Here is a 57,671-nt window from a genome sequence, read left to right on the forward strand (position 1 = left end):
GCCCGAACCGCCGGCCGGCGCCGAGGTGGCCGCCTTGGCCGACGGCTTCGTGTAGACACGGGGCTCGGTGGTGGCGGAGTCGCCACCGGAACCGGCGTCGCCCTTGTCGGGCTCGGTGGTCACCGGCGCCTCGGGGGTCTGCGACGGCTGCTGCGTTCCTTCGTCGGGACCGTTGCCGTCTCCGGCGTCACCGGAACCGTTGTCGCCATTGCCGGCGCCGTCGTTGCCGCCATTGCCGGAACCGTTGTCACCGTTGCCGCCATTGCCGGAACCGTTGTCACCGTTGCCGGCGCCGTCGTTGCCGCCATTGCCGGAACCGTTGTCACCGTTGCCGTTGCCGTTGTCCTCACCGTTGCCGGCGCCGTCGTCGGAGCCCGGATCGGTGCCCGCACCGCAGGTGCGGCCCTCGTTGATGCAGCCGACCATGTCCCGCATCAGGTCCTCGTCGAAGACGTTGATGAAGTCGCCGTGGTCGGTCACCGGCTTGTGCAGCTGCTCCGGGAAGGAGTCCACCGCGAACAGCGGAGTCGTCCTGCCGCCGTCCTGGAGGCTCGGCGCGTCGACGTCGTACACGATGCGCTGCACCAGCTGAGGAACGGCCTTGAAGCCGTTCGGGCAGGTGCCGTCGGCGGCGGCGAAGGCCACGTGGGTGCGGTGGTTGGCGCTGTCGATGTTGCTGCCGTCCCAGCAGCTCTGGAAGCGGAAGCTGCGCACCACGTCGCTGCCGGACGGGCAGAGCGGGTACTTGTCCTTCAGCTGCCGGTCCTCGAAGCCGGTGCAGCTCCAGGACGCGTTGGCGTTGGCGGTGCCGTTGACGAAGGCCTTGGCGTCGCCGGTGATGACGCGCAGCAGCCGGGGCATGGCGGTGACCTTCTCACGCGGGTTGCCGACGAAGGTGAGCGTGACCTCCTTGGGGGTCACGATCTCGCCGGCGTTGCCCTCGATGCCGCCACCGGGGCTCTGCGCGTCCTGCTCCTGGGTGCCGTTCTGGAGGCGCAGGACGGGCCAGTAGTACGTGGACCTGTCGCCCTGGTCCACGCAGCTCGTCCCGGCGTTCGCCAGGTCGTCGTCGGAGGCGAAGGCGGTGTTGGACTGGTTGCCGACGTAGTCGTGGAAGTGGTGGGCGCCGTTGCTGACGCCCGGGGCCACGATCACGTTGTCCGAGTTGAACAGGCCGTTCGCGTTCACCCCGCAGCTGGTGGTGAAGGTGCCGCGGGAGGGGCCGGAGGTGGGATCCGGGGTCTGCCGCGTCGGCTGGACGGAGTTGATGTCGACGTAGTCCCCGGCGACGGGGCCGTTCCCGGCCTGGCCGCCGTTGCCCTGCTGCCCGTCGCCGCCCTGGCCCTCGTCGCCCTGCTGGCCTGCGTCGCCGTTCTGGTCGCCGCCCGCCTGATCGCCGTTCTGGTTCTCGTCGCCGTTGCCGTCGGCGCCTTCGTCGGCCTGGTCGTCGTTGGCGCGCAGGGTGCAGCCGGCGAGGTCCTCCAGGCCCTCGGGGCGGTCACCGACCCGGTCGATGGCCTCCACGATGCGCCCGATCGTCGCACCGCGCTTCTCCTTCAACGGGTTCATGACCGCGTTGTCGGCGAAGCCGGCGTCCTGGCGCATCGACTCCGCGGACTCCTGCAGTTGGCGGTAGGCGGCGGCGATCTGCTCGTCCAGCCCGGCGAGTTCGCGGTCGACCTCGGCCGAAGCCTGGTCCGGGACGGTGGTCAGGCTGTCGCCGACGTCCGGACAGTCGATGGTGACGGCGCTGTTGCCGCCGCGCCGCGTGGAGTTGCCGTCGGAGCCGTCCTCGGTGGCCGAGGCGTACACGTTCACCGCCATCAGTCCACCTCCGCCGAGAATGAGCGCCAACGCCGCGAAAGTCGCGCGGCGTCCGCCCATCTGGCGTCTGCGCCTGTTCTGTACCAAGGAGTGCTCCTACACGTCGTCGGCGGCCATGGACATGAGATCCCCCGGCCCTATACGCAACCGGACGCAGGAGTGTTCAACCGCACCACGAATTCATAGCAAGATCTCAGACAGACGCCGTGTCCTGGGTCTTCGTGGCGGCCGGCCACCGGCGGCGCCGCCGCTCGTGCAGCAGGCCCAGGGTGATGGCGGCGGCCACCGCGATGAGGTGTTCGCGGCCCGCGAGGTTGGGCCTGACGACCGACTCGAAGACCATCGAGCCGCCGGTGAGCACGAACACGACGGGGGCGCGGCGGACGACCGAGAGATACGTGAACAGTCCGACGACCGCGGCGGACGGGCCGGTGTCGAGCACCTGGCCCACCTCGGGCGGCAGTCCGAGGCCCCACCACCCCGGCCCCATCGCCAGCATCACGCGCACGGTGAGGGTGCCGGCCAGGGTGGCCGTGTAGGCGATCAGCAGGGTTCTGCGGCGGCCCAGGGCCAGTTCGGCCAGGGCGAAGGCCAGGAACAGCTGAGTGATGCCGGCCCACACCGGCAGGTCGAGGGCCGGGACGTACAGGGAGACAGGGGTACGGAGCAGGGCGAGCCACAGCGGCAGGTCGCCCTGGACCCCGCCGAGGATCCGCACCGCCGCCTCGCCCCGGGGGTGCTGGGCGATGGCATGGAAGAAGATCACGCCCGCGCAGGCGACGAACGCCAGCAGCAGCGCGGCGGGACCTCGCCGGCGCAACTGCCGCAGGGGATCGACGACGATGCCGTACCACTCACCGCGCAGCGTCCGGCCGACGAACTCGACGGCGGGGAAGAACGCACCACCGCGCGGCCTGCCCCCGGCGCGGCCGGAGCGCGCCTCCCCCCCGGTCCGGCCGCCGCGCGGCTCGCCCCCGGTACGGCCGACGCGCGGCGTCCCCTCGGTGAGGCCGCCGCGCGGCTCGTCCTCGGCACGGCCGGAGCGCGACCCGCCCACCGCACCGACGCGCGGCTCGTCCTCTGTCCGGCCGGCGACGCGCGGCTCGTCCCCGGCGCGGCTTTCGCTCGGCCGCTCCAGGTCCGGATGCAGGATGCTCAAGGCCGCCCCCAAACACTCGTCGCACGATGTTTCATACGAGTCACGCCCCGGAAGACGCAGACACGACCCGCGAGGATTACTCCCGCACAGGCCGTCTACCTCACATTTCGACCAGGCCCCGGTGGGACGGGTGGGGCCGAAGAGGTCCGGGGGCGGCCGGGGCACCAGGTGACCGGTGCGCTCGATGACGCCCGGTCACGTCCCCGTGACGCAGGTGGGTTAGTGTCACCGCTGTGGAACGCACTGACCAGCGGAACATGACCCCGGCAGGATTACCTCGCACGGCGGGCCCGACCGGCCCCGGCGCCCTTGGCCCCCTCCCGTCCCGGACGACCGCCGCGTGAACCGATCGCTGCCCGTCGGAGCCCGGCCCGCCGCCGAACCCGTACCGGCCCTGCTCGCCGACGGCCTGCTCACCGAACGGCTCGCCCTGGCGGTACCCGAGGACACCAGGGTCGTGGTGACGGACTACGAGATCCCGCCGGGTGGCTCACTGCCCTGGCACTACCACGAGGGCCGGGTCGTCGCCGTGGTGACGGCGGGCGTTCTGACCCGGACCCTGGCGGACGGATCCGAGAGCGTGACGCCCGCCGGCGGATGCATCGTCGAACCGGTGGGGCCGCAAGGCGTGCACATGGCGGAGAACCGGGAGCCGGAAACCCTGCGTATCTGCGCCCTCTTCTTCCTGCCGCAGGGCAGCCCGCTGTCTACGCGCGCAGAACCGCCGGACCCGGTCCGCCGCGGCTGACGCGGGGCGGGCTCGCCGGGGTCACGTCTGCGGACGGGGGCCCGCCTCCTGCACCGGGAACGTCTGCTCGGCGCCCGGCAGCGTCGGCTTGGGCAGGGTGGCGACGTCCTCCTGCGCCCTCAGCAGCTGCTCCTCCGTGTCGTCGGGCAGCGCCGGTGCCGACGTGGTCGTGGAGGCGAACCGGAAGGCGGAGGTGAGGTCGCCGAAGGCACCGCGCCGCCAGTCGCTGATGTTGGGCTCCATGACCCCGGTGAGGCGTTCGAGGAACCGCAGGGTCGAGGTGTGGTCGAAGGGCTCCGTGGCCACCCAGCCGCCCACGGTCCAGGGCGAGACGACGATGGCGGGTACCCGGAAACCGCCGCCGATCGGCAGCCCGGCGACGAATTCGCCGGGTGTGTCCACGGGCGGGATCGGCGGCGGAACATGGTCGAACAGGCCGTCGTTCTCGTCGTAGTTGAGGATGAACGCGGTCTTGCGCCAGACCTTCGGGTCGGCCGCGATCGCCTCGATCTTCGAGGCGACGAAGGCCGCGCCCGCCGCCGGCAGATGGTCCGGGTGCTCCGACTGGCGCCCGGGCGGCACGAGCCAGGACACGGTCGGCAGCCGGTCGGCCCGGGCGTCGTCCTCGAAGGTGCCCTCCGGCTGCGGCCGTACGCCCCGTTCGTACAGCGCGGAGCCGGGGAGCGCGTCGCGGAACGCGGCGAACTGCTCCAGCAGGTTGCAGCCGTAGTCGTCCTCCTGCTGGTACACCTTCCAGTCGACCCCGGCCGCCTGGAGCCGCTCGGCGTACGTCGTCCAGCCGAACGGTGTCGGGGCGGAGTTGCGGACGACCGGTCCGCCGTGGGCGCCCTCGGAGTCGATGGTGCCGGTCATCCACATCAGGCGGTTGGGCCAGGTCGGGCCGAGGACCGAGCTGAAGTAGTGATCGCAGACGGTGAAGGTCTCGGCGAGGGCGAACTGGAACGGGATGTCCTTGCGTGTGTAGTAGCCCATGACATAGGGGGCGTTGGCGCCGTCGGCCGTGCGGTGGGCCGACAGCCAGCGGTCCATCCGGCCGCCGTTCCACGCCTCGTGCTGCACCGACCAGGCGTGGCTCGTGGACGGGATGGCCTGGGCGCTGGAGGTGCGGGTGTCCAGGTGGAAGGGCAGAAGATAGCCCGCGGGGTTCCCGGTGTCGGGCTGGTGGAAGACGGAGCGTCCGGTGTCGAGGGTGAGCGCGTCGGGGTCGGCGAAGCCCCGCACGCCGGACAGGGTGCCGAAGTAGTGGTCGAAGGAGCGGTTCTCCTGCATCAGCAGGACGACGTGTTCGACGTCGGCGAGTGAGCCACGGCGGGACGGTCCGGCCGCGACGGCCTTCTGCACGCTCGGCGGGAGGAGGGAGAGGGCCGCGGCGGCCCCCAGCGCGCCCGCGGTCGAGCCCAGGAGTCTGCGTCGGGTCAACTCGGCCATGTGGTGTGCCCCTTGGTGAGCGGAGGAAGCGGAGGAAGGCACCGGCCCGTGTCCCGCGCGAAACGGGCCATCGCTCGTTCTCCGCCCGGGCCGGGAACTCGGAGACCGCAAAACCGGCGCCGGACCGACCGCGCGTCAGATCCTGGGCGGCGCCGTGACGTTCAGGACCACAGCTCCTCGCTGTCGCACACCCGCGCCCCCAGGTTGCGCTCCATCATCACCAGCGCCGCGTCCGCGAGATCGGCGTGGATGTGGGCGACGGCGTCCCGGGGGACGGTCACGTCGATGTGCCGGATGTGGGCGTCGAGGGCCGAGTACAGGACGCACTGCTCGGTGACCTGTCCGCACAGCACGACGTGGTCGATGCCCTCCTGGTGGAGCAGGTAGGACAACGGGGTCTCGAAGAAGATCGAGTGGCGTGCCTTCAGGACGAAGAGGGACCTCCGGTCGGGCAGCAGCGGCTCGACCAGTGCGGCGTGCGGGCCGGAGAGGGCCTTGTCGAGGAGTTCGCCGTGGTGGGAACGCCACTGGCCGAAGTTGTCGTTGACGTAGACGACGGGCACCCCGGCGTGGCGGGCCCGGTCGAGGAGACCGGCGGCCACCGGGACCACCTCGCGCGCCGACGGCAGAAGCAGGTCGGCGTCCGGATGGTCGTAGGTGTTGATCATGTCGATGACGATCAGCGCGGTCTTGCCCATGCCGCTATGGGTTCCCAGCGCGGTGTGAGTATGACGGCACGTCACTCGTCCGCACGAGAAAGCGGCCGGGCTCCCTTTCCGGGATCCCGGCCGCTTACCTGCCTCGGGCCGCGCCGCTCAGCTCTGCTGGGCCGGCGCCGGCCTCATCGCGTCTCCCGGAAGTCGACGTGCCGCCCGGCGACGGGGTCGTACTTGCGCAGGACCAGCCGGTCGGCGTCGTTGCGACGGTTCTTGCGCGTCACGTAGGCGACACCGGTACCGGCGGTGGACCTCAGGGTGATGACGGGGCGCGCTGTACTGCGGGCCATGGGGGCCTCCTCTCACACCGACTCGCACCCACTGAACGGTGCATGCCAGTCAGGTGCTGCAACAGGAGGCCGGGCCCGCGCATTCCCGGGGCGGCGGGCACCCGGCCGGCGAATCTCGGTGGCGGGGACCACGACCCGCTCGGTTACAGTGCTCCGCCGGTATCGGGCCGGTGTCGAGAGGAGACACAGCGGTGCGCTTTGGGGTGGGGAACGTGGGACACGTGGGACGGGGGCTGACGCTGGCGGCGCTCTTGTCGGGGCTGATGACGGGTTGCGCCGCCGAAGGGGCCGGCCCGGACGCCGCGTCGGGGGCGTCGGCGAGGACGACCGCGAAGGTCGCCCAGCGCGGAGGGTCCATCGGAGCCCCGGGGTCCGCCTGCGAACTTCCCGTCACCTTCGACATCGCCGAGTTCTGGAAGGCGGAGGCGGTGGACGCCCAGGAGGAGACCGCCGCCACCGGCGATCCGGCCGACCTCGCCGACGCGTTCCTTCGCCAGGGCCCGGTCACCATGGCCTGCGAGGTCGACGCCAAGCCCGCGGGGAAGATCGGGTTCCTGCGGGTGTGGACCGGCGAGCCGGGCGACGCCGACGCGCGCGCCGTGCTGGAGGGCTTCGTGGCCGCCGAGAAGCAGGCGAGCGGGGCGAAGTACCGCACGTTCGAGGCGGGCGACATCACCGGTACCGAGGTCGAGTACGTCACCACGAGCGAACTCCTCGAGGAGACGAAGAAGGAGCACGCCCTCGCCGTCACCACGTCCGGGGGCCCCGTCGTCCTGCACCTGGGCGGCATGGACACCGCGGAGCACGAGGCGATGCTCCCGGCGTACGAGCTGGCCAAGAGCACTCTGCACGCCACCAAGGGCTGACCCGGCCCGGACCCGGTCGGGCGCCCTGCGGCGGGCCGGCGGCCGAGGCCCGCGCGACGCGACCACCGCGCGGCGCGCGCCCCGGTGGGCCGTCCGCGGGCGCAGGACTCGTCACCGTCGGCCGGCCCGGTCGCGGCCCGGCCGGTCAGTGGCCGAGCAGGGCGCGCATCCTCTCGGCGGCGCGTACGGCGGAGTCGCCGCAACAGGTGTTGAACAGCACGTGCACCCGCTCGGCCCGCGCCGCGAGCGCCCGTGCTCTCGGCACCCACTCGCGGAGCTCGCCGTCGGTGTAGTCGTGCCGGAAGCGGTCCTCCTTGCTGCCGGCGCCCCAGGCCGGGCTGCGGCCGTGCAGGCGGACGACGGCCAGCCGCTCGCAGGTGACGGGCGTGACGGGAGGCACGGCGGACGGCAGGGACTGCCGCATGTCGACGGCGACGGCGGCGAAGCCGTGGGACCGCAGCAGGTGTGCGGTCGCGCCCTCCTGTTCGCCCCGCCACCAGTCGGGGTGCCGGAACTCGACGCAGACCGGCCAGCCGGCGGTGCGTTCGGCGCACTGGGCGAGGAAGGCGTCCGCCCGTGCGCCGGGACGGAACCACGGCGGGAACTGGAAGAGGACGGCGCCCAGTCGCCCCGTGTCCCGTAACGGCCGGATCCCGTCCGCGAACCTCCGCCACACCTCGTCCAGGGCCTTGGGGCCGCGAATGTCGTCGGGCAGGCCCGGTGGCAGCACGGCGGCCCTGGTGGGGTGGCCGGTCAGGAGGGAGAAGGCCTTCACGTCGAACACGAAGCCGTCGGGCGTGCGCTCCGTCCACAGTCCGCTGGTGCGCTCCCCGGGCAACGCGTAGTAGGTGGCGTCGACCTCGACGACCGGGAAGCGTTCGGCATAGTGGCGTAACCGTCCCTCCGCGTCGCGCCGCCCGGCCGGATACCAGCCGCTGGACACCAGCGCCCGGTCGGTCCAGGAACACGCGCCCACCAGAATCTCGCCCATGGCGTGCGATTACCCCTGTGGAACCCGTTCTCTCCGGTCGCGCGGATGCACATCCGGCCAGGTGTGGCGCATTCTTGCTGTGTCGCCCAAGCGGCGGCGCACGGACTAGGTAGGGCCTCATGACTGGGAGCGCCGGAAACGAGCGGAAGCCGTCCGGGCCGCCGCCCGCGCTGCTGACCGGGGCCGTGGCGGACGCGCTACGGGTGACGGACGGCCGCATCGGTGGCGTGTACCTGTGCTCGCCCACCTCCCGGCTGCTGCGCCTCGCGGTCCTCTCGGGGCTGCCCGGCCCGCTGTTCCGCCCCTGGTGGCGGGTACACATGGACCGGCCGTTCCCGGTGGCCGACGTGCATCGGACGGGCGTGCCCGTGGTGCTGGCGAACGCCACCGAGATGATGCGCCGCTACGCGCAGCTCGCGGCGGGTCTGCCCTTCCAGTTCGGCTCGCTCTACGTGCCCGTCGTGGCGGACGGGCGGCCTTTCGGGGTGCTGGCCGTCCTGCGCCCGGCGGCGGCCGACGCGGCGGAGGTGCAGGCGGAGCGCGAGCGGCTGACGGCGGTGGCGGACGCCCTGGGAGCGGCACTGCTGCGGCACGACTCGGACGGCGGGGACGTCGCCTGGGACGGGGAGCCGCTGTGCGTGAGGCCGCCGGCCGCGGGACCCGCCCCGGGGCGCGTCGGGCGGTTCTCGTGGGACCCGGCGACCGACGTCGTCACGCTCGACGAGCAGGCACGCACCCTGCTCGGTCTGCCCCCGGGCGAGTCCTCCCCGAACACGCTGGACGCGCTGGCCCGGACCGTCGACCCGACGGACGCCCACCGGCTCCCCGGCCTGCTGCACCGGACGGCCGGGGGCCGCCCGCCGCCGCTGCCGATCCAGGTACGCACCACCGAGGGCGGCCTGCGTCTCCTCGAGCTGTGGGAGGCGACGGACGTCGGAACCCTGCCGCCGGATCCCCCCTGGCCCCCCGGCACGCCCCGCCCCATCGCCGGCGTCCTCCTCGACCCGGGCCCGGGCGCCCTCGCCGACGGAGCCGCCGACCTGCTCCCGGAGGGAGTGTTCTGTCTCGACCGGCTGGGGCTCGTCGTGTACGCCAACCCGCGGGCCGGGCACCTGCTGGGCGTGCCGCGGGACCGGCTGGTCGGCCGGTCGCTGTGGGAGGCGGTGCCGTGGCTGAGCCAGCCCACCTGCGAGGAGCATCTGCGCGGCGCCCTGCTGTCGCCCGAGCCCGCGCACTTCCATGTGCGGCTTCCCGTCCCCGCCGGCCGTTCCGCCGTCCCCCGGCCGTACGAGGGCGACTGGCTGCGCATTTCCCTGTACCCGGGGGCGGACCTCGTCACCTGCACGGCGGTCCCGGCGAACCGGGTGCCGGACGACGCGACCCCCGAGCCGTCGGAGACCGGCTCGGGCGCGCCCGACTCCGCCGCCTCGGCCGCCCCGTTCTACCGGCCCATCGTCCTGGCCATCGCGCTGACGGAGGCCGTGACCGCACGCCAGGTGTCGGCGGTGGTGACGCAGGAGCTGCTGCCCGCGTTCGGCGGCCGTCGGCTCGCCATCTACCTGCTCCAGGAGCGGCACCTGTACCTGGCGTGGGAGTCCGGCTTCCCCGAGGGATTCCTGCGCCCCTTCGAAGGGGTGGCCCTCGACGCCCGGCTGCCCGGCGTGGAGACCCTCACCACGGGCCGGCCGCTCTTCTTCGACTCCATGCAGCAGCTGGCAGCCGCCTATCCGGGCATCGCCCTGGACGCGTCGGAGGGAGCCCGCGCCTTCCTGCCGCTGATCGCCTCGGGCCGCCCGGTGGGCTCGTGCATCCTCGGCTTCGACCGCTCCCGCGGCTTCAGCTCCGAGGAACGCACGGTGCTGACCGCACTCGCCGGGCTGATCGCCCACGCGATGGAGAAGGCCCAGCGCTACGACACCGAGGCAGCCCTCGCCCGAGGCCTCCAGCAGGCCCTCCTCCCCCAGCGGCTTTCGCAGCACGCGCGCGTGGAGACCGCCGGGCGCTATCTGCCGGGCACCGAGGGCATGGACGTGGGCGGCGACTGGTACGACGTCGTGGAGGCCGGGGACGGGCTGGCGCTGGTCATCGGGGACGTGCAGGGACACGGCGTGCAGGCGGCGGCCACCATGGGGCAGCTGCGCAGCGCGGTGCGGGCGTTCGCGCTGGGCGACCGGCCGCCGGAGGAGGTCATGGGTGGCACGAACCACCTCCTCATCGACCTGGACCCCGGCCAGTTCGCCAGCTGTTGCTACGTCCGGCTGGACCCGGCCACCGGCGTGGCCCGGGCGGCGCGCGCCGGGCACCTGCCGCCGCTGCTGCGCCACCCCGACGGCCGAACCGAGGTCGTGGACCTGTCCGGCGGTGTGGTGCTCGGGGTGGACCCGCGCGCCCACTACCCGGTGACGGAGCTGCGGCTGGAACCGGGCGCGATCCTCGCCCTCTACACGGACGGGCTGGTCGAGCGGCCGGGCCAGGACATCGACGACGGGATCGCGGCGCTGCGCCGGGCCCTGGCCGAGGCCGGAGCCCGGCCCGGCCCTCCTCCGGCCGCGGCCGACGCTGCCGGTCCGGATTCCAACGGGCCGCCCGGCCGTCCCCGCACCGACGCCGCCGACCCGGCACCGCGCCCGGCCGGGGCCGGAGCCCGGCCCGGCACCGCCCCGGCCGCGTCCGACGCCCGGGAGCCGGAATCCGACGGCCCTCCCGCCCGTTCCCTCGCGGACGTCGCCGACCGGCTCACGGCGACGGCTCGGCAGGCCGCGGACCGGGCGGACGACATCGCCCTGCTGCTGGCCACGCGGCGGGCGGCGGCGGAAGTCACCCATGGCGAACGCCCGAGGCACGGGCGTGACCGTGCGTGACGCCTCTCGCCTCGCGCGGCCCGGCAGTGTAGACATGGCACATGGTCCGACTCCTGGGGCGCTCGGATGCCCGGCCGGCCCGTCGTCCCCGGGGCCCGCGGGTCCGGCGTACGCCTGAGTCCGCCCTGGGCGGGCGCAGTCTCGCCGCGCAGGTGTTCGTCCTCCAAGTGGTCATCGTGCTGCTGCTGGTCGTGGCCGCCGTGGTGGCGCTGCTGCTCCAGGTGCGGCACGACACCACCCAGGAGGCCCGTAACCGCTCCGTGGCGGTCGCGCAGACCTTCGCCAACTCGCCGGGCATCGTCGAGGCGCTGAACAGCCCGAATCCGACGGCCGTGCTCCAGCCCAAGGCCGAGGCCGCCCGCAAGGCGTCCGACATGGACTTCCTCGTCGTCATGAACACCGACGGCATCCGTTACACGCATCCCAAGCCGGACCGCATCGGCAAGAAGTTCGTCGGGAACATCCAACCGGCGCTGGACGGCGGGGTCGTGGTGGAGGAGGTCGACGGGACCATCGGCCGGCTGGTCCAGGCCGTGGTGCCGGTGAAGACGGCCGACGGGACCGTCGTCGGCCTGGTGTCGTCGGGGATCACCACCGCGCACGTCGGCGGCAACGCCGACCGGCAGCTGCCGCTCGTCCTCGGCAGCGCCGCGGTCGCCCTCGCCCTGGCCACGGCGAGCACGGCGCTGGTCAGCCGCCGGCTGCTGCGCCAGACCCACGGCCTGGGCCCGCGCGAGATGACCCGGATGTACGAGCACCACGACGCGGTGCTGCACGCCGTACGGGAAGGGGTGATCATCGTCGGCGGGGAGGGCGACCTGCTGCTCGCCAACGACGAGGCCCAGCGCCTGCTGGACCTGCCCCCGGACGCCGAACGGCGCCAGGTCCTCGAGCTGGGACTCGACCGGGACACCGCCGAACTGCTGGCCTCCGGGCGGATGGTCACCGACGAGGTGCACCTGGTCGGGGAGCGGCTGCTGGCGATCAACCAGCGGCCCACCGACCTGGCGGGCGGACCGGCCGGCAGCGTGGCCACCCTGCGCGACTCCACGGAGCTGCGCGCCCTGTCGGGCCGGGCGGAGGCGGCCCGCGAGCGCCTCGACATGCTGTACGCGGCCGGGGTGGGCATCGGGACCAGCCTGGACGTCGCCCGGACCGCCGAGGAGCTGACGGAGCTGGCCGTGCCGAGGTTCGCGGACTTCGCGACCGTTGATCTGTTCGACGCCGTCCTGGACGGCGAGGAGCCGGAGGCGCGCGGCGCGCTGCGGCGCACGGCGGTGAGCGCGATCCGCAAGGGCGCGCCGCTGTACGCGGTGGGTGAGCGGATCCGGTTCGTGGACTCCGCCCCCCAGGCCAGCAGCCTCGCGAACGCCCGGGCGGTCCTGGAGGCCCAGCTCGCCCAGGCGCCGGGCTGGCAGGCCCAGGACCTGGAACGGACCGAGCAGATCGTGGAGTTCGGCATCCACTCGCTGATCACCGTGCCCGTGCGGGCCGGCGCTCTGATCCTGGGCGTGGTCAGTTTCTGGCGTTCGGAACGGCCCGATCCGTTCGACCCGGACGAGGTGGTGCTCGCGGAGGAACTGGTGGCGCGGGCCGCGATCTCCATCGACAACGCGCGCCGGTTCACCCGCGAACACGGTATGGCCGTCACTCTTCAGCGCAGCCTGCTGCCGCGCACCCTGCCCGAACAGAACGCCCTGGACATCGCCTACCGCTATCTGCCGGCGCAGGCGGGCGTGGGCGGCGACTGGTTCGACGTCCTGCCCCTGTCCGGGGCCCGGGTCGCCCTGGTCGTCGGGGACGTGGTGGGCCACGGGCTGCACGCGGCGGCCACCATGGGGCGGCTGCGTACCGCGGTGCACAACTTCTCCTCCCTGGACCTGTCCCCGGAGGAGCTCCTGGGGCTGCTGGACGAGTTGGTGGCCCGCATCGACCAGGACGAGGCGGACGACGGCACCGACGCGCCCGTCTCCGGGGCGACCTGTCTGTACGCCATCTACGACCCGGTCGCCCGGCGCTGCACGATCGCCCGCGCCGGCCATCCGCCGCCGGCGCTGGTGCACTCCGACGGCCGGGTGGAGTACCTCGAGGTGCCCGCCGGGCTCCCGCTCGGGCTGGGCGGGCTGCCGTTCGAGACGCTGGAGCTGGAGCTGGCCGAGGGCAGCTCGCTGGTGCTGTACACCGACGGGCTGGTGGAAGACCGGGAACGGGACATCGACACCGGTCTGACGCTGCTGCGCACCGCGCTGGAGCGGAGTGCCGAGGGTCCGCCGGAGGCTACCTGCCAGGCCGTCCTGGACGCCCTGCTGCCGCCCCGCCCGAACGACGACATCGCGCTGATCGTCGCGCGGACCCGGGCGCTGGGCGCCGACCGGGTGGCCGAGTGGGACGTGCCGGTGGACCCGGCGGCGGTCGGCGAGGTGCGCGCGGCGGTGGTGCGGCAGCTGGCGCGCTGGGACCTGGACGAGCTGTCCTTCACGACGGAGCTGATCCTGAGCGAACTGGTCACCAACGCGATCCGCTACGGCAGCGCCCCCGTGGCCGTCCGCCTGCTGCGCGACCGCACCCTGATCTGCGAGGTCTCCGACGGCAGCAGCACCTCACCGCACTTGCGGTACGCGGCGATGACCGACGAGGGCGGCCGCGGTCTGTTCCTCGTGGCGCAGCTCACCGAGCGCTGGGGCACCCGCTACACCCCCAAGGGCAAGGTGATCTGGGCCGAACAGCCGCTGCCGTGAGGCGAGTCGGCCGCCACTCGACTCATAAATGGCGCTTATGAGTCCATAGACCGGACCCGCGTACCGGGTAAGGCTTGCCTTAGTTTAGGCTTCCCCCGAGTCGATCTGTCGCCACTCGAAGGGAACCTGATCATGCCCCGCCCCCTGCGGGTAGCCATAGTCGGAGCCGGCCCCGCCGGGATCTACGCCGCCGACGCGCTGCTCAAGTCCGATGTGGCCGCCGACCCGGGTGTCTCGATCGACCTCTTCGAGCGCATGCCGGCCCCGTTCGGCCTGATCCGCTACGGCGTCGCCCCGGACCACCCCCGCATCAAGGGCATCGTCAACGCCCTGCACCAGGTCCTCGACAAGCCGCAGATCCGCCTCTTCGGCAACGTCGACTACCCGACCGACATCAGCCTGGACGACCTGCGCGCCTTCTACGACGCGGTGATCTTCTCGACCGGCGCGACGGCCGACCGCGACATGTCGATCCCCGGCATCGAGCTCGACGGCTCCTACGGCGCCGCTGACTTCGTCTCCTGGTACGACGGCCACCCGGACGTGCCGCGGACCTGGCCGCTGGAGGCCGAGAAGGTCGCGGTCCTCGGCGTCGGCAACGTCGCCCTCGACGTGGCCCGTGTCCTGGCCAAGACGGCGGACGAGCTGCTGCCCACCGAGATCCCGGCCAACGTCTACGAGGGTCTCAAGGCCAACAAGGCTCTGGAGATCCACGTCTTCGGCCGCCGTGGCCCGGCGCAGGCGAAGTTCTCCCCGATGGAGCTGCGGGAGCTGGACCACTCGCCCACCATCGAGGTCATCGTCGACCCCGAGGACATCGACTACGACGACGGCTCGATCGCGACGCGGCGCGGCAACAAGCAGGCCGACATGGTGGCCAAGACGCTGGAGAACTGGGCGATCCGCGACGTCGGCGACCGCCCGCACAAGCTGTTCCTGCACTTCTTCGAGTCGCCCGCCGAGATCCTCGGCGAGGACGGCAAGGTCGTCGGCCTGCGCACCGAGCGCACCGCCCTCGACGGCACCGGCAACGTCAAGGGCACCGGCGAGTTCAAGGACTGGGACGTCACGGCGATCTACCGCGCCGTCGGCTACCTCTCCGACAAGCTCCCGAAGCTGCCCTGGGACCTCGACTCGGGCACGGTCCCGGACGAGGGCGGCCGCGTCATGGAGGAGTCCGGCGAGCACCTGCAGTCGACGTACGTCACCGGCTGGATCCGCCGCGGTCCGGTCGGCCTCATCGGCCACACCAAGGGCGACGCCAACGAGACGGTCTCGAACCTGCTGGACGACCACGCCAACGGCCGTCTGCACACGCCCGCCTCGCCCGATCCGGAGGCCGTGGAAGCCTTCCTCTCCGAGCGCGAGGTCCGCTTCACCACCTGGGAGGGCTGGTACAAGCTGGACGCCGCCGAGAAGGCGCTGGGCGAACCGCAGGGCCGCGAGCGCGTGAAGATCGTCGAGCGCGAGGACATGCTGCGGGAGAGCGGCGCGTAAGCACGGGCGCGGGGTTCGGTGGCCTCGTCGGACCGCTCGGGCGGCCTCGGCCCGGCACCCGAACCCCGACTCCCCCGCGCCCGCGACCGGGGGCGGGTGCCTCACCGAGGCGTACCGAGGCGTACCGGTGAGAACGCCGTCGGGCTGTCCGGGGTCACCTTCCGGGGCGACCGGGACGGCAGGGCGACACGGGTGACCGTGGAGGCGTTCGACGAGAACGGCCTCGGTACCTTCACCCGCGCACAGGCGGACGCCCCGGCCAGAGCCGCACCTCCGTGGCCGGGCCCGGTCAGCCGTCGTCGCGCGGGTAGGTCTGGATCACGCGGGCGTGCACATCGGCCCGCAGGTAGGCGCTGCCGTAGTCGTCCGACAGGTAGACGCTCATCGTCGGCTCGCTGTCGAAGACGGTGGAACCCGGGTTGATCACCAGGTAGCGGCTCGTCGGCTCGGGAACGCCCAGGGACTTGGCGGCCCTGGTGAGCAGCGCGGGCACGGCGTCCCAGTCGTAGACGTCCAGGTCGACGGGGATCGCGCCGTTCATGACGCTGCCGCCCGGCCCGTCCTTCACGGCCACGTCCCCGCCCCGGTAGACGTACCGGTCGTAGAGCTTGGGGTGCCCGGCGACGACGCCGTCGGCGATGGCGTACTCGCCGTACACCACGAGGCTGGTGACCTTCGACCCGCCCATGGCGGCCTTCAGCTTCGCCACGGCCGTCTTGATGCCGTCCGCACCGAGCAGATCCACCTTCGCCACGGCAGCGGCGCCGCCGGACGAGCCGCCCGAGGACACCGGCCGGGCACTGTGCGACACGGACGCCGACACGGACGGATCCGACGTGGCCGCGCCGCCGTCACCGCCGTCCTTCGTGTGCGGGAGCAGCGTCCACACCAGAACGCCCGTCAGGGCCGTGCCGAACACCGCTCCGACGACCGCCGTGCCGCGGGTGCGCCGCCCATGGGGCCGGGCGCCGGTGTACGGCAGGGCGGGGGTGACGTCGGCGGCCCCCGGCGGAGCGAGGGGGTAGGAAGTCCGCGGGGCGTCCTGGACCGACGCCGGTATCGGTGCCGGCACCGGCACCGGCGGATACGGCGCCTCCCCGGTCGCGGTCACGGCCGCGAGCATCCGGTCGACCTCGGCCGCGTCGGGGCGGGCCCGCGGGTCCCGGACGAGCAGCGCCCTGAGCACACCGGTCAGCGGTCCGGCCCGGCGCGGCTCGGGCACGTCCTCGCCCAGTACGGCCGCCAGGGTGGCGAGCGTGCTCGCCCGGCGCAGCGGATGATGCCCCTCCACGGCGACGTACAGCAGCATCGCCAGCGACCAGAGGTCGGCGGCGGGACCGCCGTCCTTGCCGCTGACCCGTTCCGGCGCCATGAAGTCCGGCGAGCCGATGACGGCGCCGGTGGCGGTGAGACTGGCGGACTCCCGGACGGCGGCGATGCCGAAGTCGGTGAGCACGGGCCGCCCGTCGGGACGCAGCAGGACGTTGGCGGGTTTCACGTCACGGTGCTCGATGCCGACGGCGTGCGCGGCGCGCAGCGCGGACAGCACCTCACGGCCGAGTCGGGCGGCCTCGGCCGGCGGCATCACGCCCCGGTCGAGCCGGTCCTGGAGGGAACCGCCCTCGACCAGTTCCATCACGATCCACGGATACGTGTTCTCGCCGCCGTCGACGATGTGATGGATCGTGACGACGTTGGGGTGGTGGACGCGCGCCAGCGCGCGAGCCTCCCGCAGGACGCGCTCGCGCAGGGTGCGGGCGCCCTCGGGGTCGTACTCGGCCAGGTCCGGGTCCGGGGGTCGCACCTCCTTCACGGCCACGTCCCGACGCAGTGCCAGGTCGTGGGCGCGCCAGACCAGGCCCATACCTCCGCCACCCAGTCGTCCGACCAGCTCGAAACGACCGTCGACGACGCGTCTGTGGGGTTCCGCTGTGCTCATGGGGGGAGCTTAGGGGTACGGACCGACAGGCGGTGTGTCGGCCGGAGGAGGCACAGCGCGAATGGTCCGGCGGGGCCACGGGCATGCTGTGAACGAGGTCACTTCCGCCGGGCCGTGCCGGAACCGTTCCCGGACCGCTCTCCCACTCGCTCATCGCCCTCCCCCACGAAGGACATGTGCTTTGGCTCTTATGTACCCTGACGCCCCCTCGGCCCGCCGTCCGGGCCGCTGCTGGACGATCCGTGTGGTCGGGCACCGGGACCGCTCCGCGTCGGTCACCTGCTCCTCGGCGTGCGTGATGCCGCCGCGCTCCCGGGACATCGCGGCCCTGCGCCGCTTCGCGGAGGCCCACGCGGCCGCGCACGCCAGAGCGGCGGCCGTGCATCACGACGCCTCCTGCTGGTGCCGCCGTCAGCGGTGCGCGCTCCACGAGGACACCCGGGTGGCCTGCGCGGGCACGGTCGTCCTCGTCCTGCGGCACGACCCGGCGGTCGGCCAGGTGTGGACGCTCAGCGAAGTCTGCGCCGCGTGCGCCGCGTCGCTGCCTCACGCGCGCGTGCTGAGCCGGGCGGCTCCACCAGCGCCCCGCGTTCCGGCCACGGGTGCGGGGACGGCCCCGGGCGCAGGGACTGGGACAGGAAAGGGCACGGGTACAGGTACGGGCACCGGCGGGGGTCCTGGGGCTGGTCGGAGTGCCGGTACGGGAGCGAGCTCGAACCCCGGTCCGGACTCCGCCCCCGGCTCGGACCCGAGTTCGAACACGGGTCCGGGTTCGGCTGCGGGCGCCGGTTCGGCCGGGGGTTCCGGCGCGGGTCGGCCGTCCCCGTCCGGCCCTGCGACGCCGACCGTGGGACCGCCGCGTCTCGTCCCGGGCGGGTTCAGCGCGCCCTCGTCGGGCGTCGGTGCGGGCCCGGAACGCAGTGGCGGACGCCGACGCGGGGTCGGCGGACGGCGCGGGCGGACCACAGGGTCGTAACCGCGCCACGATCCCGCGCGGGCACACCGGTTCGGCACCCCGACACCCCACGGGAACGGCGCACCTCGGCGTGGATCGGGGCGTTCGGGGCGGGCCTGACGCGTCCCGGCCGGCGCACTGCGTCAGGGCTGGTACCGGGACTGCGGCGGGATCCGGACGGGCAGGGCGCCGAGGATACGGCCGCGGGCCTGCGGCGGAGGGGGCGGCGAAGCCGGTGGCTCACCGCGACGGACGACGGGCCGGCCGTCCGCCCACCGCCCCGCCACCAGCTCGGCGATGCGTGCGCCGCTGCGCCGCCCCTCCAGGTGCAGTCGGCCGATGTTGGTCCGGTCGTCGGCGAGCAGCGTCAGCACGGCGGACGGCCCGGCCGCGTATGTCGCGAGGTATCCGTCGGCCCCGCGCACCAGCAGCTCGCGGAAGTCTCCGCGGGCCGCGAGGTCGACCATCCGGCGCCCGACGCCGAGTGCCGCCGCGGTGAGCGCGGCCAGCCCTTCCGGCTGCACGTCCGGCATGTCCTGGGCGAGGACGAGGCCGTCGGCGCCGGCCGCCAACGCCCCCGTCAGATTGGGCATACGGGTACGCAACCGGTGCAGTTCGTGCAGAACCTCGGTCTCGACGGCCATGACCGTTGCCCCTTCGGCGCGTTGTCGACTGACACGGATCAAGTGCGGTGCGGCGCGCGGTGGTTCAGGTGCCCCTGAGGTTACGGAAAGCGGCGGCCGGAAGCGATGGCTTCGGCATTTTCCTTTGGAACATGCCACACGCCCAAGGTCGCGCCCGGACCCAGGCGCCCCGCCGGAACTCGCAATCCCCGGTACCGCCCTGACCGGTCTGGCCACTCTGGCCGTTGCGGACGTTCTGGACTTTCTGGACGTTCTGGACGTCGCGGCAGCTCTGGCCGTTCTGGCCGTTCTGGCCGTTCATGAGGGGCCAGACCCGCCTGCCGGCTCCCTCCTCCTCTCGACGCACGACTTCGGGGCGGCTCCCAGCCGGAGCGGGACTGCGGTGTCGGGGCGAGGCAGGCCGCCGGGAGACGGTGAGGGGCCCTTCCGCCGGGTCCCACCGCACGGTGGCGCCGGACGGGCCGGTCGGGAGTACCCCCGGTACGCGGGCGCGCGGACAGGGCTCGCCCCTGTGCGGATGGTGGGCGAGTCCTGTCCGCCGGCTCCGATTCTCGGGTCCGGGAGGCCGGCGAGCCCATGGGTGCGGGAGCGCCGGCCGTGGTGTGTCGCGCACACCCCGTTCGAGTGGCGCACACCCCGCGCCGTCGACGGACCGGATCGGGACGCGTGCCGTGTCCCACGCCGGGGAAGGTGCTTGCGGAGCGGGCCCCCGCGAGGGCCCGCGTCACCGACCCGCTTGGTCGTGCACGCCCCGCGGCGAGCGATACTGGCCTTCGCACGTCGTCGCCACGTCGTCACCCGCCCTCACGAATGGACTCATGCACATCTCCGCGACCGTTTTGCCCACGACGCCCTCCACGGTGTGGCAGACCCGTGGCCGTCACACCGGCCCCACCGCACCGGACGTCCTGCGCAAGCACCTTCAGGGCCTCAAGGACGCCGGGACCGTCCAGGACTTCATGGAGCTGCCCGACGCCGACACCCCCGAGGGGGAGACGGCCTTCGAAGCCCGGTGGACGGTCGCGGAGGAGGTCACCGTCCGGGCCCGGCTGCGGCTCGCCGAGTGGTCGGGCCAGGGCCAGGAGTGGACGCTGACGGCGGAGGCGGAGCGACCGTGGGACCTGCGGTGGCCGTCGCCCGCCGACATGTTCTGGCCCTGGGAGGCGGACGCCCCCTGGGGTCAGGAGACCGTCACCGGTGAGCGCTTCCTCGCCGCCAACCCACTGCCCGCGGACGACAAGGAGCTGCGGCGCGCGCTGCGGGCCGCCCTGCGGGACACCTGGACCGTCCACCTCGTCGTGCACGAGGCCATGACGCCCGACGAGCGGGGCCGGCGGTCGCTGGTCCCGCTGCTGCCGCCCGGTCTGCACCACCGGGTCGTCGAGCACCGCGCGGCCCCGCACCAGCTGCGCACCGTGAACTGGTCCCTCAAGGAGACCGGGGTGGAGGTGCCGCGCGGCGGGGCGCTGGTACTGCCCGGCGCTCCCGCTCCGGCCGACTACGAGGCCGCCGAATTCTCGGTGCGCAGCGTGTTCCTGGACGGCACGCATCCCACCGAACTGCTGGACGCGGTACGGCGCTTCGCGGCCCTGCCCAGGCCGCTGCCGGAGGGCGCAGACGCCGCGCTCACCGTGCTGCGGGAGGAGTGGCAGCTGCTGACCCTGGAGGAGGAACTCGCGCGGGAACGCGAGCTGGTGACCATGTACAAGGAGGCGCTGGAGGCGATGACGGCTTCCCGGGACCTGTACCGGGAGGCCGCCGAGCACGCCCATGAGGCGCTGGCCGCGTACCGGGAGGCGGCCGCCGAGGGCTGGGAACCGCGGCAGGCGCCGGCCAGGAAGGGCGGCTCGCCGTTCCAGCAGCTGGGCCGGACCCTGGAACGCTTCAAGGAGACGACGAAGGGCCTGCGCCCGGCGGCCCCGGCCGAGTCGCCGGAACGGGACCGCACCACCGCCGGAACGGGCGCCACCGGCGACGACGAACCCGAGGTGACCGACCGGTAGGCGGGGGCCGTCGGGCCTCCGTGGCGGAATTGCCCCGCGCCGGGACGTGTCAGGCGCCCCGCTCTGGATACGCGGTCCCCACGGCACCACGGACCGCCCCGGAAGGGACCAGGACATGGGCAGCGAGCACGGCCCCCGGTCGGCGCCCCACCGCTCCGACACGACCCTGCGCGTCAACGGCAAGCCGCACACCGTCACGGTCGACCACCGGCGGGTGCTGCTGGACGTGCTGCGGGAGGATCTGGACCTCACCGGAGCGAAGAAGGGCTGCGACCACGGTCAGTGCGGCGCGTGCACGGTCCTCGTCGACGGTCGGCGCGTCAACAGCTGTCTGCTGCTCGCCGTCGCCCTGGACGGCTGCGACATCACGACCGTCGAGGGCCTGTCCGGCGACGGCGAGGAGCCGCATCCCCTCCAGCGGGCCTTTCTGGAGCGCGACGCCTTCCAGTGCGGATACTGCACGCCCGGACAGATCTGCTCGGCGGTCGGCGCGCTCGCCGAGGCCGAGACGGGCCATCCCTCGCACGTCACGGACCCGGCGGCGCCCTCCGGACGGCCCGTCGCGCTGGACCGGGACGAGATCCGCGAGCGGCTCAGCGGCAATCTCTGCCGCTGCGGCGCGTATCCCCGCATCGTCGACGCCGTCGAGGACGTGACCGGGGCGGACCGCACGCCATGACCGGGCCGCTCGACGGACCCGACCGCGGCAACCAGAGGACGTGAACCGGTGGAATCCTTCGCCTACGTACGGGCCGGCAGTCTCGCGGAGGCCGCCGACGCCTTCGCCGCGCACCCTGGCGCACGCTATCTGGGCGGCGGCACCAACCTCGTCGACCTGATGAAGCTCGGCGTGGAACGGCCGACCGCGCTGGTCGACGTCACCCGGCTCCCCCTGAACGAGGTGACGGAGCTGCCGGACGGGTCGCTGCGGATCGGCGCCCTGGTGCGCAACAGCGACCTCGCGGCGCACCCGCGCGTCCGGGACCGCTACCCCGCCCTCTCCCAGGCCGTGCTCGCGGGCGCCTCGGGCCAGTTGCGCAACGCCGCCACGACCGGCGGGAACCTGCTGCAGCGCACCCGCTGCCCCTACTTCCAGGACGTCTCCAAGCCCTGCAACAAACGGGAGCCGGGCAGCGGCTGCGCCGCCCGGGACGGCGTGCACCGCGACCACGCGGTGCTCGGGCACTCCGAGCACTGCATCGCCACCCACCCGTCGGACATGGCGGTGGCGCTGGCCGCGCTGGACGCCGAGGTCGAGCTGTACGGCACGGCGGGCGTACGCCGGGTGGCCGCGGCCGGGTTCCACCGGCTGCCCGGGGCGGAACCCCAGCGGGACACCGTGATCGAACCCGGCGAGATCATCACCGCCGTCCTGTTGCCGGCCGCCACGGCCGGGTTGCCGTCCGCGTACCGCAAGGCGCGCGACCGGGCCTCGTACGCCTTCGCGCTGGCCTCCGTCGCCGTGGTGCTGGAGGTCGCCGACGGTGTCGTCGCGCACGCGGGGATCGCCTTCGGGGCGCTGGCACACCGCCCGTGGCGGGCCCGGCTGGCCGAGGAGGCGCTCCTCGGCGCGGCTCCCACCCGGGCGGCGTTCGAACGGGCCGCCGAGCTGGAACTGGCCGGGGCCCGGCCGCTGCGCGACAACGCCTACAAGGTGCCGCTGGCCCGCAACCTCGCCGTCGACGTCCTGACGCGGCTCGTGCCGCACGAGGAGGAGTCATGACCGCCGTGGGCGCTCCCGCCGAGCGCCGGGAGGGCCGGGAGAAGGTCACCGGAACCGCCCGTTACGCCGCCGAACAGCCCTTTCCCGGGCGGCTCTTCGCCCGTCCCGTGCCCGCGGCGACCGCGCGGGGCCGGGTGACCGACGTCGACGTCACGGCGGCGCTTGCACTGCCCGGTGTCGTCACCGTGCTCACCCATCGCAACGCGCCCCGCCTCGCCTCGGCCGACGACGCCACCCTCGCCGTGCTCCAGGGCCCCGAGGTGCCCAACCGGGGCTGGTTCGTCGCCCTCGTGGTGGCCGACAGCCCGGAGGCGGCCCGGGCCGGCGCCGCCGCCGTACGGGTCGCCTGCGTCGAGGAGAAGCACGACGTCACGCTCACCGCGGACCACCCGCGGGCCTACGTCCCCGAGAAGATCAACGGAATGTTCCCGGGCGTACGGGAACAGGGCGACCCCGACGGCGCGTTCGCCGACGCGGACGTGCGGGTCGACGTCGGCTACCGGGTGCCGCCCCTGCACAACCACCCCATGGAGCCGCACGCCAGCACCGCGCACTGGGACGGCGAACGTCTCACGGTGCACACCTCCAGCCAGGGCACCACGGCCGTACGCGGCGTGCTCGGCGCGATGTTCGGGCTGGCGGAGGAGCGGATCACGGTCCTCGCCGAGCATGTCGGCGGTGGCTTCGGGTCCAAGGGCACGCCCCGGCCGGACGTGGTGCTCGCCGCGATGGCCGCATGGCACACCGGACGCCCGGTCACCGTGGTCTTCCCCCGCCGCATGCTGCCCACCTCCGTCGGTCACCGGGCGGCCACCCTGCACCGGCTGCGCCTGGGCGCGGAGCCCGACGGCCGGCTGACCTCCCTCGTGCACGAGGTGACGACGTACTCGTCACGCGTCAAGGAGTTCGTCGAGTACGCCGGGATGCCGGCCCGCGTCATGTACGCGGCCCCGCACAGCCGCAGCCTGCATCGCGTGGTCCGGCTCGACGTGCCGACACCGTCCTGGATGCGGGCGCCCGGCGAGGCGCCGGGCATGTACGCCCTGGAGTCGGCGATGGACGAGCTGGCCGAGGCGCTCGGCATGGACCCGGTCGAGGTGCGGGTCCGCAACGAGCCGGACGCCGAGCCGGACAGCGGCAGGCCGTTCAGCAGCCGGCACCTCGTCGAGTGCCTGCGGGAGGGCGCCCGCCGCTTCGGGTGGTCCGACCGGGACCCCCGGCCCCGGACGCGCTCCGACGGCCCGTTGCTGCTCGGGACGGGCGTGGCCGCCGCCACGTACCCGGTGCAGGTGTATCCGTCGAGCGCGGCGGCCCGTGCCCTGCCGGACGGGTCCTTCCTCGTCGAGGTCAACGCCGCGGACATCGGCACCGGCGCCCGTACGGTCCTGGCACAGGTCGCGGCGGACGCGCTGGGCGTGCCGCTGGAGCGGGTGGGGATCCGGGTGGGCAGCAGTGATCTGCCGGCGGCCCCGCTGGCGGGCGGTTCCTCGGGCACCGCCTCCTGGGGCTGGGCGGTGCGCGAGGCCTGTGTGGGGCTCGCCGCGCAGCTGGCCGGACGTCAGGGTGCGCTGCCCGACCGGGGGCTGGAGGTGCGCGCCGACACGGCAGGGAAGGCCGACGCCGAAAGTCCCTTCGCGCGGCACGCGTTCGGGGCGCACTTCGCTGAGGTCTCGGTGGACACGGTGACCGGAGAGGTGCGGGTGCGCCGGCTGCTCGGGGTGTACGCGGCGGGCCACATCCTCAACCCCCGTACCGCGCGCTCCCAGTTCGTCGGCGGGATGACCATGGGCCTGGGCATGGCGCTGACCGAGGGCAGCACCATGGACGCCGCCTTCGGCGACTTCCCCGAGTCCGACCTCGCGTCGTACCACGTGCCCGCGCACGCAGACGTGCCGGACATCGAGGCGCACTGGATCGACGAGGACGATCCGCATCTCAATCCGCTGGGCGGCAAGGGGATCGGCGAGATCGGGATCGTGGGCACGGCGGCCGCCGTCGGCAACGCCGTGCACCACGCCACTGGCGTCCGCTTCCGCGAACCGCCCCTGACTCCCGACCGTGTGCTGACGGGCCTGCTGCGGGCCCCTCAGCACACGGTGACGACCGACTGACCGGCTCCCGCCGAGCCGACGCCAGTCCGAGGTGCTCCGGCGCCGCGGGCGTCCCCCCGGGGGTGCCCGGGCCGGCCGGTGGACGGCCCACAGGCTCACGAGGAGCGCGAGGAACGCCGTCAGCGCGGCGGCGGCCGTCGGGGCGGCGAGACCCGCTGGAGCCAGGATCGACTCCGCGGCCCGGGACAGCCCGGTCGGGTCGAGGCGCCACCCGAGCAGTTGGGCGCCCGTGAGCTGCCGGCAGCAGTACGGCCACCACGAGCACCGGCAGCGCCGGCCCGCGGACCAGCGGCAGGGCCGTCAGGGGACAGAGCCCGGCCAGGCGAACGGGACCGCGAGGACGCCGAGCGGAACACCCTCGTGGTGCACGGGGACGTACGCGGCTCCGCACAGGCCAACTGCCACGCCGGCGGCCCCCGCGACGTGACCCTGCCCACTACACGGACCGTCCGGCGCACTGCGCCACTCGGACGGGGCAGCCGTGTCAGGCGCGTCCGATGCGGTAATCCCGCCGGAAAGGGGAATCCGGAGACCGAAAGCGGGGCAATCGACAGTCAGGGACCACGACGCCGGGTCCGGGACAGAGAGACCGAGCAAGAGCAGACGTCGCGCGACGGACCATCGGGAGGGCCCGTGGATGCGCCAACCACGCTCGTCGTCGTCGCCGTACTGGCGGCCACGGCCCTGTTCGCCGTGGCCGCCACGGTGCTGGTGCGTCTGGTCCGGGCCCGCAGGGGTCTGAGACGAGCCGGACTTCCCACCGGTCCGCGCTGGGTGTTCTGGGGCGCGGTCCTGTACTTCGTGCTTCCCACCGACGTACTGCCGGATCCCGTCTACCTCGACGACATCGGCGTCCTCCTGCTGGCCCTGCGCTCGCTGCGCCGCGCCCCCGAAAACACCCCCGGACGCCTCCCCGACTGACTGTCCGGGAAGACGTTTTCACCCCTGCTCGACCCGATCTCCCCTGCTCCGCGCCCTGATCGTGCCCCGACTCCGCGATGATCACGGAGAGTAAGGAAACCAACCCCCCGTTCGATTCGTATAAGTGACTGAAGGACGCACCTATCCAGCACCACGCAGCGGGCCCGAGTGACGTCGCACAGCGGCACCGCTTGATCGAGGCAGTACCGACGAGGGAGAGACGATGCAACCGTTCACGCTCAACTACGCACGCCCTGCGGCCCAGTTGGAGTTCAGCACTCCGTACGCCTATGACCCCGGACTGCAGTTGAACGTACTCCTCGACGGCCGGATCGCCGCTCGTGACCACGCCTTGCTCAGAGAACTGGGCACGACGACCTCGACGGCGGGCTCCAAGACCCACTTCGACGACTGAACACGGGCCGACGAAAATGACCGTGCTCATCCTTACCTGTGAAGAGGACGTCACGGCGGACATGGTGGTCGTGCACCTGAACGCCGCGGGCGTCCCCGTCGTCCGGCTCGATCCGGCCGACCTGACCCACTCCGTCGCGCTGTCCGGCGAGTACGTGCACGGCGCCTTCCGGGGCCACCTGTCGTCCGCGGGACGGCTGGTGAGCCTCGACGGGCTGCGCTCGGTGTGGGTCCGGCGGCCCGGCACCGCGGCGGCCCGGGCGCCCCAGCCGTCCGCGTGGCTCACGGAGGAGGCGTCACAGGCGCTCTACGGCATGCTCCGCGGCACCGGGGCACGCTGGATGAACCACCCGGACGCGTCCCTGCGCGCCCGGCACAAGCCCTGGCAGCTACGGCTCGCCCAGCTCAGCGGGCTGCCCGTGCCGGCCACGATCGTCACGACGTTCCCGCAGGCGGCCCGTGAGTTCGCGGACCGCTACCCGGACCTGGTGGTCAAGCCGGTGTCCGGGGCGCATCCGCAGGATCCGCCCCGTGCGGTACCCACCACCCGGGTCCCGCCGGGCGCGGACTTCGCCGCCGTCGCCTACGGTCCGACGCTGCTGCAACGCCGGATCGCCAAGCGGGCCGACATACGGCTGACCGCGGTCGGCGACCGGATACTGGCCGCCCGCAAGGACACCGTCCCCGGCGGCGACCCCGACGTGGTGGACGTGCGCTACTCGCCCTCCGCCACACCGTGGCGTCCCGCCGACGTCCCGCCGCGCCTCGCCGAAGCCGTGGGGAGGTACCTGCGGGAGGCGGAACTGGCGTACGGCGCCTTCGACTTCGCGGAGGACGCCGACGGCACGTGGTGGTTCCTGGAGTGCAACCAGTCGGGTCAGTTCGGCTTCGTGGAGGTGGACACCGGCCAGCCGATCGCCCGCACCATCGCGGAGTGGCTGGCCGGGGCGCCCCCGGAGCGCGATGCCCGGCGCGCCGACCGGTGCGGCTCCGCCGCCACATGAGACGACCGGCGCACGGCGAAAGCCCGTGAGGGCACCGACGCGCGCCGGTCCGGATCCGAGGCCTCCCCGGACGGCCGGGGACGGCCCGCCCTCAGACGGCCAGGGACAGTCCGCTTCCCGCATCGTTCACGGGCACCGCCGCCGCGTTCTCCAGCAGGGCGTCCGCCGCGGCGACCGCCTCCCGGACGTCTGCCGTGCCCATCAGCACGCACAGGGTGTACGTCACGTCCTGTAGTTCACGAGCCGTCTGCGGCGTGTCCCGCTCCGCCTGAGCGATCCTCAGCGTCGCGTACCGGGTGAGCAACGTCCTGGCGACCTTAGGGTCCGGAACGATCACGAGCGCCCCTCTCTCCATGTGTTGCGCAGCGTGTGCCCGGACCTGGGCGAATCATGCACGGTGGACCAGGATGTCATCCTCAGGGGTCATGATCCGGCCACGCACCGTCACGCGACCTGCCCGCTGTGCAGCTCCGTGTACACGCCGCCCCGGCGCAGGAGTTCGTCGTGCGTACCGGTCTCCAGGATCCGCCCCTCCCCCATCACCACGATCCGGTCCGCGCCGCGCACGGTGGACAGCCGGTGCGCCACCACGAAGGTGGTGCGGCCGCGCAGCAGCCGGGCCAGGGCCTGCTGGACGAGCGCCTCGGACCGGGTGTCCAGCGCGGACGTCGCCTCGTCCAGGACCAGCACCTTCGGGTCCCGGATCAGGGCGCGGGCGATGGCCAGCCGCTGCTTCTGACCGCCCGACAGCCGTGCCCCGCGCTCGCCGACGAGGGTGTGCAGACCGTTCGGGAGCCGGTCGACGAACTCCAGGGCGTTGGCGTCGCGCAGGGCCGCGCGGACCGTCTCCTCGTCGGCCTCGTCCTCCATGCCGTAGGCGACGTTCTCGCGGATCGTGCCGTCGAAGAGGATCGACTCCTGCGGCACCACCGACACGAACCTGCGGTAGGTGCGCAGGTCGAGGCTGTTCATGTCGGTCCCGTCGAGCAGCACCCGGCCCGAGGTCGGCCGGATGAAACCGATGACGAGGCCGAGCACCGTGGACTTGCCCGCGCCGGACGCCCCCACGAGAGCGACCGTCTCCCCGGGGGTGACGGAGAGCGTGAAGTCGCGCACCGCCGGGCTGCCGGTGTCGTACGCGTAGCCCACGTCCTCGAAGGTCACGAAGCCGTCCAGCGCCGTGAGTTCGGGCTTGCCCGCGTTGTCCTCCAGTTCGGGCGCCTGAAGGACCTCGCCGACCGAGCGCACCGACTCCAGGCCCTTGGTGATGACCGGCGCCAGCCCGGTCAGGGTGGTGGTCGAGTTGGTGAGCGTGGTCAGGAAGGCGCTGAGCATCACGACGTCCCCGGCGGTGACGCCCCAGACACCGTAGTACGAGATCAGCGCGGCGCCGGTGAGGACGAGCACGCCGATCACGTTCAGCAGCACCCAGGCCAGGGAGCCGAAGCGGCCGTTGAGCAGGTCGAGGCGCATCCCGGAGGTGAGCAGGCGGCTCAGGGTGCCGTCCATGCGGCGCAGCGCCTTGCCCTCGAGCCCGTGGGCGCGGGTGACCGGGATCAGGCGGGTCATCTCGGTGACGCGTGAGGAGAGCGTCTCCACCTCGTGCCGGAAGTCCTCGTTGTGGGTGCGCAGCCGGGCCCTGAGGCGGTCCACGAGGAGGGCGGCGACGGGCACGACGACGAGGAAGACGGGCACGAACTCGGGGGTGCGCACGGCGATGATGACGAGGCCGCCGGTGAGCACGGTCAGCGCGCCGAGCCCCTGCTCGGCGGTCTGCTGCACCATCTGCTCCACGGTCTCCACGTCCCGCACCACCTTGGCCTGAAGCACACCCGCGCTGACCCGGGAGTGGTAGCCGATGGACAACTGCTGCATCCGGGTGCACAGCGCGGAGCGCAGGCTGGTGCCCATGCGGCGGACGCTGCCGTACAGCAGACGCACGTAGAGGAGGTGCAGGGGGTAGTTGACCAGCAGGATGAACAGGATGACCCCGGTGCTCGTCCACAGTCCGCCGATCGGCCGGTGCTGGACGACGGTGTCGATGATGGACGCGGTGATCAGCGGCAGCAGCCAGATCGGGCTGTGCTTGACGGTGAACACGCCGGCCGCGGCGGCGAGACTGCGCCGGTCGGCGCGCAGGAGGTAGGCGAGGGTGCGGATCGGATGCTCGCCCCGGTAGCGGTGGTCGAGCGGTCTTTCGTACGACGACGCCATGGCCGGCGTTCCTCCTGGAGGTCGTGTCAGACGGCGGCGTCCAGCTCAGCGAGTTCGCCGGCGGTGAGGACGAGGTCCGTCGCGGCGAGGGAGTCGAGGATCGTCTCGGGGCGGCTCGCGCCGGGAATGGGCACCACGACCGGGGACCTGGCGAGCATCCAGGCCAGGCACACCCGCTGCGGGCTGACCCCATGGGCCTCGGCGACGTGGGCGAACGGCGCGTAGGACGAGCCCAGTTCGCGGGCACGGGAGATGCCGCCGAGCGGGCTCCACGGCAGGAAGGCGATGCCGAGCTCGTCGCACAGACGCAGCTCGGGCTCGCTGGAGCGGAAGGCCGGGGAGAACTGGTTCTGCACGGCGGCCAGGCGTCCGCCGAGGATCTCGTTCGCCTGCCTGATCTGTTCGGGGTTCGCGTTGGAGATGCCGGCCGCACGGATCTTGCCCTCGTCCAGCAGGTCCCGCACCGCGCCGACGGACTCCGCGTAGGGGATCCGCGGGTCGGGGCGGTGGAACTGGTACAGGTCGATGCGCTCCACGCCGAGCCGGCGCAGCGACGCCTCGCAGGCCGCCTTGAGGTGTGCGGGGCTGCCGTCCAGGGTCCAACTGCCGTCGCCGGGGCGCAGATGGCCGCCCTTGGTGGCGACCAGGACGTCCCGGCCCCGGTCGTGGGAGGCGAGGGCCTTGGCGATCAGGGTCTCGTTGTGGCCGACCTCGTCGGCGCCGAGGTGATAGGCGTCCGCGGTGTCGATCAGTGTCACACCGGCGTCCAGCGCGGCGTGGATGGTGGCGAGGGACCGGGCCTCGTCCGGTCGTCCCTCGATCGACATGGGCATGGCGCCGAGGCCGATCGCGCTGATGTCCAGGTCACCGATGCGGCGGTTCTGCATGGGCTCGCGACCTCTTTCGAATGCGGGCGGGCAGGGGGAAGTCCGGTGCCCCCGAAGGTGATGGCGGCGCACCGGACGTCCTCCAGCCTGGCCCCGCCGTCGGCCGCGGGTCCAATGGAGATAAGCGAACGCATTCAGCAGCAGGGCCGCTGAATCCCCGGACGGCGGGTCAGGAGCGGCCCGCCAGGTACTCCGTCACGCCCGGCGCCTGGTGCGCGTCCTCCGCGCCCACCAGGCCGCCGACCGCCTTCGCGTCCGGCTTGAGCACGTAGTTCGACAGGGCGGCCGGCCGGGACACGTCGGAGAAGTCCTGCGGGGAGCCGAGCCCGGTGTCGGCGTTCTTCTGCGCCCGGTGCGCCTTCACCACGTCCTCGCGGGCGAGGCTGCCGGCCGCGCATGCCTTCTTCAGGTCGGCGCCCAGCAGTTGGGCGGCGTTGTAGCCGGACAGCACCCCGGAGTCCACCGGGGAGGCCGGGTACTTCTTCCCGTACGCGGTCACCATCTTCTGGACGCCGGGCAGGTCCGAGCTGACGGCGGGCGCCGCGCTGACCACGTTCAGCATGCCCAGCAGGGCCGGTGCCGCGGGCGTCTTCAACAACTGCGGCGCGTAGCCGGGCGCGCTGCTGACGACGGGCACCTTCAGTCCGCGGGAGGCGGCGACGCCGACCAGGGAGGCCGTCTGGGCCGGGCCCGCGCTGATCAGCACGGCCTTCACGCCCGCCTTGCGCAGCGCCGACACCTGCGCGGACAGATCCGTGTCCGTGGCCTTGATCTTCTGCGGAACGATCTTCAGCCCGGCCTTCTCGGCCGCCCAGGTCGAACCCTCCAGGGCGTTGGCGCCGTAGTCGCCCTCGAAGTACACATGGCCGATGGCGTCACCCTTGGCGAGGCCCTTGGCGCGGGTGAGGAAGTCGACGGCCGCGACCATGTCGACGTCGTAGGTGGTGCCCATGACCTGGACGGAGTCCTTGCCCAGCAGGGAGGCCGCCCAGGCCTGCGGGAAGGTGAGCAGGTGGTCCTTCTCGATGTCGTCGAGGAGGGCGGCGACGACCGGGGATCCGATGACCTGCGGCAGCGCGACCACGTCCGGGGCGAGGTCGGCGTAGGCGGTGACCGCCTTCTGGACGTCGTAGCCGTGGTCCTTGACGACGATCTCGATCTTGCGGTCGCAGATGCCGCCGGCGGCGTTGGTCTCGTCGGCCCACATCTGCTGGGCCTGCACGATGGACTTGCCGAGGGTGGCATAGGGGCCGGTCAGGTCGGTGAGGGCGCCGAGCCTGATGGTCTTCGCGGTCACCCCCGGGCCGGACTTGACGCCGTCGGCGCTGTCGGAGGAATTGTCGCCGTCCGCCTTGGAGCTGCATCCGGTGGCCGCGACGAGCAGGGCCGCGAGCGCGGCGGCGAGAAGGGTTCCGGGGGCGCGGTGTCTGTGGTGCGTGCGGTTCACGGGGTGGGCTCCTTGGTTCGGACGACGGAGGCGGTCGGACGGGCGGTGGGCGCCGGGGCCGGGGAGGCGGGGCGCAGGCGGGTGCGGACGCGGCGGGTGAGGCCGCGCAGTCCGTCGGGGGCGTACAGCAGGACCAGGACGATCGCCGCGCCGTAGAGGTAGCGGGCCGCTTCGGTCGGGCCCACTCCGCCGCCGGTGGTGCCGGGAGCGGTCACCAGCGGCAACTGGTCGGCGTAGCGGGTCATCAGCAGGGGCAGCGCGGTGACGAAGACGGCGCCCGCGGCGGCTCCGGCCACCGAGCCGAGGCCGCCGATCACGATCATCGCCAGGTAGTCGACCGAGAGGGCCAGGCCGAAGTAGTCGGGGACGACCCGGCGGAAGGCCAGCGCGAGCAGCACCCCCGCCAGGCCGGCGTACATCGACGACACGACGAAGGCCGCCGAGCGGTGGCGGGCGATGTCGACGCCCATCACCGCGGCCGCCGTCTCGCTGTCGCGCAGGGCCGCGAGGGCGCGCCCCGGGCGTCCGCGCAGCAGACCTCGCGCGGTCCACCAGGTGCCGGCCAGCAGAACGAGGCCGAGGAACCACAGCCGTTCCTCGGCGCCGAACGGCACGCCGAGGACGACGAGTCCGGGGTCGTCGTCGGTGAAGGAGAACCCGCCGAGACTCAGCGGGGGCACGGAGCGGCCGTTGAAGCCGCCGGTGACTGAGTCGGCGGTGAGCAGCAGGTGGTGGCCCAGGAACACCAGGGCGAGGGTGGCGACGCCCAGGTAGATGCCGCGCACCCGGCCGGCGACGGGACTGAACAGCCCGCCCGCCGCGCCGGCGAGCAGCACGGCCAGAACGGCGGCGAGCGCGGTCGGCAGTCCGGGGCCCGGCTCACCGGCCAGCCAGGTGTAGCCGTAGGCGCCCACGGCGAGGAAGAAGGCGTGTCCCAGGGAGAGCTGGCCCGCGGTGCCGGTGAGCAGGCCCAGGCCCACGGCGCCGATGGCGGCGGCCATCGAGAACAGGCCGATGCGCAGCCAGAAGGCGTCCAGGTAGAAGGGCGGCGCGCACAGGAGAAGGGCGGCCAGGAGCACGACGGCGCCCTTGGGGATCCGATCAGACACGTGCCGCTCCCTTCGCGCCGAACAGTCCGGTGGGCCGCACCAGCAGGACGGCGACCATGACGGCGTAGGGGGCGACGTCGCCGAACCCCTCGCCCAGTACGTGCAGTTCGGACTGGTAGCCGGCCGCCAGGGCCTCGGTCAGGCCGATCAGGAGGCTGCCCGCCAGGGCGCCGGGCGGGGAGGTCAGACCGCCGAGGATCGCCGCCGGGAAGGCCTTGAGGGCGATCTGGCCGGTGGCCCGCTCCAGGCCGGGAGCGGGAAACGCGGCCAGGAAGACGGCGGCCAGGGCGGCCAGGGCGCCGGCCAGGCACCAGGCGAGCATGCGTACGCGGCTCAGCCGTACGCCCATGAGGGCGGCCGCCTCCGTGTCCTCGGCGGCGGCCCGCAGAGCGAGGCCCCAGGACGTGAAGCGGAACAGGGCGAAGACGGCGCCGATGGCGAGCGCGGAGACGGCGATCGCGGCGAGCCGGCTGTCGGCGACGGTCACGGAGCCGAGGCGGGTCACCGAGTCGCCCCACGGGTCGCCGAGGGTCAGCAGGTCGCCGCCGATGCGCCGGGAGAGGTCGGTGAGCAGCACGATGTCCACGCCGATGGTGACGATGGTCTGTACATGGGCTGCCCTGGGGTCGGGGTCGCCGCGTTGCAGCAGCAGCCGGTCGAGGGCTCCGGCGAGCGCCGCGGTCGCCAGTACGGACACCGCGAGGGCGCCGGCGAAACCGAGGTCGTCGTGGAGCACGGCGACGAGGTAGCCGCCGAACAGCAGCAGCGATCCATGGGCGAAGTTGAGCACGCCCGAGGCCTTGAAGATGACGACGAAGCCGAGCGCGACCAGCGCGTAGACCGCGCCGAGGGCGAGGCCGGTGAGGACGCTGTCCAGGAAGGCGGTCATACGGGGTCCCCTTCGGAGCCGGTGGTCTCTGCGGAACCGGCGGTACCTGCGGAGGCGGGCTCCTCTGCGGAGCCGGTGGTCCCTGCGGAGGCGGTGTCCGCTTCGAGAGCGGGCTCCTCTGCGGAGCCGGTGGTCCCTGCGGAACCGGCGGTCCCTGCGGAGGCGGTGGTCTCTGCGGAGGCGGTGTCCGCTTCGGGGACGGGCTCCTCGCCGAGCGCGGTGTCCTCCCCCGGAGTTCCGAGGTAGGCGCGCAGCACCTCGGGGTGGCGGCGGACCTCGTCGGGAGTGCCGTGGGCGATGCACCGCCCGAAATCGAGCACCGTGACCTCGTCGGCGAGGCGCATCACGAGGCCCATGTCGTGCTCCACCAGCAGGACGGACAGGCCGAGTTCGGCACGGACGGCGTCGATCACCTCGGCCATCCGGACGCGTTCGGCGCCGTTCATGCCGGCCACGGGCTCGTCGAGCAGCAGGACGCGCGGCTCGAGACAGAGGGCGCGGGCGAGTTCCACGCGTTTGCGGTCGCCGTACGACAGCAGGGCGACGGGCGTCTCGAAGCGAGTGCCGAGCCCGGTGAGTTCGGCGATCTCACGGGCCTTGGCGAGATGGACGCGCTGTTCGCGCACGGCGCTGGGCAGGCGCAGGGCGGTCGCGGCGAAGCCCGCGCGGGAGAGGGCGTGCCGGCCCAGCATGAGGTTGTCGGCGACGGTCCCCTCGGTGGTGACGATGTTCTGGAAGGTGCGGGCCACGCCGAGGGCGGCGATCCGGTGCGAGGCGAGTCCGGTCAGTGCGGTGTCGCCGAGCCGGACCTGTCCGGAGGCCGGGCGGTACAGGCCCGACAGGACGTTGAAGCAGGTGGACTTGCCGGCGCCGTTGGGACCGATCAGGGCGTGCACGGACCCCGGGGCCACGGTGAACGACACCTCGTCCAGGGCGGTCAGGCCGGCGAAGCGCACGGTCACGTCGCGCACCCGCAGTTCGGGAGTGGCCGCCGTGGGCCGGCCGGGGGCGGTGCTCGTGGTGGGGCGGAGGTTCACGCGGCCCCCTGGTCGCCGGCGTCGTCGCCGAGGTAGAGGCGCCGGACCGCGTCCGTGCGCGCGAGGTCGTCGGCCGGGCCGGACAGCCGGACCTCACCCACTTCCAGGACGTGCGCGTGATCGGCCAGGGACAGTGCCATGCCCGCGTTCTGTTCGACGAGCAGGACGGCCGTGCCCTGGTCGTTGATCTCGCGGATCACCTCGGCGATCCGGAAGACCATCCGCGGGGCCAGGCCGAGCGAGGGCTCGTCGAGCAGGAGCAGCCGGGGTGCGGCCATCAGCGCCCGGCCGATGGCCAGCATCTGCTGCTCACCCCCGGACAGCAGACCGGCCGCCTGCCGACCGCGCTCGGCGAGCACCGGGAACAGCGTGTACACGCGGTCGCGGGCCTCCCTGACCTGCTCGGGTGCCCGGCGGCCGAGGCCGAGGCCACCGGTGCGCAGGTTCTCCTCCACGGTCAGCCCTGCGAAGACCCGACGGCCCTCCGGGACCTGGACGACGCCGGCCCGCACCGCCGCGACCGGGTCACGGCCGTCCAGGACCGTGTCTCCGTAGCGGATGAGGCCGGCCGTGACGGTGCCGCGATGCAGGCGCAGGGTGCCCGACACCGCCCGCAGCAGTGTGGACTTGCCGGCGCCGTTGGCGCCCAACAGCGCCACGACCGCGCCGTGCGGGACGGTCAGGGACACGGAACGCAGGGCCGACAGGGCCCGCCCGTACGTCACGTCGAGACCCTCGACGTGCAGCGCGGGCGGCTCCTGCGGGGGTACTCCGGGCATCGCGGCTCCTCGGGTCCGTGCCGGCGGGCACGGCGCTTCGGCGGAAGGGGAGCTCACGACAACACGGCGCACGAGCAGCGGTACAGGCACGGACGCGGGGTCGCTGCGCGGCCCCAACAGGAGGTCCACCGGCTTGTGCGGGTGCCCAGGGGGCTGGGGTGCGGGGGCATGCCCGGGGGGATGTCAGGGGGGTGCAGTCAGGGGCCGGGCGGCGAGGGGTGAGGTGGCCAGGGGGTGAGGCGTCCGGGGTGGCGAGGGGTGAGGTGGCCAGGGGCCGGGGTGTCCCGGCCCCTGGGCGACTCCGGCCCCAGGCCAGCCCACGGTCGGGGGTGGCCGGAGGGGAACGGGTGGCCAGGCGGCAGAACGCGGGCACCCCGCCAACGCCACCCCGGCCCCTGGGCGACCCGGCCCCAGGCCAGCCCACGGTCGGGGGTGGCCGGAGGGGAACGGGAATCGTGGTCACGGGCCGGGAGGCTCAAGGGGCCCGCGCGGGCGACGGGGCGCGGAGGAGCGGGTCGGGGGCCGGGCGCCCCTACTGCGCGCAGGCCCGTACCGTCCGGCCGGGAAGGAGTGCTCGGGGAGCGGGAGCCGAGGGACCGCGTGCTCAGCGGCTTCGCAGGCCCCGGGCTGTCAGGGCGAGGCTGATCTCCACCAGGTCGGCCGGGCGGGACAGGGAGCGGCCCGTCAACTGCTCGTAGCGGCGCAGCCGGTTGAGGACGGTGTTGCGGTGGCAGTACAGCCGCTCCCCCGCCCGCTGGGCGGAGCCGTCGCAGGCCAGCCAGGTGACCAGCGTGTCGAGCAGGACGGCCTCGTCGGCGGGTTCCAGGCCGCTCAGCGGCCCGAGGACCCGCTCGACCAGCGCCGCGCCCAGGTCGGGGGCGGAGACCACCAGCGCGGCCGGGAGGTGCTCGGTCAGCCGGACCGTGCCGCCGGTCCGCGGGCACATGTCCAGCGCGATGTCCGCGAGACGGCGGGCGTCACCGACCGCGGCCAGTCCCGACACGGCCGTGCTGATCCCCGTCCGCGCGCCGCCGGAGGCCGGGGGAACGGCGGAAAGCGGCGGGCGGCTGCCGGAGCCGGCGTCCTCGCCCTCGGCGCTGTCCCCGCTCAGCAGGACGATGCCGTAGTCCACCTCCACCCCGGTGTGCCAGTACACGCGCGTGCCCCGGCCGTGGGCGGACCGTGCCCCCGCGCCGTCGGAAGGACAGCCGGCCGTCACCGCCACGACGACGTACCGGCCCTCTTCGGGGAGGTCCAGCGCGTGGGCGGTCTCCGGCAGGTCGGCGATGCGGCTCGCTCCGTCGAGCAGGGCGCCCGCCAGCACCCGGAGCCGGTTCTCGCGCCGCCAGGCGAGCTGCCGTTCGACCTGCCGGTAGGCGTCCGCGACGACGGAGCAGTGCTCGTCGACGAAGTTCCACACGTCGGTGGCGATGTGCACGAGCAGCCGTACGTCCTCCGGAGCGGTGCGGGAGGTCTCCTCGATGAGGCCCTGCCACACCAGGGACCCGCCGAGCCGGAACGCGTGCAGCAGCGCGTCCAGCGGAAGGCCCTGCTCCGCGCGGGTCGCGCCGATCTTCCACGAGCACCGGCGGGCCGCGTCGCGGCTGCCGCGCGGGTCCAGCAGCGAACACACGCTGTGCCGCAGTGAGCGGTGCACCTCCTGCCAGGTGGCGGCGGGATCGCTCGTCACGGCCGCACGGTAGGCGGGCTCCTGGTCCTGGAGCGCCGCCACCAGCCGGTCGGTGAGATCGGGCAGGTCCGCCAGGAGCACCCGGGCGGCCCGGTGCAGGACCCGCAGGGCGTCGGCGTCGATCAGCGACCGTACGGGCTGCGGGTGCGGCCGGGGTCCGGGCGCAGCCGGTGCGCCGGACGCGGGACGGAACACGGTCCGTGACCGTAGGGCCTGATGCATCGCGGTCCTCCCCCTGGGCTGTGTCCCGCTGTCCGACTCGTCCTGCCCCGAAGGATGGCATACCGTCCGGTCGGTCCCTAGGGGTGTGCACGATTGTTTTCGGTCCGATCAGCCCTTCTGCCCCGTCTGATCAGCCCTCCTGCCCCGCCTTCTCGACCATGCGCACCAGTTCGACCCGGGAGCGCAAACCCAGCGCCGCGAAGACCTTCCGCAGGTGGTAGTCGACCGTACGGGTGCTGACCGAGAGGGTCAGGGCCACCTCCCGGTTGGTCGCTCCCTCGGCGACGCACCGGGCGATCCGCAGTTGCTGCGGCGTCAGTCCGGACAGTCCCTCGGTGCTCACCCCGCCGCCCTTGGCCACACCCCCCGCTCGCAGTTCGGCACGCGCCTGGTCCGCCCAGGCGCGTGCCCCGCAGCGCTCGAACCCCATCAGAGCGGCGCCGAGACGGTCACGGGCCTCGCTCAGCCGGCGGCGACGACGCAGCCACTTGCCGTGCAGCAGTTCGGTGCGGGCGTGCTCGAAGTCGCCGCCTCCGGCCGCGTCGTGCAGGGCGAGCGCGCGGCGGTAGAGGGCGTCCGGCCGGTCCGCCCCGGCCAGCAGCGCGCGGCAGCGCAAGAGCTGGGCGGGGGCCTGGGGGTCGGCGCCGAATCCGGCCCACCGGGCGAACTCCTCGACGAGCTCGGCGACCTCAGCGACGCCGTCGTCGGCACGCCCGCTCGACGCGGCGGCCTCCACGAAGCAGGGCACGGCGAGCATCCACACCGCGAAGTGTCCCCGCCGTGGCCCCGGCCGCACCAGCGGCCCGAGCCGGTCCGCGGCCTCCCGGGGGCGCCCCCGGCCGAGATCGGCGCGCGCCGCCGCCCACTCCGCCAGCGTCGCGGCCTGGACGAGGCCGTGCCGCCGGGCGATGGCCAGGGCCGCACCCGCGTGTTCGGCGACCTCGTCCCGAGCGCCCTCGATCGACGCCGCCAGGGCGAGTACCGCGTGGTGGTGGGCGGCCGTGTTGCGCTGCCCCGTCCGGTGCGCGGCCCGCAGTCCCTCCTCCGCATGGGTCCTGGCCAGCGCGTGCCGTCCGGCCCGCAGCTCGGCGTAGGCGAGGTATTCCCGGGCCCGCCCCTGGGCAGCCGAGGTCCCGGGGACACGGGCGGCGGCCAGGGCCCGCGCCCCGGCGCGGCGGGCGGCCGCGAGGTCCCCGAGCAGGAGGGCGGCGGCGGCCGCGCGCAGCGCCGTCTCCGGTTCGTCGACGCAGGCCGCACCCGGCGCACTCCCCGCATCCTGCGTACGTTCTGCACCCCCCACGGCCCACGGGGCCGCCGCGCTCTCCGCACCCCGCAGACCCGCCGCACCCCCCACGCCGTGCACGACCGCCGCACTTCCCACGCCGTGCACACCTGCCGCACCCTGCACGGCCCGCACAACCGCCGCGCTCTCCGCGCTCTGCGTACCTAACGCACACTCCACGGCCCACACGGCCGACGCACCCTCCGAACCCCGGACATCTTCCGCACCCTGCGTGGCTACGTCGCTCCCCGGTCCTCCCACGGCTCGCACGACCGCCGACCCCTCCCCGCCCTCCGCGTCCGTCACCAGTCGCCGCAAGGGCTCCGCCGCCTGTGGGAACCGCCCTTCGAGGAGGGCCCGGACGCCGGTGCGGTAGTCGTGCAACGCGGCGCTGCCGCTCGCGCGGCCGCCCTCGCGCGGCGGCTCCGCCGCGTCCGCCGCTCCGCCCGGGGGTCCCGGCCGGTCCGTCCGAAGGTCCCGGCTCTGCCGGGCGCCGGGTCGCGCGTCGGCGTCCGGGGTACCGACCCAGCCGCCCAGCGTCCGCAGGCATCCGGGGGCGTCGCCCGCCGCCCACGCGGCGTCGACCGCGGCCAGCAACGCCGTCTGCGCCTGCCATGGGGCAGAAGCGGCCAGCAGACGGGCGGCGAGGAGCAGGGATGCCCGGGCCTCGTCGACGGGCCCGTCGTACAGGACCGTGGTGCCGCGCACCAACTCGACGCGGCCGCGCAGCGCGGGGGACGACGTGCTGTCCCGGGCCGTGTCGAGCAACCGCAGGGCCCGGTGCGCGCGTCCGCCGAGCAGTGCCTGCTCGGCAGCGGCCGTGTACCACTCCGCGCGCCGCGCGCCGTCCTCGGCCAGTTCGGCGGCGAGGGTGTACGCCGCACACCGCAGACCTCGGGGCGCGGGATACCCGGGGTCGCCGGCCGCCGCGGCCAGTTCGGCCGCCGTCCCGCGCCCGGGTGCGGCCGCGGAGCGCGCTCGGTGCAGCAGCGCGTGCGGCCCTGCGGCTCCCGTCTCCTCCAGGGTTTGAGCCAACGCCCGGTGCACCGCACGGCGCCGCTCGGGCCGCGCCCCGGCATACACGGCGCGGCGCAGAAGCTCGCTGTGGAACCCGACCTCGCCGTCGGCCAGGACGAGCACTTCGGGTACTTCGGGCACTTCGAACGCTTCGTGCAGTACCCCTGGCAGCGCTCCGGGCAGTACCCCTGACAGCGCTCCGGGCAGCGCCGCGGGCGGCGGGGCGGGCAGCGGTTCGAAGGGGTGTGCGGCCTCCGTGCCGGAGCGCGTCACCCGGAGGTGTGCCGCTGCCCTCCGGGCGAGTGCCAGGCCGATCCGTGCGTCCTCGGTGTCGTCCGCGTCCAGGACGGCCGCCGCCACCGTCAGCAGCAGGTCCTGCTGCGCGGGCGTGAACCCGGTCAGCAGGCCGCCGACCAGACCGGTCAGCAACTCGGCGTCGGCCAAGGGGCTCGGCGGCCTCCGGTGACCGCGGAGCTGGGCGGGCGACAGACGCCGGACCATGGCCAGCAGCAGCGCCGGACTGCCCTCGGCCGCGTTCACCAGGTCGTCCCGGACGGCGCGGTCGACGGCCCCGTCCGTCGCCTCGTCCAGCAGTGCGGCCGCCTCCGCCGGGGAGAGCGGGTCGACGCGTACCACCGGCAGCGCGGCGAACTCCCGGTCGACCGGGCGGTGCCCGGCCACGCTCAGCAGCATGTCCACCCGGACGTTCCCGTGCAGCTGTTCCGCGACGGCGCCCAGCGCGGCCCTGGTGGGGGCGTCCCAGAGATGCGCGTCGTCGACGCACACCAGCACGGGCGTACGGGCGGACGCGGCACGCAACGCGTCGAGGAGCACCGCGCAGGCCGGGCCCGCGGGAGGCCACGGCTCTGCCGGTGCGCCGAGGGCGAGCAGCAGCGTGCGCAGACCGCCCAGGGGCACGGCCGGCGCCGCCGGGTCGGCCCGCATCCGGACCGCGGACACGGACGCGGCCGGGAGAGAGTGTGCGGCGCGGGCCAGGAACGTCGTGCGGCCGCACCCGGGTTCACCGGTCACCACCCGCACACCGCCGACCGCGGTCGTCTGAACGGTCATTCCCGTGACGCTACGTACGGGTAACGGGTGGCGGAAGTCGTGCGACCGGTTCGCCGACGGCGGCGCCACGGGCCGGTTGGGGCCCGTCACCAGTGGGTTCGCGCGCGACGGGCGTGACGCATCATGTGCCTGGGCCCAACGGCCGCCGCCGCGCCCCGTGCACGGGCACAGCGACGGCGACGGGGCAGCGGTTCCGCTCTCCTTCCGCCGCTTAGGTCGCCTCGGCCGACTCGACCCCTCGGCCGACTCAGCGACTCAGCGACTCGGTCGACTCGGCGGCTCGGTCGACTTCGTCGGTTCGGTCCGGGGCGGTTGTCGTCCCGGCTGTCTCAGGAGTTGTGCGGGCAGTTGCCCCGGTACTCGTCGATCGTCAGGCTCGGCTGTGGCAGCGGGCAGAGGAACTGCTCGTAGCGGACGTCATTGTCGACAAAGCGCTTCAGCCACGAGATGCCGTACTTCGCGATCGTCGTGTTCGACGAGTTCGGGGTGAAGTGAGTGGCGTTGTTCAGCTCCAGGTAGGCGCGGTCCAGGGAGGACGGCAGCGTGGAGTAGAACGGCTCGGCGTGGGTGGCGACCGGGGCGATCGTGTCGCCGTCCGCCCCGAAGATCAGCGTGGGTGTGCTGATCTCGGGCCAGGACTTGTCGAGGTTCCACGGCGTGAGCGGGATCGCGGCCTGGAGCGAGGGCCGCGACTTGGCGGCCTCCAGGCTGCCGCCGCCGCCCATCGAGTGGCCCATGACACCGAGCCGACCGCTGTCGACGCGGCTGCGGACGGAGCTGACCTGGGTGAGATGGTCCAGGGCGGCGAGCAGCTGACGGCCGCGGGAGTCCGGCTGGTCGAGTGTCGTGAGGGTGTCGATGGTGAAGACGACGAAGCCCTGGGAGGCCAGTCGCGGGCCCAGCCAGGCGATGGAGGACTGGGTGCCCGTGTACCCGGGTGAGACGGCGATCGCGCCGAAGGTGCCGTCGCTGGTGCTGGTCGGGTAGTAGATCGTGCCGCCGCCGAATCCGGTGACGGCGAGCGGGGAGACGGTGGTCTGCGAGACCGGGTACGGGCCGCGCAGCGCTTCGATGCTCGCGTTGGTCGGCGCCGGGCCCCGTTCGTAGGGGTTGTCCGCCGCATGCGCGCCGGGGCCGCTGAGCGTGGTGAGTCCGACGACGGCGGCGATCGCCGTCGCGACGCGGGCGAGCTGTCCGGGCCCGCGGTGGGGGGAACCGGTGGAGGCGGGGTGGGCCGCACCGGTGCGCGCTTGATGCTGCACGACGAGTGGTCCTCTCGGTCGGGCGGCATCCCGGGCGCGGCCCGCGGACCCCGCACGAGTGGGTCCGGGCCGTCGCCACGGCGGGCGCCGCCGATGGACTGGCGATGCCACTGTCGGGGCCGCACCGGGGCGTGGGGATCGGCGATGTCACCGGTCTTGTGGGTCCCGCCGAGCAGATCCGGGTAACGGGCCCGGTGTGGCCGGCCTCGCCGCTGCCCGGTGGGGGAGGAACCTGGAAGGGTCACCGACCGCGTGACACCCCTTCCTCCCCGAAGGAGACGAACACGTGCCGCTCCCCACCGAGAACCATCGGCCCGACGACTCTCCCGTCGGCCTCGCCGTCCGTCAGGCCGTCACGGACGGGCTGCTCGGCGAGGACCGGCCGCTGGCCGGCTTCATCGACGTGCGGGGCGTGCGCGACAGCGTCGCCGGGCTGCACGAGGCGTTCGCGCACGTGCCGGACGTGCTGCACACCTTCGCCGCCAAGGCGTGCGCGCTGGTCCCCGTGCTGCGGCTGCTCGCCGACACCGGCATGGGCTGCGAGGCGGCGAGCCCCGGCGAGCTGCGCCTCGCGCTGGACGCGGGGTTCGACCCGGCGCGCATCGTGCTGGACTCGCCCGCCAAGACCCGCCGGGAGATCCGTGAGGCGCTCGCCCTGGGCGTCTCGCTCAACGCGGACAACCTCGACGAGCTGGACCGGATCGACGCCCTGCGTCCACCGGACTGCGCCTCGGTGCTCGGGGTGCGGGTCAATCCGCAGGTCGGGGGCGGGTCGATCGGCGCGATGAGCACGGCGACCGCGCATTCCAAGTTCGGGGTGGCGCTGCTGGATCCCGGGGTCCGCACCCGTGTCGTGGAGGCCTTCGCGCGTCGGCCGTGGCTGACCCGGCTGCACGCGCACGTGGGCTCGCAGGGCTGCCCGCTGCCGCTGATCGCGGAGGGCCTCGCCACGGTCCACCGGCTCGCCGAGGAGATCAACGCGTGCGTCGGCCGGCGCCAGGTGACCAGCCTCGACCTGGGCGGCGGGCTGCCGGTGAACTTCGCCGACGACACGGTCACGCCCACCCACGCGCAGTACGCGGCCGCGCTCACCGCCGCCGAGCCCGCGCTGCTGGACGGCCGCTACCAGGTGGTCACCGAGTTCGGCCGCTCCCTGATCGCCAAGAACGGCTTCACGGCGGCTCTCGTCGAGTACGTCAAGGACGCCGGCGGACGCCGGGTCGCCCTCACCCACGCCGGCGGGCAGGTCGCCACCCGTACCGTCCTCATGCCGGACGCCTGGCCGCTGCGGGTGTCCGCGTACGGCCCGGACGGCACGCCCAAGCGGACGCCCCTCGTCCGGCAGGACGTCGCGGGGCCGCTGTGCTTCGCCGGGGACGTCGTGGCGCACGACCGGCCGCTGCCCGCGCTCGCCGAGGGGGACCTGGTGGTGCTGCACGACACGGGCGGGTACTACTTCTCGGCGCACTGGTCGTACAACAGCCTGCCGAGGCCCGCCGTGTACGGCTACCGGCATGAGGGCGGCCGGGTCTCGTTCGCCACGATCCGGTCCGCGCAGACGGTGCGGGAGATCTCCGCGGAGAGCGGGCTGGCCCAGGCGGACGCCCTGCTGACGGGCTTCGCCGCGCCGTCCCGGCCCTGAATCCCCGGATCCGGGCCCGCCCGGGCAGGCATCACCGGCCGGATTCTGAGCACCCGGCTTCCCGTCGCCTGCCGGAGGAGAGAGCCGTGCTCTGGATCGCCGTACTGCTGCTGCCGCTGCTGTCCGTCCTGCTGGCGGTGATGGACCGGGTCGAGGAACGCCTGCTCGCCCCGGCCCAGGACAAGCCGCGCCATGCCGCGCGCGGACGGCATCTCCGACTGGTCCGGGACGCCTCCCCCGCCCCGGTGGCGGACGGGTCCCGTTCGCCGGGGACCCGGGCGGCCTGACCGTCGGAGGTGCCGGCCGGGGTGTCCCGCAAGTCGGCGGTGTGCGAGGCTCGCGGTCGGAGTCGGCGTCCCGACGGGGACGTCACCCGCCATGTCGATCGGCATCAGGAGAGTCAGCGGTATGCGCATCGGTCTGCTCGGCACCGGCCCCTGGGCACAGATGGTCCACGCCCCCGTCCTCGAGGCGCACGACGCGCTCGACTTCGCCGGTGTCTGGGGCCGGCGACCGGAGGCCGCGAAGGAACTGGCCGACCGGCACGGGACCCGGGCCTACGACGACGTGGACACCCTGCTGGCGGACGTGGACGCGGTGGCCGTCGCCCTGCCGCCGGACGTCCAGGCGGAGCTCGCGGTGCGGGCCGCCGGGGCCGGTTGTCATCTGCTGCTCGACAAGCCCGTCGCCGCGACGGTGGCGGGAGCGCGGGCGGTGGTACGGGCCGCGCAGGAGGCCCGGGTCGCCTCGGTCGTCTTCTTCACCACCCGGTTCGTGCCCGAGGCCGCTGCCTGGATCGCCGAGCAGAAGGCTACCGGCGGGTGGTTCACCGGGCACGCCCAGTGGCTGGGCGACGTGTTCCACGGTACGGGCGACCATCCCTTCGCCACGCCCTGGCGCGGCGACAAGGGCGCCCTGTGGGACGTGGGCCCGCACGCGCTGTCGGTGCTGCTGCCGGTCCTTGGCGACGTCCGCCGGGTGACGGCCGCGGCCCGTGGCCCCCGCGACACCGTCCACCTGGTCCTGGACCATGTGGACGGTGCCTCCAGCACGGTGACGCTCAGTCTGACGGCTCCGCCCGAGGCGGCGGGCGCGGACCTCGAGCTCCGCGGCACGGCCGGGGTGATCCGGCTCCCTCGGGGCGGCGACCCCGCCGACGCCCTCGCACGGGCCGCGGACGAGCTGATCGCCGCGGCCCGCGACGGCCGGTCCCACGCCTGTGACGCCGCGTTCGGCCTGCGCGTCACGGAGGTGCTGGCCGACGCCGGGGCCCTGTTGGCGGGCGGCGCCCGCTGACTCACCGTGCGCCGGGCCCGTAGGGGATCAGCCGGCCGTCATCGGAGCTCGAAGTTCACCCGCTCCCGCACGATCGGATAGCCGGCCCTGGCGAAGTGGGCCGCCATCGGGATGTTGCCCTGGTCGGTGGCGCCGGCGATGAACTCGGCGCCCCGTTCGACGAGGTAGTGGGTGCACTCGGCGAGCAGGTCGTAGGCGTATCCGTGGCCCCGGTGCGCCGGCAGCACGCCGATGAAGCCGACGCAGGGCCCGGAGGGGTTGTGGGCCGGGATGTGGATGCCGGCCAACTCGCCGTGCGGGGTGCGGGCGACCTGCCACCACTCGCGCGGGGACGGGCACCAGCGGAAGAAGTCCAGCTCCTCCTGGGCGGCCCGGTCCAGGCCGCCCTCCTCGATGGCCTTGCGGGCATGGGCGTCGAGGGTGTCGGAGTGGATGCGGCGCAGGGCGTCGAAGAACACCGCGTCGTCCGGTTCGGGGGCGAAGCGCAGGCGGCCGGGGCGGTCGGGCAGTCCGCACTCCGGGGTCCAGCGGTACACGAAGCGTTCCACCAGCGGGGTGTGGCCCGCCGCGCGGGCGGCGGCGTGCCGGGCGTCGGCGGCGGCCCGCATGGCGGGGTCGTCGCGCCAGCCGCCGGGCATGACCAGTTCCAGGCCGACCTGCCAGGGGGCGGAGCGCAGGAGTCCGGCGGCGGCCTCCTCCTCGCCGTCGGCGAAGTCGAACCACTGGACGACGAGCGGTTCGGTGTCCTCGGGCCCGCCCCACCAGACAGCGCGGGCGACGACCCGGCCGTCGCGCAGGGCGACGCGCTTCCAGTCGGGCCGGTAGGTGATCCTGCCGAGGGCGTCGGCGGCGCGCAGCGGGTCGGGCAGGGTGTCGAACAGATGGACGTCGCTCTCGTCGAGAGCGCGGATGACCAGATCGGTCACGGATTCCTCCGGGTCGCGTACGGCATGGTGCGCTCCCGGGGCGTCGGACGAAGGTCAGACGCGGCACGCCGGGGTCACGGGGTGGGAGCGCGGGATGAATGTGGTTCGCATGGCGCTCGCCTCCTTCCGTGGGTGTCCGGGCGTGCGGTCACACGGTAGGGGGTGGCCCTGGATCGCGTCCATCGGTTTGTTTCGGGGTGCGCCGGCCGGTCCCGAGGGGGAGCGTTGTGGGATGGGACAACTGGACGGGGGACGGCGGGGCTGGCTGCGGGGCGCGCCGCCGCCGGGCTGGGTGCGGGCCCTGCCGCTCGTTCTGGTCGCGGGCGTCTGCGTGGTGACGCTGGCCAGCCCCGAGCCGCTGGACATCGGGTTCATGCTCGGCGCGATCCCGCCGCTGGCCGTGCTGTCGTACGGTCCGGTGGCGACCGCGCTGCTCGGCGCGGCCGTGGTCGTGATGCTCAACGTGCCCGCGTTCCACCTCGATCAGCCGGGTGAGGCCGACCTGTTGACGACGATTTTCGTGGCCGTGCTCAGCGTGTTCGTGTCGTTCGTGCGGCGTCGGCGGGACGTACAGCTGGATCTCGAGCGAACGATCGCCGAGGCCGCGCAGAACGCCCTGGTGCCGCCCGTGCCCGAGTGGGTCGGCCCGGTGGCCTGCGCGGGTCTGTACCGGACGGCGCAGCGCGGGACGCTGGTCGGCGGCGACTTCTTCGACGTGCGGACGAGCGCGTACGGGGTGCGGGCGGTGCTGGGCGACGTCCAGGGGCACGGGTTGGCGGCGGTGGCGACCGTGGCCTCGCTGCTCGGCGCGTTCCGGGAGGCGGTGCTCGACCAGCCGGACCTGGAGGAGGTCGCCGCCCGCCTGGACCGACGGCTGGTGGTCGACTCGGCGCGGGTCGCGCACGCGGAGCTGTTCGCCACGGCCGTCCTGCTGGAGTTCGCGCCGGGCGCGGACGCGGTGCGCATCGTCGTCTGCGGGCATCCTCCGCCGGTGCTGCTGCGCGACGGCACGGCCACGGAGGTCGACCTCGTCCCGTGGACACCGCTGGGGCTCGGCCTGCCGGAACGCGCTCCGCTCGCCGCCCACGTCCTGCCGCTGCGCCCCGGCGACCGTCTCTTCCTCGCCTCGGACGGCGTCTCGGAGGCCAGGGACACGGCCGGAGTGTTCTACCCCCTCCTCGACCGGCTGCCCGCGCTCGCCGCGGGCGCCGACCCGGCGACGACGGCCGACCGCGTGTGGACGGATGTCCTGCGGTACTCCCCCGCCGTCCGCGACGACGTCACGATGCTCGTTCTCGCGCCGGGCCGTCGGGCGGACCGCTGAGGGTCTCCGCGTCGCCCTCGGCGTCGATGTGCGGCAGGATCCGGTCCAGCCAGTGCGGCGTCCACCAGGCGTGCGATCCCAGCAGGGTCATGACGGCGGGCACCATGAGCAGCCGTACGACGGTGGCGTCGATCAGCACACTGACGGCGAGGCCGAGGCCGAGCATCTTGACGACGATGTTGTCGCTGATGATGAACGCCGAGAACACGCTCACCATGATCAGGGCCGCGCAGGTGATGACCCGGGCGGTGATCTCCAGGGCGTGGGCGACGGCGTCCTTGGCGTCGCCGGTGCGCAGCCAGGCCTCGTGCACACGGGACAGCAGGAAGATCTCGTAGTCCATGCTGAGGCCGAAGATGATCGCGAACATCATCATCGGCACATAGCTCTCGATGGGCACCTTGCCGTGGACGCCCAGCGCGGGCCCGCCCCAGCCCCACTGGAAGACGGCGACGACGACGCCGTACGAGGCGGTGATCGACAGGACGTTGAGGACGGCGGCCTTGACCGCGACGAGGAGTCCGCGGAAGACGGCGAGGATGATCAGGAAGGCGAGGGCGACGACCACCCCGATGATCAGGGGCAGTCGGCTGGCGACGATGTCACGGAAGTCGACCTGGGCGGCCGTGGTGCCGGTGACATAACCCTTGGCGTCGTAGCCGGAGACCGCGTCGGGGAGGGTGTCGTCGACGAGACGGTTCGTCAGGTCGGTGGTGCTCCCGCTCTGCGGGGACTGCTCGGAGTAGACGGTGGCGAGCAGGACGTCGCCGTCGCTGGTGGCGGTCAGCGGGGTGACCGTGGCGGCGTCGGGCACCGCGTTCAGGGTCTTCTGGGCCTGGGTGGAGAGGTCGGAGCGTTTGTCGGACGGGACGGACGTCTGGTCGATGACGACGGTGAGGGGGCCGTTGGAGCCGGGTCCGAAGGCGTCGGTCATCAGGTCGTAGGCGCGCCGGTCGGTGAAGGAGGTCGGGTCGGCGCCGTCGCCGATGTGGCCGAGCTGGATGGAGAAGACCGGGATCGCGAGGATCGCGATGACGGCCACCCCGGCGCCGAGGTACTCCCAGGGTCTGCGCTCGACGCGCTTGGCGTAGCGGTGCCAGGTGCCGTGCGGTACGGCGCCCGGTTCGACGTCGGTCTCGGCGACCGGCCTGCGGACGTGGTAGCGGTCGATGCGTCTGCCGATGAGCCCGAGGAGGGCGGGCACGAGGGTGAGGGCGCCGACGACGGCGGAGACGACGGTCATGGCGGCGGCGAGTCCGAGTTTGCCGATGAAGGACACCCCGGACGCGTACAGACCGAAGAGCGCGATGATCACGGTGGTGCCGGACACGAGCACGGCGCGGCCGCTGGTGGCGTTGGCGTGTCCGGCGGCCTCGGCGGGATCGGCGCCGTCCATCAGGTTCTGCCGGTGCCGGGTGATCAGGAAGAGGGCGTAGTCGATGCCGACGCCCAGACCGATCATGGTGGCGAGGGTCGGTGAGACGGTGGCGAAGGTGAAGGCGGCCGCCAGCAGTCCGAGGCAGGCGAGGCCGCCGACCACGCTGATCAGGGCGGTGAACAGGGGCAGTCCGGCCGCGATGACACTGCCGAAGCCGACGAGCAGGACCACGGTGGCGACCGCGAAGCCGATCAGCTCGCTGATCCGGTCGTCCGCGGCGGGACGGGCCAGCTCGCCGAGCGAACCGCCGTACTCGACGTCGGCGCCGGCCGCCCGCAGCGGCTGGACGGCCTGGTCGACGCCGTCCAGGTAGTCGTCGCCGAGGGTCGAGGGCTGCACGTCGAAGCGGACGGTGACATAGGCGGTCTTGCCGTCGCTCGACACCGGGCCGACCTTCGACGAGGTCACGGAGAGCGGGTTCTGGGCGGCGAGTACATGGGGGAGCTTCTGGAGGTCGCCGACGGTGGTGGACAGCTGCGAACTCAGCGCGCTCACGGGCTGCTGCTCGTCGTGCAGCACGATCTGGCTGCTGTAGCCACCGGCCTGCGGGTCGTGCTTCTGCAGCACGTCCAGGCCCTCCGTGGACTGCACTCCGGGTAGTTGGAAGTCGTCCTCGTACGTTCCGCCCACGGTGCGGCTGACCACCTGGAGGGCGACGACGGCCACGAGCCAGGCGATGATGACGATCAGGAAGTGACGGGCGCACCAGGCGCCGAGCCTGCGCAGTCCCCCGCGTCGCGGGTTCCCGGCGGTGGTGGGTGCCATGGAGCCCATTAGACGCCCACCTGATCTTCCCGGCATCTCGGCCGGAGCTGATCGGGATTGCGGGGTGCGGCTCCAGGATGAATGGTGTTAGTACATTCCTTCGGACGCGAGGAGCAGACACCATGCCGACGTCAGAGCCCGGCGCCGCCCAGCCCTCCCCGGACCGCGCCACCCCGGACAAACTGCTCCACACCCGTACCGGCACCGAGGTGTCCCCGGAGGACATGGTCCTCGCCACCGGCCGGGACCTCACCCCGCGCAACCTCGAGTGGGCGCGTCGCAAGCTGGCCGAGGAGGGCCCCGGCGCCATCGAGAAGCTGCTGCCCTAGCCGGACCCGGCCCGGGCGATCGGGGCAGGCGATCGCAGTGGGCGATCGGGTCCCGCTCTTCCCCGGCATGCCCTGCGGCTGACAGACTCCGGAGGGTGCCCGACTTCGACATGCTCATTCTCGGATCAGGTCCCGGCGGTCAGAAGGCCGCCATCGCCGCGGCCAAACTGGGCCGCCGGGTCGCCGTCGTCGACCGCCCCGACATGGTCGGCGGGGTCTCCCTCCACACCGGCACCATTCCCTCCAAGACCCTGCGCGAGGCGGTGCTGTACCTCACCGGTCTCACCCAGCGCGACCTGTACGGACAGAGCTACCGCCTCAAGGAGAACATCACCGTCGCCGATCTCACCGCCCGCACCGACCATGTGGTGGGGCGTGAGATCGACGTCATCCGCAGTCAGTTGTCCCGCAACCACGTCGCCCTGTTCGCCGGCACCGGCCGGTTCGTCGACGCCCACACCGTCGCGCTGCGTGAGATCACCGGACAGGAGCGGCTGATCAGCGCCGAGCACATCGTGATCGCCACCGGGACGCGGCCGGCGCGGCCGGACAGCGTGGAGTTCGACGGGCGGACCATCCTCGACTCCGACAACGTCCTGACGATCGAGCGGGTTCCGCAGTCCATGGTGATCGTCGGCGCCGGTGTGATCGGCATGGAGTACGCGTCCATGTTCGCCGCGCTCGGCAGCAAGGTGACGGTGGTGGAGAAGCGGGCCGGAATGCTCGACATGTGCGATGTCGAGGTCATCGAGTCGCTCAAGTACCACCTGCGGGACCTGGCGGTGACCTTCCGTTTCGGGGAGACCGTCGCCGCCGTGGAACGGCATGCGCGGGGTGCGCTGACCGTGCTGGAGAGCGGCAAGAAGATTCCGGCGGACACGGTGATGTACTCGGCGGGACGACAGGGACTCACCGACGAACTCGACCTGGACAAGGCGGGGTTGGCGGCGGACCGGCGCGGCCGGATCGAGGTCGACGAGCACTACCGCACCCCGGTCCCGCACATCTACGCAGTGGGTGACGTCATCGGCTTTCCGGCGCTCGCGGCGACGGCGATGGAGCAGGGACGGGCGGCCGCCTACCACGCGTGCGGCGAGCCCGTCGGGCAGATGCACCACCTCCAGCCGATCGGCATCTACACCATCCCGGAGATCAGCTTCGTGGGGCGGACGGAGGACCAGCTCACCGAGGAGAGCGTGCCGTTCGAGGTGGGCATAGCCCGCTACCGCGAACTGGCCCGCGGGCAGATCATCGGCGACGCGCACGGCATGCTGAAACTGCTTGTCTCGCCCGTGGACCGGAAGCTCCTCGGGGTGCACTGCTTCGGCACCGGAGCCACCGAGCTCATCCACATCGGGCAGTCGGTGATGGGCTGCGGCGGGACCGTCGACTACCTGGTCGACGCGGTGTTCAACTACCCGACGCTGGCGGAGTCGTACAAGGTCGCCGCGCTCGACGCCACCAACCGGCTGCGGCAGTTGGACCGCATCGGGGACTGAGAGGGGCGCCGGGGCGCGGGGCCGCTCACTCCTCGACGATGTGGACGGCGGCCTCCTCGGCGCCCGCGGCCCCGCCGTCGATGCCCACGTCCTGGGCGATCTCCTCCTTGACGACGTCGGAGTGGGCGCCCTCGTCGGGGGCGACGAGGCGGCCCGCGCGCCGGTCTCCGACCTCGGGGTCGACGGGTTCGCCCTCGCCGCCCTGGAGATCGCCGACCCCGTCCCCGGCCGGTGCCGACGCGTCCGGGTTCTCCTGGGCCAGGCGCTGGTCGAGGCTTTCGCCGTCGTGCTGCTCGGCCGCGGTGGTGCCGTACTTGGTCACCCCGAGCGGCTTCTCCGGCGGGGAGTAGCCCTCGTCCAGGGTGTCGTCGTAGGTGCGTTCGTCGACGGCGTCCTGAAGGTCGAGCGGGGCGCCGTCCTCCTGTTCCTCGTTCGTTCCGGTGGGCTGGTAGACGTCGTCGCCCATCGCCTCGGGCTCCGTACCCATGAATGCCTCCTCGTGGCAGCGGCTGTTCTCTCCCCGTCCGCGTTTCCCGTGCGGCCCGCTCCAATCGCGGCACATGCCATCCGCACGGGCGGCGTGGACGTTACCCATCCGTCAATCTTGAAAGCTCAATAGTTGGGGCTATAGTCACTCGCACACTCGGTGTGACCGTCCGCGGACGCAGTGCTGGAACGGTATCCTCCGCGCCTTGCTCCGCCGACGTTTCCCGAGGTCATCCCTCTTGACGCGCGGCGGCGTTCCACCCTCACCCCCCCCATACGCCGCCGGGTCCTCCCCGCTCGGGCGGCGTGCACGACGGAAAGCAGCGCAACCATGAGCAACAGCACCGGAAGAGGGCTCCAGGCGAATGTGCTGGGCACCTTCGACACGGTGGTGATGGCGGTCGCCGGCAGCGCGCCGGCCTACTCCATCGCCGCCACCACCGCGGTTCTGGCCGGCGCCGTGGGCCTGGCAGGACCGGCGGCACTGCTGTACTGCGCGATACCGATGCTGGGCATCGCGCTGGCCTTCAGCCGGCTCGGCCGGATCGACGTCAACGCCGGCGCCAGCTACTCCTGGGTGGGACGCACGCTGCACCCCTTCCTGGGCTTCATCAGCGGCTGGGCGCTGGTGATCTCGGCGACCATCTTCATGGTGGCGGGCTCGCTGCCGGCCGGGTCGATGACGCTCGCCCTGTTCGACGAGGGACTCGCCGACAACACCGCGCTGTCGACCGTCGTCGGCGCCGCCTGGTTCGTGGTGATGCTGGCGGTGGTGCTGGGCGGGGCCCGGCTCACCGTGCGCGCGCAGTTGATCATGTCGGGTGTGGAGCTGGCGATTCTGGCGCTGTTCGCGGTGCTCGCCCTGTTCCACACGGACAACTCGCTGCCGTTCGACTGGTCGTGGCTCGGATTCAGCCACTTCGACGGGGTGTCCGGATTCGCGTCCGGCGCGCTGGTCGCCGCGTTCTACTACTGGGGCTGGGACGTGACCAGCAACCTCAGTGAGGAGACCCGCAACAGCCGCCGAACCACCGGCCTGGCGGGGCTGATCGGGGTCGGCATCGTCTTTCTCCTCTTCGAGGTCTTCACCATCGCGGTGAACGTCATCCTGAGCTCGCAGCGGATCGAGGACAACGGCGCCAACGTGCTGGCCGCGCTGGGCGAGGAGGTGTGGCCGGGCTGGGGCGGCAAGCTGCTGATCGTGGCCGTGATGCTGTCCACCGTCGCCACCCTGGAGACGACCCTCATCCAGGTCACGCGCTCGCTGTTCGCGATGGGCCGGGACCGTACGATGCCGTCCGCGCTGGGCCGCGTGCACCGCACCTGGAACACGCCCTGGGCGGCGATCGTCGTGGTGGGCGGGGTGGCGCTGGTGCTGTTCGTCGCCTCCAACGCGCTGGGATCGGTCGGCGACATCCTCGCCGACGCCATCTCGGCGATCGGTCTGCAGATCGCGATCTACTACGGTCTGGCGGGCCTGGCGGCGGTCGTCGCGTACCGCAAGACCCTGCTGAAGTCCCCGTCCGACTTCCTCCTCGGCGGACTGTGGCCGCTGTTCGGCTCCCTGTTCATGTTCTGGATCTTCGCGGAGTCGCTCGGTGAGTTGGATCCCGCGGCGGTCGCCATCGGCATCGGCGGACTCGCCGTGGGGCTGGTGCCGATGCTCTGGTACTGGCGCAAGGGCAGCGACTACTACCGGCCCTCCCGGCTGGACGCCTCGCGCACCGTGGAGTCCGACTACGTGCCCGACGGCCGGCCGGCCGCGCACTCCGCCGGCCACGAGGGTCTCTCCACCGACTTCTGAGAGGGGACCCGATGGCGCGGGACCGCTTCGCTCCCGATTTCGACCCCGACTGCGGGGATGCTCCCCTCTCCTCCACCCGGCACGACATCGTCATCGGCCGCTGGCAGGGCCTGCGGGACCTGCTGCGCGCCACCGGCCCCGACTGGCTCGCCCGCGGTCACCGGGTCCGGATGCTCGCGCAGGCCTGCGTGGGCAGTTCGACGGTGGAGACCTGGCTGGCCGCCGAGCCGCACAGCTCCGACGCGCTGGTGCTGCGGGCGGCCACGGAGACGGCCCGGGCGTTCAACCTGGCGATCACCGCGGGCCGGGGGGCGCCGATCGACCAGACCCGTGTCGACGGAGCGGTGCTGGCGTGTCTGTCCGCCGCCGAGGCCTACCCGGACGATCCGACGCCGTGGGCCTCGCTGATCTCGGTCGCCCGCCTCTATCCGGCCGGGGTGCGCCGGCAGGAACTGGCCCGCTGGTGGGACGAGTTGCACCGGCGGGACCCCTACAGCATGGAGGGCCACCTCCAGGTCCTGCACTACTACTCCGCCCGCTGGCACGGCTCGCACGGGCTGATGTACGACTTCGCCCGTGACGCGGCCGGCGTGGCCCCGCCGGGCTGTCCGCTGCCGGTGCTGGTGCAGTACGCGCGCGTGGAGGAGTTCCGCCATGCCCTCGACACCACGCAGAGCCGCTCCACCGCGGTGGGCCTCGCCCAGCACTGGAACAACGACGGCGCCGTCAGCGACGTCCGGCGCACCTGGGAACGCTGGATCATGGGCCGTAAGGAGGACGCCGTCGCCCCGGGGGAGCTGCGGGACTTCAACTACCTGGCGCACGCCGCGTGCGGGGCGGGCACCGTGGACGTGGCGGCGCCGCTGCTGCGGATCCTCGGCCACCGGGCGACCCGCACGCCCTGGTCGTACACCGGTGATCCGGTCCAGCAGATCGCCAGGCGGCGCAAGGACTGGGGGGTACGCGACTGACACCGGCAACTCCCCCGCCCACCGGCCCCCGCGATCACCTCGAGCGCGGGGGCCGGTGGGTTCGCGGCCCGCGCGGGCTGCAGTCCCGTCGTGGGTGACGGAGTGTCACCACCGACGCTGTACGGCGCCCCGCACCTGTTGGTGAAGAACGAGCCCGGCCTGCCGCCCGTCGCCCACTTCCCGGTGGAGGCGCCGGACGTGGGCGTCACGCCGGCCCGCGGCCGCATGCCGGCGCTCACCGACCCGCGCCGGGTACGCCTCTGCCGGCTGATCGCCCGCCAGGCCATGACCACCGCCGACCTGGCGGCTCGACCGGTCATGACCCGCCCGCAAATCTCCCGCCATCTGCGGGTGCTGCGGGATCTCGGACTGGTGCGGGTGGAGCGCAACGGGCGGTACGTGCACTACGGACTGGATCTGGCGGCGGTCGAGCGGCTCGGACGGGACGTGGCGGTGGCGTTGCAGTACTGAGCACCGGTGTGGCGGACGTCGACGGCGGGTCCGCCCGCGGGGAGACCGCGAGGCCCCCGAGGATCTCGTCAGCCGATGGCGTGCGGGCCGTCCGGCCTGCCGCGGCGCTGTTCGACCATCTCGTGGCTGAGCCCCTCCGTCTCCTCCTCGGGCAGTCGCTCGAAGCCCTCCTCGGTGATCACCGAGACGATCGGGAAAATACGGCGGCCGATGTCGGGGCCGCCGGTGGCGGAGTCGTCGTCGGCCGCGTCGTACAGCGCCTGGAGCGCGGCCAGGGCCGCCTCGCGCCGGGTCATGTCGGGGTGGTACAGCTTCTTCAGCGCACCGCGGGCGTACGGGGAGCCGGAGCCCTCGGCGTGGAAGGGCGCCTTCTCGTACAGGCCGCCCGCCACGTCGAAGCTGAAGATGCGGCCCCCGGCTCCCGGGGCGGCGGCCGTGTCGTAGCCCGCGAGGAGCGGGACGACGGCGAGGCCCTGCATGGCCTGGCCGAGGTTCTGCCGGATCATCGTGGCCAGCCTGCGCGCCTTCGCGCCGAGGGTCATGGGGACGCCCTCGACCTTCTCGAAGTGCGTGAGCTCGACCTGGTACAGCTTCACCATGTCCAGGGCGAGTCCGACCGTGCCGGCGAAGGCGACGGCGGTGTGGTCGTCCGCCGGGTGCACCTTCTCCAGGTCGCGCTGCGCGATGAGGTTGCCCATCGTGGCCCGGCGGTCGCCGGCGATCAGCACACCGTCGCGGTAGGCGAGGGCCAGCACGGTCGTCCCGTGCGGGAAGCTGTCCGGGGCGGCCCGGACGCCGGCCGCGAACGGGCTGCGCGTCGGCAGCAGTTCGGGCCGGTGCGCCGCGAGGAAGTCGTTGAAGGACGAGCCGCCCGCCGTGAAGAACTCGTCCGCGAGCCGCCCGTCGTACCCGCTCCGCGCCATACCGCTCCCCCTCGCCGCCGTCCGGGACACCTCCACTACCTACCAGCACCCGGCGGCCGGAAAACACGCGGCCGGACGCCGTCCCGGACCTCAGCGGGTGTTCGGTCCCCGGTGCGGAGGCTGGCGCGGTACCGGCCGGGCCGGGGCGGGCGGTACGGAGCGCACGACGGGACCGTCGCCGTTCACCAGCACCTCGGCACCGTGGTGACGGATCGTCAGGGGCGAGCCGGACAACAGGGTGTAGGCGGCCTTGTCCGGGCCTATCTCCACGCGCAGCCGGCGGCCGAGGAGTTGGACGCTGAAGGCGAGGCGGCTGAACCTCTCGGGCAGCCGGGGCGCGAAGCGCAGGCCTTCGGCGTCGCCGCGCAGCCCGCCGAATCCGGCGACCAGGGCCATCCAGGTACCCGCCAGGGACGCGATGTGCAGCCCGTCGCGGGTGTTGTGCTCCAGGTCGGCCAGGTCCATCAGCGCGGCCTCGGTGGTGTAGTCGTAGGCCAGCCCCAGATGGCCGGCCTGTGCCGCGATCACCGCCTGGCAGCACGCCGACAGGGAGGAGTCGCGGACCGTCAGCGGCTCGTAGTAGGCGAAGTTGCGGGCGATCTGCTCCTCGTCGAAGTGGCCCGCGCAGGTGTACATCGCGAGGACCAGGTCGGCCTGTTTGACGACCTGTTTGCGGTAGAGGTCGAAGTACGGGAAGTTCAGCAGCAGGGGGTACTGGTCGGGGCGGGTGCCGGCGAAGTCCCAGTGCTGGTAGCGGGTGAAGCCCGCGTGCTGTTCGTGCACGCCGAGATCGTGGTTGTAGGGCACGTACACCGCTTCGGCGGCGTCCCGCCAGGCCGCGCTCTCCTCCTCGTCCACGCCGAGCCGGGCGGCCTCCCCCGGATGCCGTCCGACGGCGTCGGCCGCGGCGAGGAGGTTCGCCCGGGCCATGAGGTTGGTGTACGTGTTGTCGTCGGCGACCGCGCTGTACTCGTCGGGGCCGGTGACGCCGTCGATGTGGAAGGTGCCGTGCGCGTCGTGGTGGCCGAGCGAGCGCCACAGCCGGGCGGTCTCCACGAGCAGCTCGACGCCGGTGGTCCCTTCGAAGTCCGTGTCCCCCGTCGCCGTGACGTACCGGACCACGGCGTCGGCGATGTCGGCGTTGACGTGGAAGGCGGCGGTGCCGGCCGGCCAGTACGCGGAGCCCTCCGACCCCTCGATCGTGCGCCAGGGGAACGCGGCGCCGCGCAGCCCGAGTTGGGTGGCCCGCTCACGGGCGGCGGGCAGCGTGTTCTGCCGCCAGCGCAGGGCCTCGGCGACGGCTTCGGGCGCGGTGTAGGTGAGCAGGGGCAGCACGAAGGTCTCGGTGTCCCAGAAGGCGTGGCCGTCGTAGCCGGAACCGGTCAGCCCCTTGGCGGGGATGGCGCGTTGTTCGGCGCGGGCACCGGCCTGCAGCACGTGGAAGAGGGCGAAGCGGACTGCCTGCTGGATCTCCTCGTCGCCGTCGACCTCGACGTCCGCGCGGGACCAGAAGTCGTCCAGGTAGGCACGCTGGTCGTCGAGGAGGCCTGCCCAGCCGCTGTGTCCGGCCGCCGCGAGGGCCGCCTCCACCTGGTCGCTCATCGCGGGCCGGGAACGGGCGCCGGACCAGCCGTGGGCGACGAGCTTCTCCACGCGCAGCCGCTCACCGGGTTCCAGCACGGAGGTGACGGTGAGCCGGGCGACGTCGACGTTGCTCTCGCTGGTGACGGTGGTCCGCTCGGGACCGGTGACCTCGTGGTCGGCCGCCACGGCCACCCGCAGCCCGCTGCGCCTGGTGCGGTGGACGAGCCGCAGCCGCCGGCCGACGGCCACGTCCTCCTCCGGCTCCAGCGGCGACTTCAGGGCGCGGGCCGCGCGCGGGTCGCCGTTGGGCGCGGGCAGGCTCTCGTTGGTGACCAGCTCGGACTGGATCACCACCCGGGAGCGGCTGCCGACGGCCTCCACCTCGTAGGCGACGGCGGCCACGGCCCGCTGGGTGAGCGAGACGAGCCGGGTCGAGCGCACCCGGACCGTGGAA

The 57,671-nt window shown here is 73.3% G+C and carries 44 protein-coding genes and 1 pseudogene (2 of these 45 cut by a window edge); 21 read left to right on the forward strand and 24 right to left on the reverse strand.

Features of this window, described 5'->3' with window-relative positions; translation table 11 throughout:
• Positions 1-1,824 carry the 5' portion of a DUF1996 domain-containing protein gene (locus ACIPFH_RS13535; protein WP_401825931.1) on the reverse strand. Its footprint begins 237 nt before the window's first position, so the window shows 1,824 of its 2,061 coding nt (coding positions 1-1,824); its start codon is at positions 1,822-1,824; its stop codon lies off the left edge, out of view.
• 193 nt (positions 1,825-2,017) lie between these two features.
• Positions 2,018-2,983, reverse strand: coding sequence for a hypothetical protein (locus ACIPFH_RS13540; protein WP_401825934.1), 966 nt, complete (start codon positions 2,981-2,983; stop codon positions 2,018-2,020).
• Between the two features lie 340 nt (positions 2,984-3,323).
• Between ACIPFH_RS13540 and ACIPFH_RS13545 the strand changes: the two genes are divergently transcribed.
• Positions 3,324-3,731 carry a cupin domain-containing protein gene (locus ACIPFH_RS13545; protein WP_401825936.1) on the forward strand — a complete coding sequence of 136 codons (408 nt, stop codon included), beginning with the start codon at positions 3,324-3,326 and terminating at the stop codon, positions 3,729-3,731.
• 21 nt (positions 3,732-3,752) lie between these two features.
• Here ACIPFH_RS13545 and ACIPFH_RS13550 read toward each other — a convergent pair whose 3' ends face one another.
• The 3 genes from ACIPFH_RS13550 to rpmG all read right to left on the reverse strand — a co-directional run bounded on the left by ACIPFH_RS13550 (position 3,753) and on the right by rpmG (position 6,186).
• Positions 3,753-5,180 (reverse strand): alkaline phosphatase family protein, encoded by a 1,428-nt coding sequence (locus ACIPFH_RS13550; protein ID WP_401825939.1) that lies wholly within the window; start codon positions 5,178-5,180, stop codon positions 3,753-3,755.
• A gap of 161 nt (positions 5,181-5,341) precedes the next feature.
• Positions 5,342-5,878, reverse strand: a complete 537-nt coding sequence (locus ACIPFH_RS13555; RefSeq protein WP_401825942.1) for a cysteine hydrolase family protein — start codon at positions 5,876-5,878, stop codon at positions 5,342-5,344.
• 143 nt (positions 5,879-6,021) lie between these two features.
• Positions 6,022-6,186, reverse strand: coding sequence for a 50S ribosomal protein L33 (gene rpmG / locus ACIPFH_RS13560; protein ID WP_356265059.1), 165 nt, complete (start codon positions 6,184-6,186; stop codon positions 6,022-6,024).
• Positions 6,187-6,398: 212 nt separating this feature from the next.
• Between rpmG and ACIPFH_RS13565 the strand changes: the two genes are divergently transcribed.
• A complete protein-coding gene (locus ACIPFH_RS13565; protein ID WP_401825945.1) occupies positions 6,399-7,052 on the forward strand; it encodes a lipoprotein in 654 nt (217 codons plus the stop codon).
• Between the two features lie 145 nt (positions 7,053-7,197).
• Here ACIPFH_RS13565 and ACIPFH_RS13570 read toward each other — a convergent pair whose 3' ends face one another.
• The gene (locus tag ACIPFH_RS13570; RefSeq protein ID WP_401825948.1) at positions 7,198-8,043 is read right to left on the reverse strand and encodes a DUF72 domain-containing protein; all 846 of its coding nucleotides are present in this window, start codon (positions 8,041-8,043) and stop codon (positions 7,198-7,200) included.
• A gap of 119 nt (positions 8,044-8,162) precedes the next feature.
• Here ACIPFH_RS13570 and ACIPFH_RS13575 point away from each other — a divergent pair, with 119 nt between their 5' ends.
• From ACIPFH_RS13575 to ACIPFH_RS13585, 3 genes are all read left to right on the forward strand, one after another.
• Positions 8,163-10,904, forward strand: coding sequence for a SpoIIE family protein phosphatase (locus tag ACIPFH_RS13575; RefSeq protein WP_401825950.1), 2,742 nt, complete (start codon positions 8,163-8,165; stop codon positions 10,902-10,904).
• Between the two features lie 41 nt (positions 10,905-10,945).
• Positions 10,946-13,642, forward strand: coding sequence for a SpoIIE family protein phosphatase (locus ACIPFH_RS13580; protein ID WP_401825952.1), 2,697 nt, complete (start codon positions 10,946-10,948; stop codon positions 13,640-13,642).
• 132 nt (positions 13,643-13,774) lie between these two features.
• Positions 13,775-15,139 carry an FAD-dependent oxidoreductase gene (locus ACIPFH_RS13585; RefSeq protein ID WP_401825955.1) on the forward strand — a complete coding sequence of 455 codons (1,365 nt, stop codon included), beginning with the start codon at positions 13,775-13,777 and terminating at the stop codon, positions 15,137-15,139.
• A gap of 289 nt (positions 15,140-15,428) precedes the next feature.
• Here ACIPFH_RS13585 and ACIPFH_RS13590 read toward each other — a convergent pair whose 3' ends face one another.
• Positions 15,429-17,078 (reverse strand): serine/threonine-protein kinase, encoded by a 1,650-nt coding sequence (locus ACIPFH_RS13590; RefSeq protein ID WP_401825957.1) that lies wholly within the window; start codon positions 17,076-17,078, stop codon positions 15,429-15,431.
• A 1,098-nt stretch (positions 17,079-18,176) separates the two neighbouring features.
• The gene (locus ACIPFH_RS13595; RefSeq protein ID WP_401825959.1) at positions 18,177-18,677 is read right to left on the reverse strand and encodes a roadblock/LC7 domain-containing protein; all 501 of its coding nucleotides are present in this window, start codon (positions 18,675-18,677) and stop codon (positions 18,177-18,179) included.
• A gap of 818 nt (positions 18,678-19,495) precedes the next feature.
• Here ACIPFH_RS13595 and ACIPFH_RS13600 point away from each other — a divergent pair.
• The 7 genes from ACIPFH_RS13600 to tgmB all read left to right on the forward strand — a co-directional run bounded on the left by ACIPFH_RS13600 (position 19,496) and on the right by tgmB (position 26,853).
• Positions 19,496-20,680, forward strand: a complete 1,185-nt coding sequence (locus tag ACIPFH_RS13600; protein WP_401825962.1) for a hypothetical protein — start codon at positions 19,496-19,498, stop codon at positions 20,678-20,680.
• Positions 20,681-20,795: 115 nt separating this feature from the next.
• Positions 20,796-21,359 carry a (2Fe-2S)-binding protein gene (locus ACIPFH_RS13605; protein ID WP_401825965.1) on the forward strand — a complete coding sequence of 188 codons (564 nt, stop codon included), beginning with the start codon at positions 20,796-20,798 and terminating at the stop codon, positions 21,357-21,359.
• A 48-nt stretch (positions 21,360-21,407) separates the two neighbouring features.
• Entirely contained in the window at positions 21,408-22,403 is a 996-nt protein-coding gene (locus tag ACIPFH_RS13610) for an FAD binding domain-containing protein (protein ID WP_401825968.1), read from the forward strand.
• Complete coding sequence (locus ACIPFH_RS13615; RefSeq protein ID WP_401825970.1) at positions 22,400-24,514, forward strand: xanthine dehydrogenase family protein molybdopterin-binding subunit; 2,115 nt, start codon at positions 22,400-22,402, stop codon at positions 24,512-24,514. The genes ACIPFH_RS13610 and ACIPFH_RS13615 overlap by 4 nt, the downstream gene beginning before the upstream one ends.
• Positions 24,515-25,147: 633 nt before the next feature.
• Positions 25,148-25,435 (forward strand): DUF1232 domain-containing protein, encoded by a 288-nt coding sequence (locus ACIPFH_RS13620; RefSeq protein WP_401825973.1) that lies wholly within the window; start codon positions 25,148-25,150, stop codon positions 25,433-25,435.
• A gap of 223 nt (positions 25,436-25,658) precedes the next feature.
• The gene (tgmA, locus tag ACIPFH_RS13625) at positions 25,659-25,850 is read left to right on the forward strand and encodes a putative ATP-grasp-modified RiPP (protein ID WP_401825976.1); all 192 of its coding nucleotides are present in this window, start codon (positions 25,659-25,661) and stop codon (positions 25,848-25,850) included.
• Positions 25,851-25,866: 16 nt separating this feature from the next.
• Positions 25,867-26,853 carry an ATP-grasp ribosomal peptide maturase gene (tgmB, locus tag ACIPFH_RS13630; protein WP_401825979.1) on the forward strand — a complete coding sequence of 329 codons (987 nt, stop codon included), beginning with the start codon at positions 25,867-25,869 and terminating at the stop codon, positions 26,851-26,853.
• 91 nt (positions 26,854-26,944) lie between these two features.
• On the opposite strand, the gene ACIPFH_RS13635 is transcribed toward tgmB, so the two are convergent.
• The 11 genes and pseudogenes from ACIPFH_RS13635 to ACIPFH_RS13685 form a co-directional block, all read right to left on the reverse strand.
• A complete protein-coding gene (locus ACIPFH_RS13635; RefSeq protein ID WP_401825982.1) occupies positions 26,945-27,190 on the reverse strand; it encodes a DUF5133 domain-containing protein in 246 nt (81 codons plus the stop codon).
• Between the two features lie 107 nt (positions 27,191-27,297).
• Complete coding sequence (locus ACIPFH_RS13640; RefSeq protein ID WP_401825984.1) at positions 27,298-29,067, reverse strand: ABC transporter ATP-binding protein; 1,770 nt, start codon at positions 29,065-29,067, stop codon at positions 27,298-27,300.
• Between the two features lie 26 nt (positions 29,068-29,093).
• Positions 29,094-29,954, reverse strand: coding sequence for an aldo/keto reductase (locus ACIPFH_RS13645; RefSeq protein ID WP_401825987.1), 861 nt, complete (start codon positions 29,952-29,954; stop codon positions 29,094-29,096).
• A 169-nt stretch (positions 29,955-30,123) separates the two neighbouring features.
• The gene (locus ACIPFH_RS13650) at positions 30,124-31,401 is read right to left on the reverse strand and encodes an ABC transporter substrate-binding protein (RefSeq protein ID WP_401825988.1); all 1,278 of its coding nucleotides are present in this window, start codon (positions 31,399-31,401) and stop codon (positions 30,124-30,126) included.
• Entirely contained in the window at positions 31,398-32,510 is a 1,113-nt protein-coding gene (locus ACIPFH_RS13655; RefSeq protein ID WP_401825990.1) for a branched-chain amino acid ABC transporter permease, read from the reverse strand. Before ACIPFH_RS13655 ends, ACIPFH_RS13650 begins: the two co-directional genes overlap by 4 nt.
• Positions 32,503-33,399: a branched-chain amino acid ABC transporter permease gene (locus ACIPFH_RS13660; RefSeq protein ID WP_401825992.1), complete on the reverse strand. Its 897-nt coding sequence runs from the start codon at positions 33,397-33,399 to the stop codon at positions 32,503-32,505. Before ACIPFH_RS13660 ends, ACIPFH_RS13655 begins: the two co-directional genes overlap by 8 nt.
• Positions 33,400-33,614: 215 nt before the next feature.
• Positions 33,615-34,436 (reverse strand): annotated as a pseudogene (locus ACIPFH_RS13665) (ABC transporter ATP-binding protein); the annotation flags it as partial.
• Positions 34,433-35,215 (reverse strand): ABC transporter ATP-binding protein, encoded by a 783-nt coding sequence (locus ACIPFH_RS13670; protein ID WP_356251685.1) that lies wholly within the window; start codon positions 35,213-35,215, stop codon positions 34,433-34,435. The gene ACIPFH_RS13670 and the pseudogene ACIPFH_RS13665, both read right to left, overlap by 4 nt.
• 604 nt (positions 35,216-35,819) lie before the next feature.
• Positions 35,820-37,127 carry a helix-turn-helix domain-containing protein gene (locus ACIPFH_RS13675; protein ID WP_401825995.1) on the reverse strand — a complete coding sequence of 436 codons (1,308 nt, stop codon included), beginning with the start codon at positions 37,125-37,127 and terminating at the stop codon, positions 35,820-35,822.
• A 130-nt stretch (positions 37,128-37,257) separates the two neighbouring features.
• Positions 37,258-40,497 carry a LuxR C-terminal-related transcriptional regulator gene (locus tag ACIPFH_RS13680; RefSeq protein ID WP_401825997.1) on the reverse strand — a complete coding sequence of 1,080 codons (3,240 nt, stop codon included), beginning with the start codon at positions 40,495-40,497 and terminating at the stop codon, positions 37,258-37,260.
• A gap of 329 nt (positions 40,498-40,826) precedes the next feature.
• The gene (locus ACIPFH_RS13685) at positions 40,827-41,759 is read right to left on the reverse strand and encodes a dienelactone hydrolase family protein (protein WP_401825999.1); all 933 of its coding nucleotides are present in this window, start codon (positions 41,757-41,759) and stop codon (positions 40,827-40,829) included.
• A 286-nt stretch (positions 41,760-42,045) separates the two neighbouring features.
• On the opposite strand from ACIPFH_RS13685, the gene ACIPFH_RS13690 reads away from it, so the two are divergent.
• From ACIPFH_RS13690 to ACIPFH_RS13700, 3 genes are all read left to right on the forward strand, one after another.
• Complete coding sequence (locus ACIPFH_RS13690; protein ID WP_401826001.1) at positions 42,046-43,401, forward strand: diaminopimelate decarboxylase; 1,356 nt, start codon at positions 42,046-42,048, stop codon at positions 43,399-43,401.
• An 86-nt stretch (positions 43,402-43,487) separates the two neighbouring features.
• Complete coding sequence (locus ACIPFH_RS13695; protein WP_401826003.1) at positions 43,488-43,688, forward strand: hypothetical protein; 201 nt, start codon at positions 43,488-43,490, stop codon at positions 43,686-43,688.
• A 121-nt stretch (positions 43,689-43,809) separates the two neighbouring features.
• Entirely contained in the window at positions 43,810-44,697 is an 888-nt protein-coding gene (locus ACIPFH_RS13700) for a Gfo/Idh/MocA family protein (RefSeq protein WP_401826860.1), read from the forward strand.
• A 38-nt stretch (positions 44,698-44,735) separates the two neighbouring features.
• On the opposite strand, the gene ACIPFH_RS13705 is transcribed toward ACIPFH_RS13700, so the two are convergent.
• The gene (locus tag ACIPFH_RS13705) at positions 44,736-45,623 is read right to left on the reverse strand and encodes a GNAT family N-acetyltransferase (protein ID WP_401826004.1); all 888 of its coding nucleotides are present in this window, start codon (positions 45,621-45,623) and stop codon (positions 44,736-44,738) included.
• Positions 45,624-45,855: 232 nt separating this feature from the next.
• On the opposite strand from ACIPFH_RS13705, the gene ACIPFH_RS13710 reads away from it, so the two are divergent.
• The gene (locus ACIPFH_RS13710) at positions 45,856-46,947 is read left to right on the forward strand and encodes a PP2C family protein-serine/threonine phosphatase (RefSeq protein ID WP_401826006.1); all 1,092 of its coding nucleotides are present in this window, start codon (positions 45,856-45,858) and stop codon (positions 46,945-46,947) included.
• On the opposite strand, the gene ACIPFH_RS13715 is transcribed toward ACIPFH_RS13710, so the two are convergent.
• Positions 46,904-49,159, reverse strand: coding sequence for an MMPL family transporter (locus ACIPFH_RS13715; protein ID WP_401826008.1), 2,256 nt, complete (start codon positions 49,157-49,159; stop codon positions 46,904-46,906). The two genes, ACIPFH_RS13710 and ACIPFH_RS13715, sit on opposite strands and share 44 nt — an antisense overlap.
• A gap of 113 nt (positions 49,160-49,272) precedes the next feature.
• Here ACIPFH_RS13715 and ACIPFH_RS13720 point away from each other — a divergent pair, with 113 nt between their 5' ends.
• Positions 49,273-49,479: a hypothetical protein gene (locus tag ACIPFH_RS13720; protein WP_356251665.1), complete on the forward strand. Its 207-nt coding sequence runs from the start codon at positions 49,273-49,275 to the stop codon at positions 49,477-49,479.
• Between the two features lie 95 nt (positions 49,480-49,574).
• Positions 49,575-50,978: a Si-specific NAD(P)(+) transhydrogenase gene (gene sthA / locus ACIPFH_RS13725; protein ID WP_401826010.1), complete on the forward strand. Its 1,404-nt coding sequence runs from the start codon at positions 49,575-49,577 to the stop codon at positions 50,976-50,978.
• A 25-nt stretch (positions 50,979-51,003) separates the two neighbouring features.
• Here sthA and ACIPFH_RS13730 read toward each other — a convergent pair whose 3' ends face one another.
• Entirely contained in the window at positions 51,004-51,465 is a 462-nt protein-coding gene (locus ACIPFH_RS13730) for a DUF5709 domain-containing protein (RefSeq protein WP_401826013.1), read from the reverse strand.
• 330 nt (positions 51,466-51,795) lie between these two features.
• On the opposite strand from ACIPFH_RS13730, the gene ACIPFH_RS13735 reads away from it, so the two are divergent.
• The 3 genes from ACIPFH_RS13735 to ACIPFH_RS13745 all read left to right on the forward strand — a co-directional run bounded on the left by ACIPFH_RS13735 (position 51,796) and on the right by ACIPFH_RS13745 (position 54,710).
• Entirely contained in the window at positions 51,796-53,268 is a 1,473-nt protein-coding gene (locus ACIPFH_RS13735; protein WP_401826015.1) for an APC family permease, read from the forward strand.
• A gap of 11 nt (positions 53,269-53,279) precedes the next feature.
• Positions 53,280-54,239, forward strand: a complete 960-nt coding sequence (locus ACIPFH_RS13740; RefSeq protein WP_401826018.1) for a hypothetical protein — start codon at positions 53,280-53,282, stop codon at positions 54,237-54,239.
• A gap of 90 nt (positions 54,240-54,329) precedes the next feature.
• Positions 54,330-54,710, forward strand: a complete 381-nt coding sequence (locus ACIPFH_RS13745) for a metalloregulator ArsR/SmtB family transcription factor (protein ID WP_401826019.1) — start codon at positions 54,330-54,332, stop codon at positions 54,708-54,710.
• A 68-nt stretch (positions 54,711-54,778) separates the two neighbouring features.
• Here ACIPFH_RS13745 and prcB read toward each other — a convergent pair whose 3' ends face one another.
• Positions 54,779-55,633 carry a proteasome subunit beta gene (gene prcB / locus ACIPFH_RS13750; protein ID WP_401826021.1) on the reverse strand — a complete coding sequence of 285 codons (855 nt, stop codon included), beginning with the start codon at positions 55,631-55,633 and terminating at the stop codon, positions 54,779-54,781.
• A gap of 90 nt (positions 55,634-55,723) precedes the next feature.
• Positions 55,724-57,671: the 3' portion of a glycoside hydrolase family 65 protein gene (locus ACIPFH_RS13755; protein ID WP_401826024.1), read on the reverse strand. It continues 395 nt past the right edge of the window; 1,948 of the gene's 2,343 nt are visible here — the last part of the coding sequence; its start codon lies off the right edge, out of view; its stop codon occupies positions 55,724-55,726.

It is taken from the genome of Streptomyces sp. NPDC088157 (assembly GCF_044741545.1).
Taxonomy (GTDB): Bacteria; Actinomycetota; Actinomycetes; order Streptomycetales; family Streptomycetaceae; genus Streptomyces.

Bases quoted from the DNA above. Each gene is read 5' to 3' on its own strand.
- ACIPFH_RS13550 (WP_401825939.1), bottom strand. From the start codon at position 5,180: ATGGCCGAGTTGACCCGACGCAGACTCCTGGGCTCGACCGCGGGCGCG.
- ACIPFH_RS13555 (WP_401825942.1), bottom strand. From the start codon at position 5,878: ATGGGCAAGACCGCGCTGATCGTCATCGACATGATCAACACCTACGAC.
- rpmG (WP_356265059.1), bottom strand. From the start codon at position 6,186: ATGGCCCGCAGTACAGCGCGCCCCGTCATCACCCTGAGGTCCACCGCC.
- ACIPFH_RS13570 (WP_401825948.1), bottom strand. From the start codon at position 8,043: ATGGGCGAGATTCTGGTGGGCGCGTGTTCCTGGACCGACCGGGCGCTG.
- ACIPFH_RS13575 (WP_401825950.1), top strand. From the start codon at position 8,163: ATGACTGGGAGCGCCGGAAACGAGCGGAAGCCGTCCGGGCCGCCGCCC.
- ACIPFH_RS13580 (WP_401825952.1), top strand. From the start codon at position 10,946: ATGGTCCGACTCCTGGGGCGCTCGGATGCCCGGCCGGCCCGTCGTCCC.
- ACIPFH_RS13585 (WP_401825955.1), top strand. From the start codon at position 13,775: ATGCCCCGCCCCCTGCGGGTAGCCATAGTCGGAGCCGGCCCCGCCGGG.
- ACIPFH_RS13590 (WP_401825957.1), bottom strand. From the start codon at position 17,078: ATGAGCACAGCGGAACCCCACAGACGCGTCGTCGACGGTCGTTTCGAG.
- ACIPFH_RS13595 (WP_401825959.1), bottom strand. From the start codon at position 18,677: ATGGCCGTCGAGACCGAGGTTCTGCACGAACTGCACCGGTTGCGTACC.
- ACIPFH_RS13600 (WP_401825962.1), top strand. From the start codon at position 19,496: ATGCACATCTCCGCGACCGTTTTGCCCACGACGCCCTCCACGGTGTGG.
- ACIPFH_RS13605 (WP_401825965.1), top strand. From the start codon at position 20,796: ATGGGCAGCGAGCACGGCCCCCGGTCGGCGCCCCACCGCTCCGACACG.
- ACIPFH_RS13615 (WP_401825970.1), top strand. From the start codon at position 22,400: ATGACCGCCGTGGGCGCTCCCGCCGAGCGCCGGGAGGGCCGGGAGAAG.
- tgmA (WP_401825976.1), top strand. From the start codon at position 25,659: ATGCAACCGTTCACGCTCAACTACGCACGCCCTGCGGCCCAGTTGGAG.
- tgmB (WP_401825979.1), top strand. From the start codon at position 25,867: ATGACCGTGCTCATCCTTACCTGTGAAGAGGACGTCACGGCGGACATG.
- ACIPFH_RS13640 (WP_401825984.1), bottom strand. From the start codon at position 29,067: ATGGCGTCGTCGTACGAAAGACCGCTCGACCACCGCTACCGGGGCGAG.
- ACIPFH_RS13645 (WP_401825987.1), bottom strand. From the start codon at position 29,954: ATGCAGAACCGCCGCATCGGTGACCTGGACATCAGCGCGATCGGCCTC.
- ACIPFH_RS13660 (WP_401825992.1), bottom strand. From the start codon at position 33,399: ATGACCGCCTTCCTGGACAGCGTCCTCACCGGCCTCGCCCTCGGCGCG.
- ACIPFH_RS13670 (WP_356251685.1), bottom strand. From the start codon at position 35,215: ATGCCCGGAGTACCCCCGCAGGAGCCGCCCGCGCTGCACGTCGAGGGT.
- ACIPFH_RS13675 (WP_401825995.1), bottom strand. From the start codon at position 37,127: ATGCATCAGGCCCTACGGTCACGGACCGTGTTCCGTCCCGCGTCCGGC.
- ACIPFH_RS13680 (WP_401825997.1), bottom strand. From the start codon at position 40,497: ATGACCGTTCAGACGACCGCGGTCGGCGGTGTGCGGGTGGTGACCGGT.
- ACIPFH_RS13700 (WP_401826860.1), top strand. From the start codon at position 43,810: ATGCGCATCGGTCTGCTCGGCACCGGCCCCTGGGCACAGATGGTCCAC.
- ACIPFH_RS13710 (WP_401826006.1), top strand. From the start codon at position 45,856: ATGGGACAACTGGACGGGGGACGGCGGGGCTGGCTGCGGGGCGCGCCG.
- ACIPFH_RS13715 (WP_401826008.1), bottom strand. From the start codon at position 49,159: ATGGGCTCCATGGCACCCACCACCGCCGGGAACCCGCGACGCGGGGGA.
- ACIPFH_RS13720 (WP_356251665.1), top strand. From the start codon at position 49,273: ATGCCGACGTCAGAGCCCGGCGCCGCCCAGCCCTCCCCGGACCGCGCC.
- ACIPFH_RS13730 (WP_401826013.1), bottom strand. From the start codon at position 51,465: ATGGGTACGGAGCCCGAGGCGATGGGCGACGACGTCTACCAGCCCACC.
- ACIPFH_RS13735 (WP_401826015.1), top strand. From the start codon at position 51,796: ATGAGCAACAGCACCGGAAGAGGGCTCCAGGCGAATGTGCTGGGCACC.
- ACIPFH_RS13740 (WP_401826018.1), top strand. From the start codon at position 53,280: ATGGCGCGGGACCGCTTCGCTCCCGATTTCGACCCCGACTGCGGGGAT.
- prcB (WP_401826021.1), bottom strand. From the start codon at position 55,633: ATGGCGCGGAGCGGGTACGACGGGCGGCTCGCGGACGAGTTCTTCACG.